A 55,943-nucleotide genomic window follows, 5' to 3' on the forward strand; every position below is an offset into this window, starting at 1 on the left:
CCGGGCACCGTCGATCAGTGGCCGAAGAACCTGTCGTCGCATCTGATGTACGGCAACTGGTGGGGATTCCCGGTTCCCGACATCGAACGCACCGACCTGCTGGTCGTGATGGGCGCGAATCCGGCGGCCTCGCAGGGCTCGCTGCTGGCCGCCCCCGATGTGATGGGCATCCTCGGCCGCATCGACAACGTCATCGTCATCGACCCCGTTCGCACCGCGACCGCGGCGAAGGCCGACGAATGGTTACCGATCACCCCGGGCACCGACGCCGCACTGCTGCTGGCCGTCGTGCACACCTTGTTCGACGAGGGCCTGGTCCGTATGGGCCGCCTGGCCGACCACGTCGACGGTGTCGAGACTTTGCGGACGGCCGCGGCCGATTGGTCACCGGAGCGGGTGGCCCCGGTGACGGGCATCGACGCCGAGCGCATCAAACACCTCGCCCGCCAGCTGGCGGGCACCGAACGCGCGGTGGTGTACGGGCGAATCGGATTGTGCAATCAGGAGTTCGGCAGTCTGGCCAGCTGGCTGGTCGACGTCGTCAACATCCTCACCGGCCACTTCGACACCCCGGGTGGTGCCATGTTCCCGCGGCCCGCGGTGTGGACGGTCACCGCCCAGCCGCAGCCCGGCCTGGAGGGTGGGCTGCCCGAGTTCGGCCGCTGGCAGACCCGCGTGCGCGGCGCCAAGGAAGTACTCGGTCAGGTGCCGGTGTCGTGTCTGGCGGAGGAGATCGAAACACCGGGGGAGGGGCAGATCCGCGCGCTGATCACGGTGGCGGGCAATCCGGTGCTGTCCACCCCGCAGGGGCATCGGCTCGACGAGCTGCTGCCGGGCCTCGACGCGATGATCGCGGTTGACTTGTGGCTCAACGAAACCACTCGCCACGCCGACGTCATTCTGCCGGGCTTGTCGCCGCTGGAGCAGCCGCATCACGATGACCTGATCCTGGCGTTCGCGATCAACAGCATCGCCAACTATTCGGCACCGGTGTTCGCCCCCGAGGATCCCGACCGCCCGGAGGAGTGGGAGATCCTGGTGCGGCTCACCGGTTTGTGTGCGGGAGTGCCTGCCGAGGAGGTCGATGTCGCCGCGATCGACGACGGCTTCTTCGACTACCTGTGCTTCACCCAGGGACTCGACGGCGCGGAGGTGCGCAGCCACTACACGCAGGGCGGACCGGAACGCATTCTGGATCTGACCCTGCGCACCGGGCCGTTCGGTGACCGCTACGGCGAGAACCCGGACGGGCTGAGCCTGGCGAAACTCAAGGAGCAGCCCAACGGGATCAACTTCGGACCGATGGTGTCCCAGGTACCCGAGATACTCAACACCGCAGACAAGAAGATCCGGCTGGCCCCGCAGTATCTGCTCGACGACATCCCGCGGCTGGGCCGGCGTCTGGAGCGTGAGCCCGACGAGCTGGTGTTGGTGAGCCGGCGTCACCTGCGGTCGAACAACTCGTGGCTGCACAATGTTTCGGCCCTGATGAAGGGTCGCGATCGCTGCACCCTGCTGATGCATCCCGACGACGCGGCCAGCCGCGGCGTCGCCGCAGGCGAGACGGTGTCGGTTGAGTCCTCGGCGGGACGCATCGAGGTGCCGGTGGAGGTGACCGACGCCATCAAGCCAGGTGTGGTGTCGATGCCGCACGGCTGGGGCCACGGCAAACCCGGCACCCGGATGTCGGTGGCCAACGGGTCACCCGGGGTCAACACCAACATCCTGTCGCCGCCGACTTTCCTCGACGAACCGTCGGGCAATGGTGCGCTCAACGGCATCCCGGTGACGGTTGCACCCGCATCATGACCGTCGCATGCGGTGGAATCGCCTCGCCACCAAGCCAATTCGATGTAACGCTGTCGGCGTGGGTCCACAGGTCGCGAACCCGGTAGCACGGCGTCTTGGGCAGCCCCACCGCGGCCGCGGTGGTGACGATCGATGTGGGCTGTGAATCCGGGTTCGTCATCGAGACCGCCACCGCGCCACCGGCCAGCGGCTTGACCATGATCCGCCGGTCCCCGGCGAGGGGGCGGCCCTGCGTGACGAGCCGATCCTGGTCGACCGCGATGATGTCGGGATTGGTCAGTAGGTCGCGGGTCTGCAACGACATGGTGCGAATGTCGTTGCCGGCCAACAACGGCGCCGCCATGATCGCCCACAGTGAGATATGGGTGCGCTGCTCGTCGAGGGTCATGCTCGGACCGTGCTCGCCGGCCAAGGTCTCGACCATCCCCTGGTGGTCTGCGACAAAGTCCGGCCAGCCGATACCGGCCACCAACATGTCCGGGTCGTTGACATAACCGGGCCGGCTGCGGGCGGCCAGCGGGATGTCGGCGTCCACCTGCTCGACCACCCCCAACACGGGGCCTGCCGTCCCGGTCTGACTGTGCCACAACGGAACCAGGTCGATCGTGGTGCGCGACATGTCGGCGATGTTCGACCAGTCGTAGTCCGACCCGGCGGACGGGTCGACCGAGGTGTTCGGGTTGATGCTGTACACGATCTGTCTTCGGCTGCGATGCAACGCATCCCGCATGGCGGTGAATGCCTTGATCTGATCCGATCGGTCGGTGTCGGTACTGCACCAGTCGTATTTGAGGTAGTCGACGCCCCACCGTGCGAATGTGGCCGCGTCGGCCGCTTCGTGGCCCCTGCTGGCATTCGGCGCGCCGAGCCCACACAGCTCATAGCTCGGGCTGGCATACAGGCCCAGTAGCATCCCGTGGGCGTGGACGTACTGAGCCACGGCGGGGATGCCGCCGGGAAACCGGACCGGGTCGGCGCGCAGGTCGCCGGCACTGTCACGGGTGCCGGCCGCCCAGCCTGCATCGAGATTCACGTAGCGGTACCCGGCGTCGCGCATCCCGGAGGACACCATGGCGTCGACGGTCTCCTCGACGCTCCGCTCGGACAGCGGGATACCGGATTTCCACGAGTTCCAGCCCATCGGCGGGGTAAGGGCCGTCGGAGCCGGCCGGACGGGCGGCTGACCACAGGCCGAGACGCCGGCAGCCAATAGAACTAGGCAGCCGAGGATCGTCGATAGTCGGCGCATAGCGCAAGAGTAGGAGCCGCTTCACCGAAGTGCGCGTGCGCCCGGGCCATCACCTGTTCGGCCTGCGCCGGATCGGTGGTGTCGGCGGCAATAAGGAACAGCTGAGCGCTGCTGTGGCCGTGGCCGATTCGCACCAAGCCGGCCGCGTTGCGGTCGACGGCCACCACGCAGTTGCCGGCCGCCAGAAGCGTTCGGGCAAGCCGATATCCCCGGTCTGTTCCGGCGTCGAGGACCAGAACGAACGGACTGTCCTTGGTGAAGTTCGCTGGAAATGCCATGGCCCCACTCAACGGTCCGGACGTGGGCGGCGGCTATGTCGCGCCTGGGAGTTCGCGGTGCGAATGTTGTTCACACGACTGGTCCGGGTTCATAGCCGGCTCAAAGACTTCACAAAGCCTGGACCGGAGTTCGGCTGGCGAGATGGGGAGTATGACCGCAACGCTGTCCATGACCGGCGCACCCGGCGCGGCGTCACATCCGTCGGCACCGGGACGCTTCACGCTGTCGACCACCGCCTGGCGCCGAATCGCTCTAGGTGCACTCCTGGTCACCACGGCCGTCACCTACCTGTGGAACATCACTATCAACGGGATGGGCAACGGGTTCTATGCCGGTGCAGCACAGGCTGGTTCGAAGAACTGGGAAGCGCTGCTGTTCGGCTCGGTGGATCCGCACAACTTCATCACGGTGGACAAGCCGCCGGTGTCGCAATGGGTGATGGGTCTGTCCGGCCAGATATTCGGATTCAGCAGCGCGAGCATGCTGGTCCCGGAGGCACTGATGGCGGTCGGCGCCGTCGCACTGCTCTACGGTGCGGTGCGCCGGATCGCAGGCACTGGCGCCGGTCTGCTGGCCGGGGCGGCATTCGCGTTGACACCGGTGGTGGCATTGATGTTCCGCTACAACAATCCCGACGCGGTGATGGTGCTGCTGATGATGTTCGGTGTTTACTGCACCGTCCGTGCGCTCGAGCGTGCCAGCGTCAAGTGGATGATGTTGGCTGGCGCCGCTTTGGGTTTCGCGTTCCTGGCCAAGATGCTCGAAGGGTTGATGGTCGCGCCGGCGATCGGGCTGGCCTACGTGCTCGTCGCGCCGACGTCGGTGCGTCGTCGGCTGCTGCACGTGGCCGCCGCGGCCGCCACGTGCATGGTGTCGGCCGGCTGGTTCGTTGCGTTGACGCTGGTGTGGCCGGCGGCGGCGCGGCCGTATCTGGCCGGATCCACCGACAACAACTTCATGAACCTGGTGATCGGTTACAACGGTCTGGCGCGGATCCTCGGCCGCAACCGCGCGGTCCCAGCGGCCGACTTCGGCCGGCAAAACCCTGGGCTCACAAGGTTGTTCACCGGTGAGTTCGGTGTCGAGATCGGTTGGCTACTTCCGGCAGCGCTTTTCGGGCTGGTGTTCGTACTCGCGGTACGTGCTCGTGCGCCGCGCACCGATCTGGTCCGGGGCGGGGCCGTGTTGTTCGGCGGCTGGTTGCTTGTCGACGGGCTGGTTCTGTCTTACATGAAGGGCATGGTCCACCCGTACTACTGCCTGTCGGTGGTACCCGCGGTTGTCGCGCTGGTCGCCATCGGCGGTCGGGAGATGTGGTCGCTGCGTGACCGGCTGTTCGGCCGATTGGTCTTGGCGGCAACGATTCTGGTGACCGGCTTCTGGAGTTGGTGGCTGCTCGGTCGCAACGCGGACTGGATGCCGACACTACGCTGGGCGATCCTCGCGGTGACCGTCGTCGCGACTGCTGCGCTGCTGGTCGGTCTTGCCGCCGACCGCCGGCGGGTGGCCGCGGCCGCGCTGGCGGTCGGCGTTCTCGTCGGTGCGGCCGGTTCGGGCGCCTATACGTTCGCCACCATCGGCCAGTCTCACGACGGCGGCGGGGCGCAGGTCGGCCCCGCGCAGGCCGACCGGGGTCATGGCCGACCCGGCGGCGACGACGGCGACAACGTCGCCCTCGACGACCTTCTGAAGGCCACCGATACACAGTGGTCGGCGGCGGTGAACGGCTCCTCGGCGGCCGCCGGTTATGAGCTGGCCACCAACACCGCGGTGATGGCGATCGGTGGATTCGGTGGCAGCGATCCGGTTCCGTCACTGACCCAGTTCCAGGCCGACGTCGCCGCTCACCAGATCGGGTACTACATCGCCCCCGGCAACCACGGTGGCCCCGGCCGCGGTAACCAGCACGCCGACATCACCGCGTGGGTGGCGGCCAACTTCGCGCCCAAGACGATGGGATCCGACACCGTGTACGACCTCACCTCCGTACACTCCGGCGAATGAGCGATATCGACGTCGAATCGATCCGGACTGCCGGGGCGGCCATCGGCGAGGCCATCAGCGTGTTCATGCTTAACCCGGACACCTTCGAGAAGAGCCTCGCGGCGGGCTATCCGGACCCGTTCGCCGCGTACTTCGCCGGCCGCGGCGGCGTCCTCGGTGACGCCACCGGCACCACGGTCACCGCGGTGTTCGCCGTCTTCGAACCCAACCTCGCGCGGTCGTGCTGGGAGAACGGCGTCGCGGTGCACCCAGCGTCGGAGAGTTGCCGGCTGTACTGGGATCAGCTCGCCGAGTTCGGCAGGACATACCTGGGCGGGGCCGAGGGGCTGGATCGCATCGCCGAACTTGGTGAGAAGGTCATCGCGGACGCCCCCGAACCCGGCCTGCCGCTGTATGCGGGCTGGCGGGCCATGCCCCTTGCCGACGACGCCCCCGCGCGGGCCCTGCAGGTGATGATGGTGCTGCGGGAACTGCGTGCCGCGGTTCATTTCAACGCCCTGACGATCTCCGGGCTGAGCCCCGTCGAGGCACACATCCTCAACCACGGCGCGGACTACGCGGCGTTCATGGGGTGGCAGCCCCCGTTCGACGACGCGACGGGCAAGAAAGATGCGTACGACCAGGTCGAAGACCTCACCAACCGGCGGATGGCCCAGATCTACCAATCCGCGCTGACGGCGGGCGAGGCCGACGAGCTGGCCCGGTTGAGCGTGGCCGCCCTGGCGGCGTTGAAGGCCAGCGCGCCCGCCCCGGTCGGCGCCTGAGCACTACGATTCCCTCGTGTTCTGGGAGCGGCTTCCGCTGATCGGCGACTCGTTACGGGCGACCCGGCTGGAAGCGACCCGGATTGGTGTCGTGGGGCTGACGAGAATCGTCGAACTCGTGCTGGAGCAGATCGATCTCACCGCGCTGGTCCGCGACAATGTCGACATCGACGCGATCGTGACCGACGTCGACATCGACGCGATCATCGCGCGCATCGATCTGATCGGGCTGGCCGACCAGATCATCGACGGGGTGGACCTGCCCACGATCATCCGTGAGTCGACCGGGACTGTCACCGCGGAGGTGATGACCGATGTGCGCAGCCAGACGGCACGTGCCGACGACATGATTTCCGGTTTCGTCGACCGGATGCTGGGCCGGGAGCCGGGCACCCAGGAACGTCAGTGACCAACGCCGGCATCGTTTCCCGAGGGCTGGCAGCTCTCGTCGACATGGTGGTCGTCCTCGTCACGATGGGTGCCCTCTATCTCGGTTTGGCGTTGACGACGTTGATCGTCAACCCGGCGGCGTTCCGGTTCCCCGCCCCCAACCTGATCTTCTCGACCACAGTGACTCTCGCGGTGTCCGTGGCGTACCTGACCGGGGGCTGGACGCTGTCGGGACGCACACTGGGGATGGTCGTGCTGGGAGTCCGGGTGGTGGACCGGCGCGGCAAGCCCATGCGCATTGCTGTCGCCGTGGTGCGAGCGGTGGCCTGCGTGCTGTTCCCGGTCGGGTTGCTGTGGGTTGCTGTCGACCGGCACCGGCGGTCGGCGCAGGACGTCGTGCTGGGCAGTCGGGTCATGTACGACCGGCCTGCCCCAGGCGCTCCCGTTCGGTAATCGTCACCGGTGATGACTAAGATGCCCCAATGCCGTTAGCTGACGGCCAGGTTGTTGCTGGTTACACCATCCTGCGGACACTGGGGGCCGGGGGCATGGGTGAGGTTTACCTCGTCCAGCACCCCCGGCTGCCCCGGCACGACGCGCTCAAGGTGCTCGGTTCCGCGGTCAGCTCGGATGAGGAGTACCGCAGGCGGTTCAACCTCGAGGCCGACATGGTGGCCACGCTGTCGAACCGGCACATCGTCACGATCTATGACCGCGGCGAGTTCGACGACAAGCTGTGGATCGCGATGGAGTACATCGACGGCACCGATGCCTCCCGGCTGCTCGCCGAGCGCTATCCGTACGGGATGCCGCCCGCCGAGGTTGTGCGGATCATCAACGGGGTCGCTGAAGCACTCGATTATGCGCACAGCCGCGGACTGCTGCACCGCGACGTGAAACCCGCCAACATTCTGCTGGGCCTTCCCGGCACCGGTGACGAGCGAGTTATGCTCGCGGACTTCGGAATTGCCCGCTGGATGGGTCAGTCGAGTGATCTGACCGGAACCAACATGACCGTCGGAACCGTCGCGTACGCCGCCCCTGAGCAGCTCAAGGGCGAACTGATCGACGGCCACGCCGATCAATATGCGCTGGCGGCGACGGCCTACCACCTGTTGACCGGCATGCCGCCGTTCCAGCACACCAATCCGGCGATCGTGATCAGTCAGCATCTGAGCTCAGATCCGCCCGCCATCGGCGCCAAGCGTCCCGAACTGGCTTGCCTGAGCCCGGTTTTCGCCAAGGCGCTGGCCAAGGATGCCGGGAAGCGCTACACCCGTTGCATCGACTTCGCGCGGGCGCTGCAGCAGGGTATCGGTACCGCGGAACGGCAGACCGGCGCGACCGACGTGACGAGTTCCGCGCCGGCGTTCGGTGAATCGGTGAAGTCCGGTGCGGGTCGCCACGCCAAGACGGAGCCCGGTTCATCGCGGCGCCGGCTGCTGATCCCGGCGATCCTGGGTGCGGTGGTGATCATTGCCGGTGCGGCCGCTGGGGTTTCATTGCTGTTCGGCCACCGCGGTGTGGACAGCACTGCAACCGCGCACACCCCGGCCCCACCGCCTGCTGTGTCGAGCCGGATGGATCTGCCCGTCGTGGTGATCGGCGCGAGCTGCGCTGTGTTGGGCGCGGCCGCGGTCAGTGAGAAGGGCGCGCCGGCCTACTGCGCGCACGAGACTGCGGGTGCCGACCCGACCGTGTGGTCGCTACAGCCCGAGAAGCTGGCGACCGGCGGCACAGGCTAGCGCCGCCGGCCGGCCACATCGCGCGCTGGATTACAGCGGGATCCACTGGCCCAGGAACCAGAAGCCCCAGCCCGCCCCGTTGCCGGCCGGCATCGGCTGGACCCACTGGCCGTTCCAGTTGAACGGCTGGTGGTCCTGGCGAGCCTGATCGACGTTGCGATGCTGCCAGTCGCCCGGGCCGTTGTTCTGGTTGTCGTGCCCGTTGTTCCACCCGTTGTTGGGCCCGTTGTTCCACCCGTTGTTGGGACCCTGGCAATTCTGCGGCCCCGGGCCGCCGCACTGGCCGGGATCGGCGCTCGCAGTTCCGATACCGAGCCCGAACAGTCCGGCCGCACCGATACCGACCGCCGCAGTCGAGGTGTAGACCAATCGTTTGAGATTCATCGTCATATCCGTTTCGTTGCTCGAGTTGCGCTTGCGGTGACGACGTTATGGACCGCGGATTTGTGCCAGCTGTGACATGAATTGGCGCGCGCTGAGGGAGTCATAACGTATCGAAAACGGTTCGTTATCAGCGACTTTGCCTGATTTACAGGTGCTCGCGAGTTTGTTGACAGCCGACTCTACGAACATTCGATGTTGTGGCGCATGGCTTTTGCGCGCATCAATAGCTAGACATGTCACCTGTGAACACAGGTATGCGGTCGGTGTGTCTGGTGGCATCCGTTTCAGCGGTGGTGGTTCTGGGCGCGGTTGCCTGTGGCTCCAAGGGGGCTACGGGTCCGACAACTGTCACCGTCACGTCGACCCCGACCACGACCACCGCGGCTCCGGCGACGCATCACCAATACAACTCCGGGTCCGGCGGCGGAGCGCAACCGCAGCAGACCGTCGTCGAGACCCAGGCGCCTCAGACGGTGACGCAGACTCAGGATCCGCAGACCGTGACCAATACCGAAACGGCCACGCAGACTGAGACATCCGTCGCCACGTCGGTCGCGACGTCGACGCAAACTGTCACCGTTGCGCCGCCGCATCAGTTCGGCGGGTTCGGCAATCACTGATGCCCTGCAGTCTTGGCCCTAGAGCAGATCCTGTTGCGCAGCCTGATGGACCGTCCTCACCTCCGGTTGAAAGCCGAGCCGGCGGGCCAGTGAGCAGTCCATCTGGATGTGCCACGGATTCGTCAGCGGCTTCGACGACGGTTCCATGGAACCACCGACAAGTTCCACGAGTTCATAGACCGATGTCGGTGCCTCGTCGGCGATGTTGACGATCCGCCCGTCGAAGGTGCCGTCGAGTGCGAGGATCGCGGCAGCCGCGATGTCGCGGTGATGGACCATGCTCAGGCGTTGAGCGGGGTGGAACCTGCCGGGAGCGAGCTGTGTCAGCGATTCCAGGTGACCGTCTTTGTCACCGTAAACGAAGGGAAACCGCAGGATTGACCAATTCAACCCGCTGCTGCGTAATTCGTTCTCGGCGGCAAGTTTGCTCGCCGGATAGTCCAGTGTCGGAGCCGCCGGGTCGTCCTCGCGGCCGGGGTGTTCGGCATCATCGGCATAGATCCAGGCGGTGCTCGCCATGATGAACCGCGCCCGCGGGGCGTTGGCTTGGGTTGCGGCGATGAGGTTGCGTGAGCCTTCGAGGTTGTTTTTCCAGATGAGGTCGGTGTCGGTGGTTCGAAAAGTCGCCGCGAGATGAATGATGGCGCTGACGCCGGTCACCGCGGCGGCCAGTGCGCCGGCCTCCAGTAGGTCACCGCGCACCGGGTCAACTCCGTCGGGTAGGGGATTGTCACCGCGCACGAGAGTGCGACATCGCACGCCGTGCGCCACAAGTCGGGGAAGCAGGCGCGTACCTACCAGTCCTGTTGCCCCAGTGAGTAATACGGTCATGTGATGACGTCCTCTCGCGTCGACTTTTCGAGGCGTTCGGTGGCCATGCGGAGAACCTGAGCTGCGTTGGCAAGATCGGCGGCCTTCATTCCGCTGAATGCCAGGTCCTCGATTCGGGACAGGTCGGGCAGCTTCGTCCACAATCGGACTCCGGCCGCCGTCAATCGAAGGAGTTTCTGTCGCTGGTCGAAGTCATCCGGCAACTGTTCGACGAGACCCTTGCGGACCAGTGTGGTCACGACGACGCTCAGCGTTGCCCGCTCAACCTGGAGGATCCGCTGCAGCTCTCGCTGCAGAGTGGGCCCTTCGTTGGCCAACTGGTAGAGCACATACCACTGTGTGGCGCCAAGATCATATGGGCGCAGCGCATCTTCCATTGCCGCGCGCGCCGCCAGATAACACCGCTTCGCCCACATCCCGACCGACGTGTCCCGCGAATCAGGATGTTTGTTAGCCACCTAACGATCATGTTAGGCACCTAACAAAATGTCAAGTGGAGCGATCGGCTCGATCTGATCCGGAACGCTAGGTGCGCTCTCTCGGCAGCGTCTCGCCGCGGAAGAAGGCCGGCGCCTTGAGGTTCCACAGGATCATCAGCACGATACCCAGCGCCAGGCTGAGCACGCCGACGACGAAGGCGGTGCCGACGCCGAACAGCGAGCCGCCGGAGCCGGTGCTCGGATCGGCCATCAGGTATGCCTCGACGACGCCCACCGGGATCAGGATCAACGCACCGATGCCGGGCAGGATCACCTGACCCATGGCCGTGCGCCATGATCGGAATGCGGTGCGCCAGAAGTACACAACTGAGGAGATCGCCACCACGGAGTAGTACGTCATGATCGCGATGCCCACGCTGTAGACCGAATCGGACACCACGCTGTCGCTGACCACATCCAGCACGCAGTAGATCGCCAGGCTGGTCAGGCCGATCACCCAGGTCGCGTACTTGGGCGTCGAACTCGCTTCGCTGACCGAGGCGAACCGGTTCGGTAACGCCTTGTAGGTGGCCATCGACAACAGTCCGCGAGCCGTCGGCATGACGGTGGACATGGTCGCCGAGAACGCGGACAACCCAACCACCAGGGCCGCCAGCATCGCGCCGCGTTCGCCGATCGACTGGGTGGCCAGGGTGGTGAAGACGTCGTCGACGTTGCCCTCGTGCGTCAGGCTCGTGTCACTGTTCGGGTCGATACCGGCGAAGGCCAGAGCCGCGACGGAGAAGATCACGTAGGTGGCAACCGTGATCAGGATCGCGGTGACGCCGCTGCGGCCTGCCTCGGCCGACGTTCCGGACGTTTCCTCGGACATGGCCAGTGAGGCGTCGAAGCCCCAGAAGATGAAGATGGCCACCAGGAAGCCGCCCAGCAGGCCGCTGAAGTCGTGAATTGCGAATGGGTTGAACCACTCCCACGAGAACGACTCGGCGGTCACGCTCTGCCCACCACGGAATACCGGGATGATCATGATGACCGCGAACAACAGCAGCCCGCCGTACTGAATGATCGTCAGGATCAGGGTGGTGCGGGAGGATTCTTCGGCACCGCGGGCCACCAGCCACGTCGTCAGCAGGATGAACGCCGTGGCGACGATGATGTCGAACCACACCGGGGACGAGTCCATGCCCACCAGCACCGCGGCGGCGTTGGTCAGGATGCCGGCGGCGCCGACACCGGCCAGGATGGACGACAACACCAGCGCGAAGCCACCCATCCAGCCGATGTGCGGTGCGATGGCCTTGGATCCCCAGGTGAAGACCGTGCCGGCATCCGGGGCGGCGTCGGTGAGGTGCTTGTAGGCCAGCGCGACGAAGTACATCGGGATGACGGCGATGATGAAGACGATCGGTAGCTGATAGCCCGCTTCCTCCGCGCCGTGCCCGAGCGCACCGGTCAGCGAATAGGCCGGGGCGGTGGCTGCCAGACCGATGGCGACCGCTCCTACAAGGGAGACCGACCCCTTCTTGAGGCCCTTGGAGCGCAGGCCGTGCATCAACGGATCGACGATTGCTGCGTCTTCGGCCATGTGCGGGATTCTGTCACCGCAACCGCGGCTTGGCCGCGCTACGGCTAAAGCCGATTCAGTGCCTTGCGGCCCGATTCGCTGCTGAAGGGTGATCGCGGCCGCTGCCGGCCCGAGGCTTGCCGGAGCTCTGTTGCGGCGCCGAGGCTTTTGCCGAGGGCTTTGCGGTGTGCCGGTTGGATCGCGTGCCCGATTTGGCCGAGCGGTGCACAGTGGTCACCGTCTTAGTGTTCGCCATCGTGCGGGCCGACGCGGCCGGTACCGCGGCCGCCCCGGACACCAGACTCCGAATGGCAGAGAAGGCGCCGACGACTGCACCTACCGGCACACCAATGACTGCGCCGGCGAGGGCGGCGACCGGTGCGATCGGAGAGAGCAGCGGCGCAAGCACCGGAGCGTTCGCGATCAAGTTGGTCACCAATGCCCCGCCGAGAATGAAGCCGAGGATGATCCCGGATCCGATTCCCGCCTGGATTCCCTGGCCGATGACGGTCAAAGCCCCGAGCACATCGGGGACGCTGTTCGCCACCTGACCCGCGCGGGCCTGGTCATGTGTCCCGGCATCGAGGGCCGTGGGGAGTACCAGGAGCTGCACCGCTTCGGTGGTCATTCGAGGTGCAACCGCCGCCATGTTCGGTTCCGGCGGCGCGACCGTGGTGGTGGCCAGCACGACCGTGCTCACAGCGATCGCCGCCACCGTGGCGACCATAGGTCGAGACTTGCAGATGAGGTCCATGACTACACGCTGTACGCACCGCACTACTGCGGCATAAGTACCGGGCTACTGCATTTACGGCTTGATCCTGATGGGGCCCGACTTCCACAGGCCGCTGCGGGTCGCCGTGCCCAGTTCGATCTGCGCGGGCTCAGCCGGAACGATCGTCTCGAACCGGCGCAACGAGCCCCAGTCGCGGCCCCAGTCATGCGACAGGTAGGTCGACATGACGTGTGCGCGCAGCAGGAGGTCGGTGATGCCGAGCAGGCCGCCGTTACGGCCGTCTTCCCAGGTGTCGGTGTCCTGTTTCTTGGCGGTGTAGTCCGGGGTGATCCGGAACTTCGGCACCTCGGTGACACCGTTGGCGTGCAGCATCGGCTGCTGGCATGGGAAGGCCAGGCCCACCGCCCAGTCCATCAACACCGGCTGCGTGGAACCGACGTACTCCTGTACCGACCGCAGGTCGGGCACTCGCGGTGGTGTGACGGCCAGCCAGTCGCCCTGGGACAGCGAGCGGTCCTGCGCGACGATGCGCACTGTGGTCGCGTCGGCCGGGATCGCCGAGCGCGGGTAGCGCAGGTTGCGCCACGACGGCGCCGGGCCGAGATCGTACGGGCTGACCCGGCCGGCGGGCACCGGGGCGCCGTCCGGCCCGGGCCTGCCGTACTCCAGGTCGACGGTCTGTCCGTCGGTGAAGCCATTGAGAACGCTGAGTCCCGCGATGGTTCCTGCGGCGGTGACGACGACCAGGGGGTGACCATTGTCGTTGGGCGGCAACTGATACCACGCGGAGGTCAACGTGGCATCCTGCTGCGGGCCGACGAGATAGCTGCCTGCCAGCGGAACCCTCGCCGGGTCGAGGCCGTACGGCAGCGGCACGGTCGAGCCGTTCACGCCCGGCGTGTCCAGCTTGATCGGCTGATCCCAGTCGTAATCCGTGCCGGGCTGCGGATTGGTCATCCGGATTGCCTCGGCCACAATGTGTTCCGGTACGCCGCTGGGTGTGAAGCCGACCGGGTTGGTGCCGCCCAATGGGCCGAGCGGTCCGTAATCACCGGGCAGGGGGGTCAGGAACCCGGCGTTGGCATCCGGCTCCACCAAGACGTCGTCGGCCAGCCCGCAACCGCCGGAGAACGATCGCAGGTTGGCCCAGGCGTTCGAATAGGTGGGGTACTGGCGCACCACGCCTGCGGCCATCGAGGCGATGAACACCAGCACCATGAATCCGGCCGCCAGCGGGATCGGAGCGGTGGTCACGGCCCGGGCGATGCGGCCCTCGCCGTGGTCGCGGGTGCTGAAGTGCAGCCACGTCGTGTAGATCGCCGACACCACGAACAGTGCGAAAAATATCGTGCTGACCGTGATCCCGGCGATCCGCGGCATGGCGTTGTTGAACGGCGCGCCGTAGCTCGACACATACCACCAGCCATTGGTGGTGGCGAAGCACAGCGCGAGCAGGAAGAACACCGCGGTGACTACTGTCATCCGGTTGCGCGACCATCGCAGTACCGCTGGTGAAGCCAGCACGGTGGCCAGCGCCGCCATAGCCGCACCGACCGCGGCGAACAGCCCGAAGTGATGCACCCACTTGGTGGGGGTGAACATCAGGAAGAACATCGTCGCGAAGATGACGCCCATCAGCCGCCACGCCGGGCCGCGAGCCACGCCGGGAACGCGCTTGCGGCGCAACATGATGAACATCGACACGAACAGCGACAGCGCGGTCATCAGGAAGCCGAACCGCCGTGACAGCGAGCCGTCCACGGTCGGCAGGATCAGGTAGTAGTAACGCAGGTTCTCGGTGTACCAGGCCTGGCTGGGTCCGATGTCGGTGCGAATCCTGGTGGCTTCCAACACCGTTGCGAATGTCTGGTCGGCGAACACGACGGTCAGGATGATCGTGCCCGCGGCCAGCAACGGCAGCACCAGCGGCCAGGTGCCCACCACCGCGCGCCTGCGCACCAGGATTCGCACAATCGGCCGGCCGCCGGCGATCAGCGCGGCGACGGCGATCAGGCCGGTGGGCTGAATGCCGAGGGTGAACGCCGCGCTGACGATGGCCAGCGCCGCCGGGGTCAGTCGGCCGGAGATCACCGCGCGTTCGATGAGCACATAGGTGATCAGCGCGCCGGTCGCGATCTGGCCCTCGGGGCGCAGGCCGTTGTTGAACGGCATCCACGCCGCCATCAACACCAGGCCCGCCGCCCACAGTGCGGGTCGGCTCGCGATCACGGCGGGCCCCAGCCGGGGCAGCACTTCGCGGGACAGCAGCAGCCAGCAGACGAGCGCACAGATCAAGTCCGGCAACCGCATCCAGATGCTGGCGTCGCTGACGTGAGTCATCAGTGCCAACACGTTGTAGAACCAGCCGAACGGATCCTCGGGACTGCCGAACCAGCGGAAGTAGTTCGACATGTAACCGGCATGGTCGGCGACGCGCGCCATCTGCAGGATGTAGCCGTCGTCGGAGGAGTTGGCTCCGATCACGTGCCAGATCAGGAATCCCGCCACCACGGTTACGTCGACCGCGGTGAAGGTGCGCCAGCGCTGCGGAATCCAGGAGTGCATGCGGCGCCCGTCGAGGCGGTCCAGCCGCCACAGGGCCACCAGCGCGATCACGGTGGCGGTCATTGCCAGCAGCATCGCGGCGAGCTTCAACACCGTTGGCGTGGTGGAGAACCGGGTGTCGATCGTCGCGGAGACGGTCAGCCCCGGCGGCGCCGGACCGACCAGATCGGTGAAGACCCCGACGATCGCGGGCCGCAGGTTGGGGTCGGCAAAGCCGCTGCGCAACTCCTTGCCCGTCGATGGATCGGAAAGCCCCACAAACGTCGCGAACGTGCCGTCCGTGGTCGAGGTGATCTCGATGCGCTGACACTGCGCGGATACCGCCCGCGCGCGCGGCACGCTCGCGACCACCACGTTGCGGTCGGTGATGTCCACGCGCTGGGCGGTGACGTTGACGAACAGCGAATTGAGCGCCGCCTCTTTGCCTTTCTGCGGCGCGAGCCCCAGCACCATGCCGCCGGCGGGCGGCATGGACCGGATCACGTCGCAGGGGACGGTCGCCGTCACCGACACCGGTGCCTGCGAGATCAGCGGGGCGGTGACGTTGGTCAGCTGACCGGCCTGCGGCCAATTCAGCGTCGCGGTGGTCTGTTCCACCGGCAGCAGAGGAGTCAGCACCGACAGCACGAAGCCCACCAGACCGGCGACCGCGGCCACCCAGCGGGTGACCCGAACGTCGCCGGCGGCGTCGCGGGCGTTGGCCGCGAGAGTCTGTGTCATGGCAGTGCCCTGATCGGTCCGCTACGGCTCCAACCGAATGCCGTCTTGGTGCCCTGGTCGATGACAGCGTTCGGGGCCTGCGACGACGGCACCAGCCGGATGTAGCGCTCGATCGCACCCCAGTCGCGATACCAGTCGTCGCGCAGGTACGTCGGGACGGTCGCGGTGGTCAGCAGTCCCTGAATGAACAGGAACGGCCCACCGGCACGGGCGGATTGCCACATATTGCTCGACACCACCACCTGCTTGAGGTTGGGCAGGATCCGGTACTCCGGCAGTTCGGCGACGCCGAGGTGCTCGGAGAACGGGCGCTGGCACGGGAAGTTCGCGGCGGTGGCGATGTCCATCATCACCGGCGTCTGCGAACCGAGGAACTGCTGAGCGGTCTCCAGGACCGGCACCCGCGGCGGGGTGAAGCCGAACCACTGATCGGTACTCAGGTTCGGATCGTCGGCGACGATTCGCGCGACGTTGGCCTCCGGCGGTGCCCACGACAGCGGGAAACGTAGGTTCCGCCAAGCCTTTTGAGCGATCACATCGATGGGTTGCACCGAGTTCAGCGCCTGGAAACTGCCGTCCGGCCGCTGCACACCCCACTGCAGCTTGAGTGACTGTCCATAGTTGAACTGGCCCTCTTCGTCGTAGAACCAGATCGCGCCCGCAGCGGCGACGGTCACCAGCGGCCGGTCCGGGGTGCGGGGCGGCAGCTGATACCACGCCGAAGTCGCCTTGGCGGCAACGGTGTTCTCGTTGTAGCTGCCCATCACGGGGGTGGTCTTCGGGTCCAGCCCGAACGGCAGGAACACCCGCGAACCGTTGACTCCGACCGGGCCGTAGCCGCCGCCGGTGCCCGCGGCGAAGGCGATGCCCGCGTTGGGTTTGTTGGGTGACCCGTCGGAGTTGACGGTGCCGGGGTTGGCGACGAACGGCTCGGCCGGCTCCAGGGTGTCACTGATGCCGTTCGGGGTGAAGCCGACCGGATTGTCCCCGCCGAGCGGGCCGTACTTGCCCCACTTCTGGCCCGGAACCGGTTGCAGCATACCGGCATTCGGGTCCGACTCGACCAGAACATCGTCGGCCATCGCGCAGCTGGCGTCGGACAGGCCCGACTTCAGCGCGGAGACGTTGGCGGCGGCGGTGGTGTAGGCCGGGTAGCGCTGCACGAAGGCCTTGGTCATCGAGCCGACCTCGAGCAGCACCATGATGATCGCGAAGACCAGCAGCGGAGTGGACGCAAGAGCCCGGTTGCGGCCGGTGTTCTTGACCTCGGTGTGCCCGGCGTAGTCCATCCGGAAGTGCAGCCAGCCGGCGGTCAGGCCGGACAGGATCGCCAGGCCGAGGAACATCGTCGTCACGGGCTGATGCGCGATCACCGGCTGACGGTCGAACCAGGGCACGCCGTAGTTGCCGACGTAGAACCAGCCGTTGGTACCCGAGGTCGCCCACGCCAGCACGAACAGCAGGGCGGTGACGTACAGGGCGAGGTTGCGTCGGTTGTGTAAGCCGACGCGGGCAAAGGCGAACGCGGTGACCGCGCCCAGCGCCCCGGCCAGTCCGGCGAACGCACCGAACTGCACAGCCCACTTGGTCGGGGTGAAGTGCAGCAGCAGCAAGCCGATCGCGGTGCTGCCGAGCAGCCGCCACACCGGGCCGCCGGCCACCCCGGGGACATGGCCGCGGCGCAGCAGCACCGCCAGCATGCCGAACAGGCACAACAACATCACCAGGACCGCGAAGCGGCGGGTCAGTGAGCTTTCCGAATTGTCCTCGACGGTAAGGAAGTAGTACCGCAGGAAGTCCTGATACCAGGCGATCGTCGGGCCGACGACGTACTTGATGCGGGCGGATTCGGCGACAGCGGCCAAGGTCTGGTCGCGGAACACGACGACGAAGATGACCGACAGTGCGGCGGCGAGCGCGGCCAGCGGCGCCAGCAGGCCGTCGGTGCCGCGCCGGGCTTTGATCACCCGGGCGACAGCGCGCGCGCCGACGAGCAGCGGCGCGATCGCGATCAGGCCCTGCGGGGCGAGCGTCACGCTGAAGACGGCGACGACGATCGCCAGCGCCGCCGGAACCAGCCGACGGGTGGCGATGGCGTTCTCCACCAGGATCCACGCCGCCAGCACGCCGAATGCGATCAGCGGTTCGGGTCGCAGCCCGTTGTTGAACGGCAGCCACGCGGCCAGGAACACCGCGCCCGCGGTCCATACCGTCACCCGGTTGAGCGACAGCCGCCTGCCCAGCCGGGGCAGCACACAGCGGCTCAGGATGAGCCAGGTGCCGATGCCGGCGATCGTGGCGGGCAGCCGCATCCACACGCCCGCGGTGCTGATCGCGGCGAGGTGGGCGAGCACCGACTGGTACCAGTCGAAGGGCGCTTCGGTGGCGCCGAAGTAGCGGAAGTAGTTGGCGGTGTAGCCGGCCTCGCCGGAGACCCGCGCGATGGTGAGGTTGTAGCCGTCGTCGGAGGAGATGGCGCCGATGACATGCCAGAGCAGCAACCCGCCGATCACCCCGACGTCGGCCACCCAGGTGGCGGCGCGGGCCTTGAACAGCTGTCGCCACGCCCCTCGGACGCGGCGCCCCCCGCGCCGGTCGAGCACGCCGAGTGCGACCAACGACGCCACCACGCAGGCGATCCCGAGCACCATCACCGCGATCTTGAGTGTGCTGGGGCTGGTGATGAACCGGGTGTCGATGTCGATGTGGGCGCTCAACCCCGGCTGCGACGCCACCTTCAGGTCCGTGAAGATGCCGGCGACCTGGGGCTTCTTCTCCGGGGCGAGGGTGCCGGTGGCGCCGGGGATGCCGACGAAATCGGCGCCGACGCCGCCGGGGCCCGCCCAGATCCGCAGTTCGCGACAGCCACCGGCGGCGATGGCCGGGCGAGGCGCCACGGCGGCGACGGTGTCACGGAACGCGACGACGACGGTAGCGGCGTTGGCACGCACGAACAGCCCGTTGCGGCTGGAGTCGATGCCCGCCGGCGGGATCGTCGAGAAGACCAGGCCGCCCTCGGCGGGCAGCGTGGCGATGGCCTGGCAGGGGATCGACACCTCGAGCGACTGCGGCGCGCCCGATACCAGCGGCGCGGTGATATCGCTGACCAGGCCGTCCGGGCCGGGCGCCTGCGGCCACTGGATGCTGGCGGTGGTCTGCGTGACCGGCAGCAGCGGCACGACACCGCACAGCAGGACACCGAGGATGCCGGCTATGACGGCGACGAGCCGGGCGATCCGGGTGGAGTCGGCTCTGTCGCTTGGCACGAGGGTCGATGGTAGGCGACGAAGGTGTGCCGGTTCGGAAGGCCTGCGGGCGCCACCGCGAATCGAGAGGCGAATGTTAGGTAGGTCGCAGCGGCGCCGGGCTCCACAGCCCGCCGCGGGTGGCGGTGCCGAGATCGAGGCGGGCCGGCTGGGCGTCGGGATAGAACGGGTTGAGCCGCTGTAGGGCGCCCCAGTCGCGGAACCAGTCGTCGCGCAGATAGCTCGGCACCGTGACCGCGCGGTACAGCAGTTCGCTGATGCCGAGCGGCCCGCCGCCGATGTTGTCCATCACCGGCGAGTTGGCCTCGGCGCCGAACCGGTCCGGCAGGATCCGCCACTTCGGCGGTTCGATGACGCCGTATCGGTGCGCGAACGGCCGCTGGCACGGGAACGCCAGTCCGACAAGCCAATCCAGCAGCACAGGGTCCTGCGACCCGACCACATCCTGCAGGCTGCGCAGCTTGGGGATGCGCGGTGGGGTGATCGCGATCCAGTGCTGCGGCGCGAGGTCGTCGTCGGTGGCGACGAGACGGATGCGGGTGGCGTCGCGCGGGATCGCGGCCAACGGGGCGCGCAGGTTGCGCCACGCCGGTGCGGCGCCGACGTCGCCGAACAGCACAGAGCCGCCCGACTTGCCTTCGGCGGCCTGTTGGTCGGTCGCCCACTGCACCTGGACCTCGTCCTGGTCGAATCGGCCCGCGGCCGCGACGACGAGCAATGGGGAAGCGGACCAGTTGGCGGGCAGCTGGTACCAGGCCGAGCGCAGTACGGCGGGTTGTTGCACGCCGGCGCGCCAGCTGCCCATCACGGGTGTGCGGGCGGGGTCAAGGCCGTAGGGCAGCCGGGCGCGGGATCCGTTGACGCCGGCCGCGACCGTGGTGCCGCCTTCGGTGCCGGCCTCGCTGCCGGTGACCAGCCCGTCGCTGTCGACGAAGCTGCCGCCGCCGGGCGGCTCCAGCACCGGGTCCGCCGACACGTCGGCGGGGATTCCGTTGGGGGTGAAGCCCTGTGCCGTCGTCGCGGCGAGCGCGTCGCCCACCGATACTCCGACGATCGGGGCCAGTGTCCCGGCGTTCGGGTCCTCTTCGACCAGGACATCGTCGGCCAGCCCGCAGTTCTTGCCCGTCAGTGCCTGCAGATTCGAGCGGCCGACCGACCACGCCGGCCACTGCTCGGTCATTCCCAGCGTCAGCGACAGCACCTCGAAGACCACCAGCAGCCAGGCCATCGTGGCCAGCGGCGAGCCGACGAAGCGCGACCACCACCGGGTGCGCGCGGGGCCGCCGGTGTCGCGGCGGGAGAAGTGGAACCAGGCGGCCACCAGCAGGGCGAGTACGGTCAGGCCGAGCAGCATCGTGGTGAAACCGAAGTGCCATTCCGGGAACTGGTTCGACCACGGCACACCGAAGTTCGAGACATACCACCAGCCGTTGACACTGGCGAACGACAACGCGGTGATGAACAGGACCGCGGCGGCGAAGATCGCCCGGTTTCTTCGGGATCGCAAGACATGCGCGGTGACCGCGACCGCGGCCAGCGCACCCAGTGAACCGGCCAGCCCGGCGAACACCCCGAAGTGGTGCGTCCACTTCGTCGGGGTGAACATCATCGCCAGGAACGAGATGATCGTGATCCCGATGATGCGCCTGCTGGGGCCGGCCGCGGTTCCGGGGATGTGCCCGCGACGCAGGATCATCGCCACCGACACCGCCAGTGCTACGAGCAGCGCCAGGACCGCGAACCGCCGCGCCACCGAACCGTCGGGGCTGGCCATGAACAGCCGCTCGTACCGGATGTGTTCGTCGAACCAGCTCAAACTGGGGCCGACGGCCGACTTGAGCATGTTGGCCTGAACCTCGCCGATCAGGGTTTGATCGCGGAAGATCAGGATGAGCGTGACTGTCCCGGCGGCCAGGATCGGTGCGAGCAGGGGCAGCAGCCCGAACTGGCGGGCGCGTCGGTGCAGGATCGTGCGCAGCGGACCGATCGCCACCAGCAACGCACCGATCGACGCGATTCCGGTCGGGCCGGAGAACAACGTCAGCGCCCCGATGATGCAGGCGAACGCGACCGGAAGGAGCCGGCTGGTGGCCACCCCACGCTCAACCGAACACCACGTCAGCAGGATGCCCAGCGCGATGATCGGCTCGGGCCGCAGGCCGTTGTTCAGCGGCAGCCAGAACGCCAGGAACATGCCGGCCGCGGTCCAGACGGCGGCGCGGCTGGACTTGACGGCGTGGCCGAGCCGGGGGATCACCTCGCGGCTGATCAGCCACCAGCACACCAAGGCCATGCCGAGCGTCGGCAGCCGCATCCACACGCTGGATGCCGAGACGTGCGCCCACAGCGCCAGCAAGTCGTAGTACCAGCCGAACGGCGCCTCCGGGGTGCCGAACCAGCGGTAGTAGTTGGCCATGTATCCGGCGTGCTCGGACACCCGGGCCATGGTCAGGATGTAGCCGTCGTCAGAGGTGTTGGCGCCGACGAAGTGCCACCAGACCAGGACCACCAGCACCAATCCGTCCAGCGGGCTCACCGACCACCAGCGCGACGGCAGGAACCGCCGCTGCCGGACCCCGTCGGCGCGATCCATGACGTGCAGCGCGCCGAGGGCGACGATCGTCAGCACCACGCCGAGCGCCATCGCGGCCATCTTCAGTGCGGTCGGTGCGCTGCTGTACCGGGTGTCGATGGTGGCGTGAAGACTCAGCCCGGGCGGTGCCGGTCCGGACAGATCGGTGAAGACGCCGACGATCTGGGGCCGGAAGTCGTAGCCGCTGCGTTCGCCGGCGAGCGGCTTGCCGGGAGCGGTGCTGTCGGCGCCCTGGGTGAGACCGACGAACTCGGCGGTCACCCGGTCGGCGTGCGCCGTGAACGTCAGCTTCTGACAGGCCGGGCTGAGCACCTGGCTCATCGGGGCGACGACGACGGGGGTGTTGCGGACCACGACCACGAGGTCGTCGTTGGCGCGTTGGATCAGCAGCCCGCGGTCGACGGCCTTGGGTGCCTGCTTGGGCACCGTGGACAGCAACACCGTCTTGTCGGGACTGTTGAGCCCGGCGGCCGCGCGACACGGCACGTCGATGGTCAAATCGGTTGCCACGTAGCTGATCAGCGGCGCGGTGACGCTGTTCAGCACGCCATTCTGCGGCCAGTTCAGCTCTGCGGTGGTTTGCTTGACCGGCAGCAGCGGGGTGAGGATCGCCAGTCCGGCGCCCAACAGACCTGCGATGACAGCGACAAGACGGGCGGTCCGGTACTTCGCCCGCGTCTCGTTCACGGAGCTAGATATTAATTGGCGGTCCGGGACGGCCATCGCTACGGATTCCGGATGGCCACGACGAAGGGTCCGATCGTCTTGACGGTGAAGTGCGGTCCGTTGAAGAGACTGACGTCGAAGTCGACGGTGTAGCGCCGCACATTGGGCTGGTTGGGGTAGACATCCTGCGCCAGCCGCAGGGTGTAGGTGTCATTGGCGCCGCGGCGCATCAGGAACACCGTCGGGGGCTGCCACGGCAGTGTGTCGAGCGCGTGGGCCAGCTGGTCGGCGGTCTTCAACTCGGCCCAGGATTCGATGGCCGCCGCCCGCTTGTCGAACTCGGCGAGCGGGTTGGCGTAATGCGATGTCAGGCCCTGGAACCCGTAGTACGGGTAGTAGGACAGGAAGCTGTAGTCGGCGGTCAGCACGACGGTCTCCTGGCGGGGCCGACCGGTGATCTTGGTGATGGCGGCGTCGACTTCGGCGTAGTACTTCTCGGCTCCGGGTGGCCGCCGGTCACCGCGCTGGCCGTAGCCGTCGGTGTCGGTGTAGGCGACGGTCAGATCGGGGCGCAGCACGTCGGGGATGTCCTGGCTGAAGCCGACGGCCCCGATCAGCCCGATGGCCGCGGCGGCTCCGATGACCGTGCGGTTGGTCCGTGCGGCGATCGCGAGCGTCACGTCGATGAAGCCGAACACCCCGGCTGCCGACAGCAGAACGGTCAGGGTGGGTTGCAGCCGGAACGACAGCAGGGTGGTGCCGAGCAGTGTGGTCAGCATCGACAGCATCGACCAGACGTAGACGGTCAGCACGCCGATCCCGAGTGCGGCTGCTCTCGTGGACGAGCGCGCCCGCCATACCAGCCACAGCGTTCCGAGCATGCACAGCGCGCCCAGAAGCGAGAACTGCAGCATCGGGAAGGTGAGGACCGCGCCGTCGGCGGGCAGGTAGTGCTGGGCGCTGCCGGTGTCGCTGAGCGGATGCCGGACGGCTTGCAGCAGGAACGGCAGCCAGGTGATCGCGGCGATAGCCAGCGCGATGACGCCGGCGACCGCCAGCCGCAGCAGCGGTTCGGCGTTGCGCCGCGCGATCGCCACGATCAGTCCCATCACCACGACCGTGAACGCGGTGTAGCCGACGAGCAGGGTGTAGAAGGTGGCGGAGACGCCGAGGAACACCCCGACGCCGACGACGGCCGCCCAGCCGCCCTGTCGGGTCTTGCCGCGCAGTCCCGACCACGCGAGCACCAGGACCGGCGGGATGAGGACGGTGATGATCGCGGCGTAGGGCTCCGGCGAGCTGTAGGCCAGGGTCACCGCGGTGGTGGCGACGGTGACGATCAGTGCGTACTCGAACCGAATCATGGCCGACCACAACGTCATCGCGAGCACGACGGCGATCGCGATCGAGACGATGGCCCACGGCTTCAGGATCTCCCAGCCCGGAGTCCCGGTCAGGGCGGCGACGCGCCCGCCCAGCCAGAACCAGCCTGGCGGATAGAACGGCGGCAGACCGATATAGGTCATGTCGTGTAGTGCGGGGCTCTGCGTGAGCCGGGTCAGATACTCGGTGCGGAACTGTTGGTCGACGGAGATGCCGAACAGATAGAGGCGGGTCGCGCCGAGTGGCATGCCGAGGGTGACCACCGTGAACGCCGACAGGAACACCGCCGCGCCGATGCGGGCAGCCCACTCATATCCCTTGCGCCAGACGAATCCGGTACCCAGCAGCAGGACCAGGCACCCCACCTGCCCGACGGTGGTCAGCGCGTGCAGTTGGTTGGACGACGGGAAGGCCGGCCACTGCACCCTTGAGATCGCGATCAGCGCGATGGTCGAAACGGCCACGGCTGCAACGACTGCCGCAGCCATCTGGCCGACGGTGGCCAGCGCGCCCTTGGTCACCGGGCGGCCTGCTAGATCGGCAGCTTGCGGAAAATGGGGCGCGGGATGTGCCGGATCACGGACATCAGCACCCGCACCTGGCCGGGCGCCCACACCAGGGTCTTGCCCTTGGCCGCGGAGGTGACGGCCAGTTCGGCGACATCCTCGGCGTTCACCGTGAACGGTGCTTCCTTGGCGCCGGTGGCCTTCCAGTGCTCCAGCGTGGTGGTGGTGCGCACCTGGCCGGGACGGATGACGAGGACGTGAACCCCATACTCTTGCAAGGCCTCTCCGAGACCGAGGTAGAAGCCGTCCAGCCCGGCCTTGGTGGAGCCGTAGACGAAGTTGTTGCGGCGCACCCGTTCCCCGGCCACCGAGGACATGGCGATGATCTGGCCGAAACCCTGGGCGCGCATCTTGTCACCGATCAACACCCCCACCGAGACGGCCGCGGTGTAGTTGATCTGGGCGCTCAAGACCGCCTTCGATTGGTTCTGCCAGAGTTCCTCGGCGTCGCCGAGGATGCCGAACGCGACGATCGCCACGTCGACATCGCCGTTGGCCCAGGCCTTTTCGATGACGTCCGGATGGCTTTTGGTGTCCAGTGCGTCGAAGTCGAGGTACTCGACCGAGCTGGCGCCTGCGGCTTCCAGTTGGGCGATGGCGGCGTCACGCTTGGGGGCGTTCGGCAGATCGGCCAGGATGATCCGGGCCTTGGCGTTGCGCAGATAGCGCGTGCAGATGGCGAGGCCGATCTCGGAGGTTCCGCCCAGCAGCAGGATGGTTTGCGGATTGCCAGTGGCGTCGATCATGTCTGTGGGGGATGCCTTTCTACAGCAGTTCGAGTCGGCGGGCCATGTCGGAGGCGAACACGCCGTCCGGATCGGCCTTGCGGCGCAGTGCAATCCACTCGTCGATCCGCGGATACATGCGATGGAACTTTTCGGCGCTCACCCGTGAGTCCTTGGCGGTGTAAACGCGTCCGCCGAATTTCATCACCCGATCGTCGAGCTCGTTGAGGAATCCGTTGACACCGGGATTGTTCGGGAAGTCCATGGCCACGTTCCAGCCGGCCATCGGAAAGCTCAGTGGCGCCGGGTTGCCGGGACCGAAGAGCTTGAACACATTCAGTGCCGAGTAGTGGCCCTGCGTTTGTATCCACCGGATGATGTCCTTGAATTCGTCCAGCGCGTCCGGCGGCACCAGGAACTGATGCTGCGCGAAACCGGCTGGGCCGTAGGCATATTGCCACCCGGTCGTGATGTCCAGCATGTGGTAGAACTGCGTCAGATTGACGATCTTGTTCTGGTAGTTGCCGCTGACCCGGTAGAACGCTTCGCCGACGAGGCTCAGTGAGAGCTTGTTCATCACGCTGACCGGGAAAACGTTCGGCACCGCGGGAAGTTTGGGTGCGGTGAACTGCAGTGGGTTCTTCGCCAGTTTGTCCGGCAGTTGGTCCAGCCGGGCCAGGCTGCCCCGGCTGACGGCGGCGCGTCCCAGCTTCGGCGGCGGATTGATCAGATCGAACCAGGCGCTCGAGTAGGTGTAATTGGCTTCGCTGCCGTCCTGGTGGACCGCAACCGTCTCGTCGAGATCGGCGGTGGCGATTCCGTCGGCGATGAAGTACGCCGTCTCGGTACGGGTCATCGCGATGCGCGCGCGAATCACGATGCCTGTCAAGCCATTTCCGCCAACGGTGGCCCAGAAAAGGGCGGTGTCTTCGTCTGAGCCGCCCGTTGGCGCCAGCGTGTGAACCTCGCCGTCGGCCATCAGCAGGTCCAGCGACAGCACGTGGTTGCCGAAACTGCCTGCGCTGTGGTGATTCTTGCCATGGATGTCGGATCCGATTGCGCCGCCGACGGTGACCTGGCGGGTGCCTGGCAGCACCGGCACCCACAGTCCGAACGGCAGCGCGGCCTTCATCAGCTGATCCAGGCTCACCCCGGCGTCCACGTCGGCCACCGCGGTGTCGGCGGACAGCGAATGGATCCGGTTCAGCCGGGTCATGTCGACGATGATTCCGCCGCCGTTGCAGGCTTGGTCTCCATACGAGCGACCGAGGCCGCGTGCCACGATCCCGCGGCGCAGGTACGACGGGCTGGCGGAATCGGCGTCGGCGACCCGGCGGACGGCGTCGGCGATCACCTCCACATCGGGAGTGGAGAGCACCTGTGCCACGCTCGGCGCAGTTCGGCCGAATCCGGTCAGGGAACGCGGCGTGAGGGGAAGTGCGGTAGCCATATCAGTGCCAAAGGTTACCCGGCCCCCCTACTTCAACCGGAATATCACCGCTCGCTGGACCACGAAGTTGATGACTGTGGCGGTGCCCTGCGCGATGACGAAGGCCACCGGGACCTGCCAGGAATGGCCGGCGAACTTCAGATAGAACAGGTAATTGATGCCCACCTGTACTGCATAGGTGAGGGCGTAGAGGACGACCACGGCGATGAAGCGGGCCGTGCTCGGCGGCGCCTGGAAGGTCCACCGGCGGTTGATCAGGTAGGCCGTGGTCGTGCCGGCGATGAAGCTCAGCGTCTTGGCCACATTTACTTGCAGGCCGAGCGTGAGGAACAGCACGTAGAGCCCGAAGTCGACGATGGCCGACAGCCCGCCGGTGACGATGAAGCGCACCATCTGGGTCTTGAGGCTCAGGGGCGCCGTCGGGGCTGATTCGGCCACGCCGGAAGCTTACTGATTTACCTGGGTCGCTTCCCTGTCGGTGGGCGGTGCACCATGGTGGTGTGCAGGATCTGCTTGAGTCGTGGGCGGCACTGCTGTCCCGGTATACCGATGACCCGGCCGTAGCCGAGGTGGGCCGTGACTTGGTGGCGTCCTGGTCCGAAGCCCACCGCCGCTACCACTCCGTCGAGCACTTGCGTGACATCCTCGGCCACGTCGAGGAGCTGGCCGAATTCGCCGACGATCCGGACGCTGTGCGGCTCGCGGCGTGGTACCACGACGCGGTCTACGCCGGCCTTCCCGACGACGAGGAACGCAGCGCCCAGCTCGCCGAGCAGGACCTGTCCCGCCTGGGCGTGCAGCCGCAACTGGTCGATGAGGTGGCTCGCTTGATTCGGCTGACCACCACGCACGATCCCGCTCCGGGCGATCACAACGGCGAGGTGCTCTCCGATGCCGACCTGGCGGCACTGGCCGCGCCGAGGGACCGCTACGAGCGCAACACCGCGGCGATTCAGGCCGAGTACAGCCACGTGCCCAGCGAGGTGTTCCGTCGGGGGCGGGTGCAGGTTCTGGTGGCGCTGCTGGGCGGGCCGGGTGTCTTCCGCACCGAGTACGCCCGGCGCGAATGGGAGTCATCGGCCCAGGGCAATCTGCGGGCCGAGCTGGCGACGCTGACGGGCTGAGCCGGGTCGAGCGGCCTCATCAGCACTGGTAGTGACGCCTGACCTTCACCGAAGGCCGTTCGACCCTATGGGTGTGGCCGGTTCGCGGCGGAAGATCTGCCCATGACAGTCGAACAGGATCCGATCGTGGTACTCAGCGACCATGAGAGTTGGGATCGTCTGAAGAGCGCTGCGCTGGGACGCCTGGTGACGCAGATCGGCGATCAGCTGGAGATCTTCCCCGTCAACTTCGTGACGCAGAACCACACGGTGCTGTTCCGGACGGCCGAGGGCACCAAGCTTTTCAGCACGGTGATGAACGAGAAGGTGCTCTTCGAAGTCGACGACCACACTGTCTCGGATGGCTGGAGCGTCATCATCCGCGGTACCGCGCGGGTGCTCACCGCGGCCGATGACATTCATGAGGCCGAGCGCGCACAGCTGTTGCCGTGGATCGCGACCGAAAAGTTGCGCTTTGTGCGCATCACCCCAAGTGAAGTGTCCGGCAGGCGCTTTGTGTTCGGGCCGGAGCCGGACCGCGGGTCGTATCCCGGTTAGAACGGCGGTGGCCGGTTGCGTTCGGCGACGCGGGCGTCGTTCAGTGCGCGTTCACCGGTGATGCGGTAAGCGCGTTGGGCGGCCCGGGTGTGTCGTCGGGTGGGCATCATGATGCCGATGGGGGGTGGGGGTTCGTTTTTCGGCGACGGCAGCTTCGCGGTGGTGGTGTTCCATGTGGGCATGAGCAGGCGGCTGCCGGGCCGCGTGGTGTACGTGCGGCCGGTGGGGGAGGTCCAGGTGATCGTGCCGTCGGGGTGCTGACGGTCGGACCAGCCGGCGTAGAACGTCTTGAGCAGGTGGTGCTTTCGGCACAGACAAGCCAGGTTCGACGGGTGGGTGGGGCCGAACGGCCATGCCGTGGTGTGGTCGATGTCGCAGTATTCGGCGGCCACATCGCAATTCGGGAATCGGCAGGTCATATCCCGCATCCGCACCCACTCGTCGAGCGCGGTGGAAGGCCGGTAGTGCGGCTCGGGCTCGTCCTTCGGGCGGCGCAGATGGCGGACCCTGGCCCCGGACCTGATGAGTTCGGCCAACAGCGGTGCGGGGACGATGCCCCGGTTGCCGCTCAGCACTCCACGAGGTGCCTGCAGGCGTGGCGCGGGCTGAGGTTCAGCGGGTTTTTCGCCGTGGATGGCCGGATCGGGTTGGGCGTCGACCCCATCGGCATCGGTGACGACGTGCACCACCACGCTGGTGGCGCGGGCGTCGTCGTCGGCGGCGGGGCACTCGGGGTTCTCGCACAGGCAGGCCAACCGGTCGGCTCCGGCGCCCAGCGCGCCCAGGGCATCGGCGCGGCGCTGGGCGATGGTGCGGGGGTCGTCGTCACACACCGAGTAGGCGATACGGGTCAACCGGCGTCGGACGATCTCGCCATCGGTGGCCGAGAGCTGTCCGGTGATCTCGGCGGTCCCGGCTGCCGTATCGACGGTGATCACGATGTCGCGATCGCGTACCCGCGACCGCACCCGCCGCACGGCACCCGGGTCGTAGCGATCCACCCAGTAGTCGATCGCGCGTTGCAGCTTCAGCGTCGACAGCGCACCCCAGGTCGCCGCGTCCTCGGCGATCGCCTTGTCCACCAACGTCAAGGCCGCGCGGTCGCGGATCAGGTCGGTGCGGTCGGTGATCGCCTCACACACCCGATAGCTCAACACTCCGGCCAGGAACAGTTCGGTCACTCGCGGCAGCCGATGCCGTAGCGACACCGCCATCAACATTTCGCCGGAGGCCCGACCCGTCGTGATCCCCAGCGCCGCCGACACTTCGGCCGCGGCGGCATCCCACTCATCGCAGGCCCAATGCGCGCGCTCGTCATCAGCGCAGCGCCGCGCCACCAGCTCCCCGATCCAGGCCAGGCGCCGGGCCGCGTCCTGATTCTCGGCGCGCGCGAACTCGACGATGGCCCCCACCACCGCCGCATCATGCGCCTGGCGGGTATCGAACATGTGTTCGAGTATGCCAGATGGCTACGACATTGATTCCTACACCCAGTACGGAACCCGCGCCCGGTACTGCCGCAGGGCGAACGCCGCGAGCAGCCAGCCGAGCAGCGTCAATCCGATCACGACGGCCCAGTGCCGAAGGTGCTGGTCGGCACCCAACAGGGGGGCGCGCAGGATGTCGAGGTAGTGCAGCAGCGGATTGAGTTCGATGATCTTGGCCCAGCGGCCGGCGCCCTGCTGCTGCAGTGTGTTGTCGTTCCAGATGATCGGCGTCATGAAGAACAGCAGCTGCACGATCGAGAACAGCAGCGGGCCGATGTCGCGGTAGCGGGTGGCCAGGATGCCGAAGCAGAACGACACCCACACGCAGTTCAGCATGATCAACAGCAGCGCCGGGATCGCCGACAAGTCTGCCCAGGACCACGGTTTCGGGAAGATCATCGCGATCACCACGTAGATGACGATGTTGTGCCCGAACAGGATCATCTGCCGCCACACCAGCCGGTAGACGTGCACGCTCAGCGGTGTCGGCAGCTGCTTGATCAGCCCCTCGTTGGCGATGAACACATCGGCGCCCTCGAGGATCGCGGCGTTGATCATGTTCCAGATGATCAGGCCGAGCGTCACATACGGCAGGTGCTCGGACAGCTTGAGGTGGAACAGCTGTGAGTACAACCCACCCATCGCGACCGCGGTGGTGCCGGTCGCGATCGTGATCCAGAACGGGCCGAGCACCGAGCGGCGGTACTTCTGCTTGATGTCCTGCCAGCCGAGGTGCAGCCACAGTTCGCGCTTGCGGAACCCGTCGAGCAGATCGCCCCACGCGCGGGTGAAGGTCTTCGACTGCGCGGCGGCGTCGACGATCGTCATCTTGTTCCTTTCCCGTCGCTTCGCTCGCCCCGGAAGAACCTTTCGTGCCTACCCAAGCGCCGCAACCGAATCCATTCGGCGAAGCCTTTCGGGTCGCGGCGCTGGACCAAGAAGAACCATCCGAAGCGCACCCACTCCTGCGGTACCAGCTTGCGCATACCGCGCTGCGCCTGCAGGTAGCCGCGGTTGCGATAGGTGAAGTACCGCTTGGTCGGATCGTCCGGATATTGGGTGTGCATCTTGCCCCCGAGGATCGGCTTGAACTCGTCACTGCCGTACGGATGCAGGTAGGTCGCATCCAGGCAGGTGCCGAACGGCAAGCCCGACAACACCAGTCGACGGTGCACGTCGACCTCGTCGCCTCGGATGAACAAGCGGATGTCCGGCATGCCCACGGCCATCAGGGTTTCGGCGCGAAACAACGCTCCGTTGAACAGTGATGCATACCCCGGGAGGAAATCGTGGCTGCCCAGTTCGGCGGTGTGGCGACGCCACACCAGGCCCTGCCGCACGGGGAAGGCGAACCGGTCGGGATGGTCCATGTCGCAGACCATCGGCGACACCTCGGCCAAACCGTGGCGCTGTGCACAGCCCAGCAATCTGGCCAGCACCTCGCCGTCCATCGGCCGCCCGTCGTCGTCGGCCAGCCACACCCAGTCCGCACCCAGCGACAGCGCATGCAGCATGCCCAACGCGAATCCTCCTGCGCCGCCGAGGTTTCGGCGGGACCCCAGATAGGTGGTCGGCACGGGCTGCCCGGCGACGAGGTCGCGCACCCGCTCGTCGTCGTCGTTGTCGACGACGATCAGGTGGTCGACCATCCGGGTCTGGGTGGTCAACACACCCAGCGATTTGGCGAGTTCGTCGAGGCGGCGATGAGTGACGACGACGGCGCACACCAGGTCGGTCACGGGGTGGCGACCCCGTCGGACCAATCGGACTTGTGCTCGTCCAACACTTCGCGCACATGCCGGGCCGCGTCCTCGCCCTCATAAGCCCGCACGACGTCTTCGATGCCGCCGGACATCTTGATGGTGCCGTGGTCGATCCACATCGCGGTCTTGCACAGCCGCGCCAGGAACTCGTTGGAATGGCTGGCGAACACCAGGATTCCGGAACGCTCGACCAGCTTCTGCAGCCGTGTCTGCGCCTTCTTCAGGAAGTCCGCGTCCACCGCGCCGATGCCCTCGTCAAGCAGCAGGATCTCGGGATCGATGCTGGTGACCACGCCCATGGCCAGTCGCACCCGCATGCCGGTGGAGTAGGTGCGCAGCGGCATCGAGAGGTATTCACCGAGTTCGGTGAACTCGGCGATCTCGTCGACCTTGGCCATCATCTGCTTGCGGGTCTGCCCCAGGAACAGGCCGCGGATGATGATGTTCTCGAAGCCGGAGATCTCCGGATCCATCCCGACGCCGAGGTCGAACACCGGCGCGACCCGGCCGCGGACCGTGGCCGACCCACGGGTCGGTTCGTAGATCCCGGACAGCAACCGCAGCAGCGTGGATTTGCCCGCGCCGTTGTGGCCGACGAGGCCGACGCGGTCGCCCATCTTCAGCGACAGCGTGATGTCTCGCAGGGCCTCGATCACCACGACGTTCTCGGTGTTGCGCCCGATCGCGCCGCCGGCGGCGCCGAGGAAGGTCTTCTTCAGCGACCGCGTCTTGGCGTCGAAGATCGGAAACTCAACCCAGGCGTCACGGGTTTCGATGTAGGGGTCGTCGGCAGGCACCGGGGTCTCGGCTAGAGGTACTGCCCGGTGCCGTGACCGGGGGCTCCGGGCGGGCCGGGCTGTCCGATGCCGGGCGGCAACGCACCCTGGCCGCGCATGTGCTCCAGCTGCGCGCGCGCCGCCATCTGCTGGGCGAACAGAGCGGTCTGGATTCCGTGGAACAGGCCCTCGAGCCAGCCGACCAGCTGCGCCTGGGCGATGCGCAGTTCGGCATCGGACGGGATGCTGTCCTCGGTGAACGGCAACGCCAGCCGCTCGAGCTCGTCGCGCAGCTCGGGGGCCAGGCCGTCTTCGAGCTCGCGGATCGAGGTCGCGTGGATTTCACGCAGCCGGGTGCGGCTGGCGTCGTCCAGCGGTGCGGCGCGCACCTCTTCGAGCAGCTGCTTGATCATCGTGCCGATGCGCATCACCTTGGCCGGCTGCTCCACCAGGTCGGTCACGGAGCGCCCGTCGGCGTCGCCGTCGCCCTGGTCGGCACCGGTGATGATCTCGATGTTGTCGTCGTCTGTGTTCGTCGTCATGGAGTGAGCATTCCCTCGTCGCCCATTGTTACCGGGTGTCCTGCGGTGCAGATCCGCGCCATTCGTAGATGCGGGCCTCGCCGTTGTCGTAGATCTTCGTCCACGACTTGGACTTGTCTAGTGACACTAGTCCGTCGGGCATGACGAACCCGCGAACCACCGGTGCGCTCGTCAACACGTAGCGGATGTTCAGCGCCTTGACCGCCTCGGCGATCCGCGGATCGTGGTCGGCGTCGTCGGCGTAGGCCCAGAAGATGAAGCGGTGATAGCCCGGGCCCTGCTGCACCGGGTAGTCGTAGTGGGTCCACAGCGGATGCAGGCCGGCCACCGCGTACATCCACGCCGTGCCGTCGACGTTCGCGTCGCCGATCAGGGTGTCGCGGGCGCCGGGCAGGGTCGCCAGATAGGCAAAAGCCTGCAGATCCTTGTCGTCGATGATCACCCGGTCGTACTTCTCGCCCATCAGGTATCGGTGTCGCGGGAAGTAGTGCCAGGCCAGCCCGACGCTGACGGCCACCAGCAGCACCGCGGTGGCGCCGATCCAGAACCCGCGGTCGGGCTCCCGGGCGGCGGCCCAGCGTCGGGTCACCCGGCGGGCGCCGGCCACCAGCAGCAGCGCCAGCGAATAGAGCGCGATCCCGGCCATCGGTGTCAACAGCAGCGTCACCACCGCGGACAGCCGCCTGGGGTCGCTGTAGAACAGGTCGCTGTACTTGCCGACGATCGTGCCGAGCGGGCCACCGAACGGCGCGCCGGAATGCACGATCGACACGATCAGCACCAGCCAGACCGCCGCCGGCCACCAGATCCGCTTGGTCAGCAGCAGCACGAAGCCGGCTGCGGCCAGCGCGACGATGGCGTTCTGGATCGGGAAGTCGTTCAGGTGCCGGGTGTGCTGGACGATCGCGTTGAACAGTGTCCGTTTGCGGCCCAGGTGGGTCAGGAATGCGTGCCCGGCGATGACCTCGGCCTGCTGCAGCACGCCGAGGAACTGCGGTAGCAGCACCGCCAGAGTGGGCACGGCGATCACCACCAGGGTGAGGAAGTCGCGTGCCCGGCCCAGCGCCGGCCGCCACAACGCGTCCAGCAGCCACCACGCCACCACGAAGGTGACCACCACGACCCCGCCGGTGATGTGCACCGAGAAGACGCCGACCAGCGCGATCACCGCCATCGGGATGCGGTCGCGGTTGCGCAGACACGACGCGATCAGCACGAACGCGGGTATGGCGACGCCGTAGGCCGCCATGTTCGGCATCGAGGCGGTGTCGAACTCGACGTAGGGCACCGAGGTGAACGACGCGGCGAGCGCGGCCGCGGTGGCTGCCGCACCGGCGGTGCGCCATTGCGAGGTGCCGCGGGACCGCAGCAGCTGCCAGGTCAACAGTCCCGCGCTGAGCGGGAACAACCAGACCGCCGCGGCCAGCGAGCTCAGCGTGTACGCGGTGGTCGGGGCTGCGCCGGTCAGCTGGGCCAGCACGGCACCCAGCGCATGGAAGACCGAGGGGTAGTAGAGCGCCGCGTGGGTTTCGACGTTGCGCAGTTCGCCCATGTGGGTCGACGACGCCTGACCGGTGTCGAGGATCCAGCGGATGGTGTTGGCGTGCCAGACGGAGTCCCAGTTGCTCGGGATGGACTGCCAGTAGGGCATGCCCCGCCAGGCGGCGATGCCGATCAGCAGCGCGCCCAGGATCACCCCGGCGGCCACGGTCAGCGCGGGCCACAGTGACACTTCGTCGGCGGTGGGGGCTGCGGCGCGGTACCGGGCGAGCAGAATCCGCAAACCGAACACGGCCGCCGTCACAACGGCCAGTGCCAGCAGCGCCGTCCAGGCGTTCCAGCCGATGCCGATCGCGCCGAACGGGATGATGGCCAGGCCCACAACGCCGTACGTCAGCACCGGCCCCACGCCGAGTGCGACGTACCAGCGCAGCCGCCCGGCCAGCGCCACCACTGCACCCGGCAGGATCAGCAACAAGACCGCGATCAGGACTCCGAACCCGAAGCTCACTGGACTAGTATGGCTGGCCAGGTGAACCTGCCCTTATCGCCCACCGGCGAGGACCGCAGGCGCCATCGCTGTCTCAATAGCGCAATCACCGACGCTCTAAGGTGGGCTCATGGCATACGACGTCGCCCGGGTGCGTGGTCTGCACCCAGCATTGGGCGACGGGTGGATGCGCTTCGACGCCCAGGCCGGGATGCTGATCCCCGAGTCGGTGGCGACCACGGTGTCGACGGCGTTTCGCGGTTCGGTGCCCAACACGGCCAGCCCGCATCCGGCGGCCCGGCGCAGCGTCGCTGTTCTGGATGCTGCCCGCCAGGCAGTGGCCGACCTGGTCAACGGTGACCCGAGCGGGGTGGTGCTCGGCGCCGATCGCTCGATCCTGCTGACGTCGCTGGCCGACGCGTCGTCCTCGCGTGCCGGGATCGGCTACGAGGTGGTGGTCAGCCGGCTCGACGACGAGGCCAACATCGCGCCGTGGCTGCGTGCGGCCAACCGGTACGGAGCCAAGGTCAAGTGGGCCGAAGTCGACATCGAGACCGGCGAGCTGCCGTCGTGGCAGTGGGAGAGCCTGATCACGCCGCCCACCAGATTGGTGGCCATGACGTCGGCGTCCTCGACCCTGGGCACGATCACCGACGTGAGTGCCGTCACCAAGCTCGTGCATGACGTGAGCGGGTTGGTGGTCGTGGACCATTCGGCCGCGGCGCCGTATCAGTTGATGGATCTCGACGAAACCGAAGCCGACGTCGTGGCGCTCAACGCACCGGCGTGGGGCGGACCGCCGATCGGCGCGCTGGTATTCCGCAACCCGTCGCTCATCGACAGTTTCGGGTCGGTGTCGATGAACCCGTACGCCAGCGGACCGGAACGACTCGAACTCGGCGGCCACCAGTACGGCTTGCTGGCCGGAGTGGTCGCGAGCATCGAATATCTGGCCGGACTCGATGAGTCGGCGCGGGGTAGCCGACGCGAAAGGCTTGCTCTCTCAATGCAATCCGCTGGGTCGTACCTCAGCGGACTCTTCGACTACTTGATGGGCTCGCTGCGATCGCTGCCCCTGGTGATGGTGATCGGCCGCCCGGAGGCGCACATCCCGGTCGTCAGCTTCGCGGTCACCGGGGTGCCTGCCGAGCGGGTGGTCAAGCGGCTGGCGGACAACGGAATTCTGGCTGTGTGCAACGCCAATTCCCGGGTGCTCGACCTGATCGGCGTCAACGACATCGGCGGTGCGGTCACTGTCGGGTTGGCGCACTACTCGACGATGGGCGAAGTCGACCAGCTGGTGCGGGCGCTCGCGTCGCTGGGCTGAATTCGGCTCGCGTCACTCGGTGACGGTCAGCAACACTTTCCCGAACGTCTCGCCGGAGGCCAGCACCCGGTGCGCTTCGGCGGCCTCGGCGATGGGGAACCGGGCGCCGATGATGGGCCGGACCCGGCCGTCGGCGATCATCGGCCATACCGAGGCCACCACCTCCTCGACGATGGCCTTCTTTCCGTGCGGTCCGTCGACGGGACGGCCGCGCAACGACGTACCGATCACGTGCAGCCGCTTGGCGACCGCTTTGGCGATGTTGAATTCCGCTTTGATGCCGCCCTGCATGCCGATGATGGTCATCCGGCCGTCGGGTGCCAACGCGTCGAGGTTGCGATCGAGGTATGCCGCACCCATGATGTCGAGGATGACGTCCGCCCCGCGCCCATCAGTGGCATTATTGACGCGCGCGACGAAATCCTCGTCGCGGTAAGGGATTAGGACGTCGGCCCCAAGTTCGCGGCACAGATCGAGCTTCGAGCGCGAACCCGCCGTCACCGCCACCCGATTGCCCAGGGCGGTGGCGACCTGGATGGCGTGGGTGCCGATCCCGCTTGCGCCGCCGTGGATGAGCAACAGTTCGCCCTCGGTCAGTCGCGCCGTCATGGCGATGTTGGACCACACCGTGCAGGCGACCTCCGGAAGCGCGGCCGCGTCGGGCAGCGAAATCCCGACGGGAACGGGCATCACCTGGCCGGCCGGCACCGCGACGTACTCGGCGTAACCGCCTCCGGCCAAGAGTGCGCAAACATCTTGTCCGACAGTCCATCCCGTCACGCCTTCGCCCACCTTCGCGACGACGCCGGACACCTCGAGGCCGAGGATGTTGCTGGCGCCCGGAGGTGGCGGATAGTTCCCTGCCGCTTGCAGGAGGTCGGCCCGGTTCACCCCCGCGGTGTTCACCCGGATCAGGACTTCGCCCTGTCCGGGCGACACATCAGGTACTTCGCGCCAGGTCAGACGGTCGGACGATTCAGCGACGATGGCCAACATGGGCGTCAGGTTACTCCCGAGTCATTTCGGCCTCGTACGGCGCTGTGTCGCTTACGATTGCGCAATGGGAGGGATGATTGCGGGGCGGACCGCTAGTGAGATGCCGGGGTTGGATATAGCCGAGGAGAGGTCTTGGCAGAACTTCCTCGACGCTGCACTGCGTCTGTACGGAACACTGAATCGGGGGCTCGTCGACAAGCACAAATTGAGCTTGGTCGACGTCCGGCTGTTGGAAATTCTGGACAACTCGGAGACCGGCGCGGCTCGGATGGGTGATCTGGCCGAACAGCTGATGTCGTTGCCGAGTCGGGTGACCCGTCAGATTCGCCGGCTGGAGACCGCGGGACTCGTGCGCCGTGAGGCGAGCCCCGACGACGGTCGCGGAGTGTTGGCGAGCATCACCGACCTCGGCCGTGAGGTCGTCGAAGACGCGATGCTGACGTACGCCAAGGGGGTCCGGGAGAACTTCCTGACGCCGTTGTCTCGGCCGCAGATGGCGGCGATGGGGGAGAACTGCCGCCGGATCAGTGCCGCCTTGAAGGACGGCGGGAACTCGACGAGGGTCGGCCGCGTCTAACCGCTAGTCTTGTCGGCGGTGGCGTGGCAGAGCGGCCTAATGCACTCGCCTTGAAAGCGAGAGACGGCTAACACCGTCCGGGGGTTCAAATCCCTCCGCCACCGCTGCGTGGGCGCTGGTTGGTGCCCATCTGAATCCTGGCATTTCGCCCTTGGTCACCTGTGGGGCTGGCTCAGGACTTCTGTGGATCAGCTTGAGACGCGTGCATTGCACCGGCATGCGGGCATACAAAGGATGTAAGGCGCCCAATAGGTAGCCGGACCCTTCTTGTGGAGCCGCCCGGAGTGACGGTGTCGGTCCGAAAAGTCGTGAAAGGTGCTGGTCAATATGTCCTCCCCTCGAAAGCTTCGGAAAAGCTTGGCTCTGGATAAGAGGTTGCTGGGTACTGTCGTCGGCGGCGGTGCCATCGCGGTCCTCGGCCTGTTCGGGCTCACCCATCCCGCGCCTGCATCGCTGACCCACACGGCCGACTCCGGCGACGAGACAAAGTTCCCCCCCTACTCCTCGCCCGCCGTCGCCGCCATGAACATGGGTGCGACCACGACGACGCAGCCCACCGACGAGCCGACGGCCCTGGAGGTCACCAAAGCGGTGCCGGCGATCAAGGCCGGCAAGTAACGGCTATTCGCCGGTGAACTCCGGCTTGCGCTTGGCGAACATCGCCGCGATGCCCTCGTTGAGGTCCTTGGACGGCAGGAACGCCGAATTCCAGGCCGCGACGTAGCGCAGGCTGGCCGCCACGTCGGCGGTGCGCTGTTCATCGAGGACGTCTTTGATGCCGTGCACAACCAGCGGCGAGTTCGCCGCGATCTCGGCGGCGGTCTCGTGCGCCGCGGCCAGCGTGGCCTCGGGGTCCGGGTAGACGTCATTGACCAGACCGATCTTCTCGGCGCGCGCGGCGTCAATATCCTTGCCTGTCAACGCCAATTCGCGAAGATGCCCGTCGGACAGGATGTACGGCAACCGGGCGAGGCTGCCCACGTCGGCGACGATGGAGAGCTTGACCTCGCGCACCGAGAACTTGGCGTCGGCGCTGGCGTAGCGGACGTCCACCGCACTGATGAGGTCGACTCCGCCACCGATGCACCAGCCGTGGATGGCGGCGATCGTCGGGGTGCGGCAGTCGGCCACGGCGGTGATCGATTGCTGCATGCGCTTGAGCTTGCCGTGGAACTCGACGCGAGGCCGGGCCGACACCTCTCCGGACATCGCACCGCCGATGGTGTCGCCCATCGCGACCAGGTCCAGGCCGTAGCTGAAATTCCGGCCGGAGCCGGTCAGCACGATCGCCCGCACGTCGGGATCTGCGTCGAGCTCACCGAAGGCCACCGGCATCTCTGTCCAGAACGCCGGGCCCATGGCGTTTCCTTTGCCCGGGCCGATCAGCGTGACCTGGGCAACGTGGTCCTTGACCTCGACGGTGAGGGATTCATACTGCTGGCTCATGCTCTGAAGGCTACGACGCCTGCCGCCGCCAGCGTCACTCCAGGGTCACCTGCGGTCGCCGGGCGGCTTCCCGAGGTCGGTTCGGGGACATCCGCCGAGCCCGACCGTACCGAGGTACGGCTCAGTTGCGTTGGGGCAAGCCGACGGGCCGGCCTGGTCGCCGCCCTCGCCGATCAGCAGAATCCGAGGATGCGGCGGACCGGTCGATAGTGGAGCGGCCGATCGCCGTCACGATCTCGACGAAGACGAAAGCTTCTTTGCACCAATGAATATCGGGTCGGTGGCACGTAACAACGCGTGAGCGCAGGCGGTATCTCAGATGTACATCGCGGGGTCGACGTAGAACGTCGGATCCACCAGCTGTTCGCGCTGCCGTTCGTTGCGCGGCCGCACGACGGCGGGAATGCCGGTCGCAATCGAGTCCGCAGGCACGTCGTGGGTGACCACGGCGTTCGCGCCGATGGCGCTGTCGTCACCAATAACCAAGGGGCCCAGGATCTTTGCCCCGGCGCCCACGACCACTCGGTTCCCGAGGGTGGGGTGGCGTTTGCCGTGCTCCAGGGAGCGGCCGCCGAGCGTCACGCCGTGATAGAGCATCACGTCGTTGCCGATCTCGGCGGTCTCGCCGATCACGACACCCATTCCGTGGTCGATGAAGAACCGGCGGCCGATGGTGGCACCGGGGTGGATTTCGATACCGGTGGCGAACCGGGTCAGCTGCGACAGCACCCGGGCCGGACCACGCAGTGCCGGCCTGGCCCACAGCCGGTGCGCCAGCCGATAGGACCAGATGGCGTGCAGGCCGGAGTAGACCAACGCGTTCTCGACATCGCCGCGCGCGGCCGGATCGTGGCCGCGCGCGTTGCTCAGGTCCTCACGCAGTGTGGACAGCAGTCCCATGAAGTCAGTCCCTGATGTGCTCGAAAAGCGGTGTGGAGATATAGCGCTCGCCGTAGTCGCACACGATGGCGACGATGAGCTTGCCGGCATTCTCCGGACGCTTGGCGATTTCCAGGGCGGCCCACACGATCGCACCGGACGAGATGCCGCCCAGAATGCCTTCCGCGGTTCCCAGGTCCCGGGCCACCCTGATGGCGTCGTCGAGCTCGACGTCGACGATCTCGTCGTAGGAGCCGCGATCGAGTACCTCGGGAACGAAGTTGGCTCCCATGCCCTGGATCTTGTGCGGTCCGGCCTTGCCCTCGGTCAGCAGCGGCGAGTCCTTGGGTTCGACTCCGACGATCTGGACGCCGGGCTTGCGCTCTTTGAGTACGTGTCCCACCCCGGTGACGGTTCCGCCGGTGCCGATGCCCGCGACGAAAATGTCGACCTTGCCGTCGGTGTCGTTCCAGACTTCTTCCGCGGTGGTCTTCTCGTGGATGGCCGGGTTGGCCGGGTTCCCGAACTGGTTCGCCGAGACGGCATTGTCGGTTTCGGCGATGATCTGGCGGGACTTCTCCACCGCGCCCGCCATGCCTTCGGAGCCGGGGGTCAGCACGATCTCGGCGCCGTAGGCGCGCAGCATCACCCGCCGTTCGGTCGACATCGTCTCCGGCATCGTCAAGATGACCTTGTAACCGCGGGCCGCGCCGACCATCGCCAGCGCGATGCCGGTGTTACCACTGGTGGCCTCGACGATCGTGCCGCCGGGCTTCAGCTCACCGGAGGCCTCTGCCGCATCGATGATCGCCACTCCGATGCGGTCCTTGACGCTGTTGGCCGGGTTGTAGAACTCGAGCTTGACCGCGACCTCGGCGTCGAGGCCCTCGGTCAGTCGGTTGAGTCGGACCAGCGGCGTGTGGCCGACCAGTTCGGTGACGTTGTCATAGATCTTGCCCATGCTGCGCGTCCCTTCTCGTGGCACCCCACCGAACACTATTCTGTCGGCCGCTGGTCGTACGGTTGGGGCATGGCTGACGAACTGACCTCAGGACCGGAAGCTCCACCGACCGACGAACTGGCCAGTGCTGAAGCGTCGCTCCAGGTTCTCCAACAAGTGATGCACGGTATTGCTTCCGATGATGTGAACAAGCAGACGCCGTGCCGCGAGTTCGACGTGGCCGGGCTGACCGATCACCTGCTGCATTCGATCACCCTGTTGGGTGGCGCGGCCGGCGCGCAGTTCCCGGAGCGCAACCCCGATGACTCCGTCGAACGCCAGGTCATCGCCGCGGCCCGGTCGGCGGTGGACGCCTGGCGGCGCCGCGGGCTGGACGGCACGGTCCCGTTCGGTGAGAACGAGGCGCCCGCGCGGTACATGGCCGGCATCCTCTCCGTTGAATTCCTGATCCACGCGTGGGATTACGCATCGGCGATCGGTCGACCGATCGATGCCCCGGATTCGTTGACCGAGTACGTGTCGGGCCTGGCGCACCGCATCATCACCCCGGAGGGCCGGGTCAGGGCCGGTTTCGACGACCCTGTCGAGGTTGCGGAGCACGCCTCGAAGCTGGACCGGCTGGTTGCCTTCACCGGCCGCACGCCCGTCAGCGGGTAGCGATCCACTTCCGGGCGAACGCCAGGAACGCGTCGTTCTCTTCGGGTGCGCCGATCGTCACCCGGACGCCGTCGGTGCCGTAGGGGCGCACCAGGACGCGACTGTCGGCGGCCTGCTCGACGAAGTCGGGCGTCTCCTCCGGCGTCAGCGGCAGCCACACGAAGTTCGCCTGCGACGGCGGGAAGCTGTAGCCGAGTTCGGTGAGCGCGGCGCAGACCCGGCGGCGTTCGGCGACCACGGCATCGGTGCGGGCCAGCAGTTCGTCCGCGGCATTCACCGAGGCGATGGCCGCGGCCTGCGAGACGGTGGTCGCGGTGAACGGCACGTAGACCTTGCCCAACGCGGTGATGATGTCGGGATCGCCGACGGCGTAACCGATCCGCAGCCCGGCCAGCCCGTAGGCTTTCGAAAAGGTGCGCAGCACAACGACATTGGGATGGTTTCGGACCAGTCCGAGGCTGTCGGGCAGCATCCCGTCGCGGATGTATTCGACGTAGGCCTCGTCGATGGCGATGAGAATGTCCGACGGCACGGCGGCGACGAAGCGGGCCAGCGCGTCGGGGTCCACGACGGTGGAGGTCGGGTTGTTCGGGTTGCAGACGAAGATCAGGCGGGTGCGGTCGGTGATCGCGGCGAGCATGGCGTCGAGGTCGAACGTGTAGTCGCGCAGCGGCACCTGAACCGCGGTGGCGCCGGCCACCCGGACCTGCAGCGGGTAGATCTCGAAGCTGCGCCAGCCGAAGACCACCTCGTCACCGACGGAGGAGGTGATCTGGATGAGCTGCTGGCACAGGCTCACCGACCCGCAGCCGACGGCGATGTTCTCGGGGGCGAAAGGCCCGTACTTGTTCAAGTGCTTGGCCAAGTGTTCCTTGAGTTCGACGTAGCCGTTGTCGGGGTAGCGGTTGATGGTCTCGGCAGCGGCGGCGATCGCCGAGCGCACGCTGGGCAGCGGCCCGTGCACCGTCTCGTTGCTGGCCAGCTTGATCGCACCCGGAACCGTCTTACCCGGGGTGTAGGCCGGTAGATCGGCCAGTTCGGGGCGCAGGCGGGCGGTCATTTGTCCAAGTCTAAGTGGGCTGTGTACTCTCATCCATCGGCGGTTCGGGGCATCAGTCAGGCTCCGGTACGCTCAGGTAATTCAGGAGGCGTGCCAGAGCGGCCGAATGGGACTCACTGCTAATGAGTTGTCCCCCTTAAAGGGGACCGGAGGTTCAAATCCTCTCGCCTCCGCCGCGGCTGATTCGTCAGCCACGACAACTGAACACAGACGGCGCCCGTAGCTCAACGGATAGAGCATCTGACTACGGATCAGAAGGTTAGGGGTTCGAATCCCTTCGGGCGCACTTTTCATGTGGGGGGTCGACGACCCAACTTTCGTCCAGCAACTGTGCACACCCGCCCTGGCGTCCGGCCCTTTGTGGCAAATTTGTCACAGTTGGTTCCCCTGGCTAACTCGCGGCGGTTATTGTCGGTTCAAATAACCTCACGCCGTCTGACTTGACAGCTGGACAGGGGCTGGTCTTTGCAGGCAACCTTTGACGATTTCGCCGGGTTCGGAAACCACCTTCGTGAGTGGTGGACCGAACCGGTCGACTACACCGCGCAGGTGCAGTACTTCACCAAACGCGCGAAATCCGGGCCGATCCAAGTGCTCATCGGTATCGGCACGGGGACCAACGGACTGTTGTCGCTGTTCGTCCTGCTTCCCGCGGCCCGCACCCCCGCATCGCAGGTTGTCGTGGCCATGTTCGCTGTGCTGCAGCTTTTTTGGGGCTGGAATTGGTGTTATCGGCCCTGGCCGTCTCGGCGGGTGTCACTCGCTTTCGTCATTTCTGCGGACATCGGCATAGCCGCTGTGGCTGTGCTGGATGCGAGCTGGTTGCTCGGCTTGTTCGCCTTCAACGCCTTCGCGATGATCTCGGTATATCTGATGTTCTTCGACGGTCCGAAATACCTTGCAGCGCACGTGCTATGGCTGCTTCTGGCGACCACGGCCTTCGCTCTGCATGTAAGTGACGCCACTCATCTGGATATCGCTGCCTTTACCGTCAAGACCCTCGCCGCCGTGGCGCCCGTGGTATGGACGCCGTTGGGGATCCAGCTCGCGATCTGGTCGCTGCGTAACGACGCCAACGAATCGATCACTGATCCGCTGACCGGTCTGCTCAACCGGCGGGGTCTGCAACTTCACCTCGCAGATCTGTTCCGGGACGTCGTCGCCGCGGACACCGAGGTGGCGGTGATCGTCGTGGACTTGGACCGCTTCAAGTCGATCAACGACACTTTCGGGCATATCGCCGGCGACGAGGTTCTGATCCTGTGCGCTCGCCGGATCGTGTCAGCGGTGGGCAGCACCGCGCTGGTGGCCCGGATCGGCGGCGAGGAGTTCGTCGTCGTCGACCTGGTCGAGTCCGGGCTGGCGAGTGCGGGGGCCGACCACATCCGGCACGCAATCGCTGCTCCGGCCGAGCACTCGATCACTGCGAGTGTCGGCGTCACCAGCGTTGCAGCGGATGTCTTCGCTTCTGCCGGAGATGACCCGGTTTCAGTTCTCGATTCGCTCGTGCAGCGGGCGGACCTCGCAATGTTCGACGCCAAGCGCGACGGGGGCAACACCACCGTCCACCTACCCCCGGTCAGCTGATCACCGCTACCGAAAGCCACGGCGTCGTAGGGCTTTAGGGCGCCGCTGCGGCCTGCGCGGGTGCGCAAGCCTTCAACACCGTCCGCCATCCCGCGGAGGCCGAAGATCCCGTCCACGCGATGTAGCCGTCCGGTCGCACCAACACTGCGGGACCGTCGTCGGTCCGCTCGGCCTGCAGCACCCCGGTCACGTCGACGGGCGGCACCCCGCGTTCGCGGATCAACGCGAACCACGGCGTGCGCTGTAGCTCGGTCAGCCGGCCTTCGACCAGCGGTATCTGTGTTGCCCGGGTGCCCACCGGCCCCCGGCGGCCGTACCGCAGCCCGGTACCCGCGAAGCTGCCCGCCACGGCGTCGCGCACCATCGGCACTCGAAGAAGCCTGGGCGCCAGCAGGTTCCGCATCGCACGCGCCACCCGCGGATACAGCGTCACCGCACGCGTCATCACGCCGGACTGCAACACCACCCGGCGGCCGATCGGATGGCGCTCGTCCTGATAGCTGTCCAGCAGGCTGTCGTCAGCGCCACCCAGCACGGCGGCCAGCTTCCACGCGAGGTTGGCCGCATCCTGGATGCCGGTGTTCATACCCTGGCCGCCCACGGGGGAGTGCACGTGCGCGGCGTCGCCGGCCAGGAATACCCGGCCGTGCCGATACTGTGCGACTTGCCTTTCGTCGCAATGGAATCGGGACTTCCAGCTGATCTCGAGCACGCCCACATCTGTCGTGAACGCCCGGTTGAGGACCTCGATCACCTCAGCGTTGTCCACCGGCTCGGTGTCGGGCACCTGATGGTCGCGGTCCCACACCATCGCGCGATACCACGCGCCGTGGGCGTCACCGCGGCCATACGGTGCCAGGAATCCGAACACCTGCCTGGTGTTGCCCAGCTTCAGCCCGTCATCCGGCCCGTGCGCCAGTTTCACATCGGCCAGCACCACCGAAGACAACAGCGTCTTGCCGGGGAACTCCGCCCCGACCAACCGGCGCACCGTGCTGTGCGCGCCGTCTGCCCCGATCGCGTACTTGGCGCGAAACCGCATCAGCGGTCCGGATCCGTCGTGCGCCCGTGCGGTGACGGTCACTCCGCCCTCATCCTGCACGAGATCGAGCACCTCGATACCGCGCCGGATATCGGCTCCCTGCGCTTCGGCGTAGGCGGCGAGTGCGGCATCCACAGTGGTTTGCGGAGTGATCAGCACAAAGCGGTAGGGCGACTCGAGGTGAGTCAGATCGAGTTGGGCGTCACCGAAGATCCTGATCCGCTGCGCGTGCTGTCCCTGAGTCAGCACGTCCCCGGCCAGGCCGCGTGCATCGAGCACTTCGAGCGTGCGGGCCATCACCGCGAACGCGCGGCTCGACGGATTGACCGTGGCCCAGCGCTCCACGACGGTCACCGAGCGGCCGGCCCGGGCCAAATCCCCGGCCGCGGTCAAGCCGGCGGGCCCGGCTCCTACGACGAGCACATCGACGTCATGGTCGGTCATCGCAGCGCTCCCTCCGGATCGGGGTACCAGCGGCGGATGTCGTCGGGGGTGGCCTTCGCCGCCTGATTGAAGACGAACCGGCAGCCGGGCTGGCTGACGTGGGCGGCGTTGACGATGGACTCGAAGAGCAGGGTGTTGCCGGCGACCAGGCGGACGCCGGCGCCGATCAGCACCGCGTCGTAGCTCTTGGCGTCGAGCCACTGGCGGGCCTTCTCGACGCCGGCCGCGCCGAAGCCGATCAGGCAGTTGTCGACCTGATAGCCGGCTGCCCGCATCGCGGTGACGTTCTCGTCGTTGGCGGCGCTAAGCCGGTCCCTCGAAAGCCCGCGGAACTGGGTGAAGTCCGGGGATGAGTAGTCGATCACGTCGGGATCGAGCCCGATCTGAATGGCAGTGACCGGCATGTCGACGCCTCCTCAACAGTTGTTGAACTCGACGCTAGGACTGCTGCTTGGAGATGTCAACAGTTGTTGAATAGACTGGTGAAATGACGGCCAAGTCGCGCGACGGCGAAGTGACCCGATCGCGGATTCTGACCGAAGCCCGCGCCCAGTTCGGCGAACGGGGATTCGAGCGGACCACCATCCGGTCCATCGCGTCGGCCGCGGGAGTCGATCCGGCTCTGGTCATGCACTACTTCGGGGCCAAGGCCCACCTCTTCGCCGCCGCGTCGCGACTCGCGATCACCTTCCCCGACCTCGCCGGTGTCGCGCCCGAGCACGTCGTCGACCTGGTGCTTCCGCTATTCGTCGACGTGTGGGGACCGCACGGCCCGTTTCTGCCGCTGCTGCGCTCGGCGGCCACCAACCGGGTGGCCGCCGATGCGCTGCTCGGAGTGTTTGTGGACCAGGTGAGTCCCGCGCTGGCAGCCGTGGTCCCGGATCGGCCGGCGGAGCGGGCAGCATTGGTCGGTTCCCAGATGCTGGGCCTGGCGGTTGCGCGCTACATCCTGGCGCTGCCCCCGCTCGTGGCAATGGATGACGCGACGCTCACAGAGTGGCTGCGTCCGGTGGTGGCGCATTACCTCGGCGACCCGGCACCGTGACGGACGTCAAATTGACGGCGATGACCTCATGGCTCAGAGTTAATAGAGTGGGAAACGTAAGTGAAGTTATGTTGATCGAGCAGGTGATCGACCGCTTGGCGGCCACCTATTCGGACGTCCCTCGTGACGATGTAGCCCAAACGGTTGCCAGCGCCCACGATCACTTCCAGGACAGCGCGATCCGGGAGTTCGTTCCACTTCTCGTCGAGCGTCGCGCACGGAAAGAACTCTCCCGCAGAAACTCGCTACTGGTCTGGTCGTCCTAACCGGGGTGGGCTAGACGGCCCCGGCGTTCTCGCCCTCATCGGTGTACTCGGGACCGCCTGGCTGCGGGGCATTACCCGTGCCGCCGGCGTCCTGGCCTTCCTTCCAATACAGGTCGTCGGTCGGTAGCGGCGCGGGCCCGGTGCTGCCGGGGTTCTCGTTGTCGTCCCAGTAGTACGGTTCGGTCGGATCCGGCCACAGCAGGCCGCTGCCCGAGTCGTCAGCCGAGGCCGTCGCGGCCGCCGAGAGCGCGATCGCGGTCAACGTGACAGCCACCAGGCTCGCCGATACCAGTCTTTCGCGCACCATCACGGACGACCTCCTCTTCGGTAGGCGTCAATAGTCGCCGATTTCGTCAGGAGGTGTCGCGTTTACGAGGCAAATTCTCGTGTGTCGTCGTCGAGCCCACGCCCGGATCAGGAGTGCACGGTGGCGTCCGGCAGCGCGACGACCGGAACGAGATCGACCGTTTCCACGCGTGGCGGACCCATGCGGCGCGCGACGTAGCGCACGGCCATTATCTGGACGGCCCCGACCGCGATGATGGGCCACAGGGCTCCGGCGACAGCGCAACAGAGTCCGCGGACGACGTCACTCGGGGGATCGTAGGCCTGAAAGTGTGGAGTGATCAGCCACGCGCCGACAGCCGCGATGACCGCCGACAACAGGTACAGGTCGAACCACATGGACTGAGAGTCCCAGATACTTCTTAAAAGCGGATGTCGCAATCGTGTGAGAGTGCTGAGAGGCCCCGAATCGCTGCGTGATCGTTATCACTAGGTGATCGTCAAGCCGCCATCGACGATAATTGTCTGCCCCGTCACATAACCACCGGCCGGCGACGCGAGCCATACTGCGGTAGCGGCCAATTCGACGGGATCACCCATCCTGCCCACCATCACTCGTGGTAGCTGTGTCTCCAGGTAGCCGGGCTGGTATTCGTCGGTCATCTCGCTCTGGAAAAAGCCGGGAGCCAGCGCGTTGACGCGAATTCCCTTGCGCGGGCCCCATTGTTGGGCCAGATCCCGGGTCAGGCCGATCACAGCAGCCTTCGACGCGCTATACGCGGCCTGCGGCAGACCGCCGGTGGTGATGCCAAGGATGCTGGAAATATTGATGATTGAGCTTCGGGGTTGCATGACCCGGCCGCACGCCTGCGCCATCCAGTACGACCCGTTGAGGTTGACGTCGACGACCTTGCGGAACTGATCGGGCGTCTCGCGGGTAGCAGGCACCGCGGTTCCCACCCCGGCGTTGTTGACCAACACGTCCACTCGGCCGAACACCTTCATCGCCGACTCGACGAGCTGCTCGCACTGATCGGGGTCGACGACATCGGTTTTGCGGGTGTACACCTTGCGGCCGGCTTCTTCGACGAGGGCCGCGGTGCCCGCCATCTGTTCAACCCGTCGAGCCCCGAGCACCAGGTGAGCGCCCGCCTCGGCGAAGGCCTGCGCGAACGACACGCCCAACCCCGACGACGCCCCTGTGACGATGACGACCTTGTCGTCGAGCCGGAACGAATCAAGGATGCTCATGACGGGTTCCTCAGCACCTGGCGGGCGATCGCGTACTTGTGGACTTCGGTCGGGCCGTCGTAGAGCCGGAACGCTCGCATGTCGGAAAAGATTGCACCGACCGGGGTTTCGTCGGAGATGCCCATACCGCCGAGGATCTGTACGCAGCGGTCGGCCACCTTGAACAGCTCTTCGGACACGTAGGCCTTGACCATGGAGCTTTCGTGGCGTCCCTTGGCCCCGCCGTCCAGCGTCCAGCAGGCCCACCAGATCGCCAGGCGGCACTGCTGCAGGGCGATCTCGTTGTCGGCCAGCATGAAGCTGACACCCTGGTGTTCGCCGAGCGGCTTGCCGAAACCCGTTCGGGTGCGGGCATGTTCGATCGCGATCGACTGTGCCCGCGATGCGGCACCAAGCCAACGCATGCAGTGCGTCAAACGCGCTGGTGCCAGCCGTAATTGGGCGTAGCGGAGCGCTTGGCCCACCTCGCCCAGGACGGTGGCGGCCGGCAGCCGCAAGTCGTTGAACCGCACCACGCCGTGCCCTTCGACGTAATTGCGGTCCATCGTGTCCATCACGCGCTCGAGCTCGATACCCGGGGTCTGGCCGTCGCACAGGAACAGTGTCGGGCCGTCGGGACCATGCGCATTCGGCGCCACTCGCGCCATGATGATCCACGTCCGCGCTTTATTGGCTCCGGTGATCAGCCACTTGCGTCCGTTGATCACGTAATCGGTGCCGTCGAAAACCGCTTCGGTGGCAAGCTGATTCGGGTCGGATCCGGCGCCGCCGGGTTCCGTCATCGCGAACACCGAGCGCTGGCGGCCGTCGATCACCGGAAGGAGGAACTCGTCGGCCTGCTCCTCGGTAGCGATCTTGGACAACAGGTACATGTTGCCCTCGTCTGGTGCCGCGCAGTTCAGCGCGACCGGACCCAGCGTCGACCAGCCGGCCGCCTCGAACAGCACCGCCTGCTCGCGATGCGACGGTTCACGCCCGCCGAAGCGGTGCGGAGCCTGGAACGTCAGCAGGCCGGCGTCGCGGGCCAGCCCGACCAGCTCGGTGCGCAGGTCCTCGTTGGGTCCGTGCCGGGTGACGCGTGGATCTCGTTCGTAGGGAACGATTTTCTCGACGACGAACGCGCGGATCTCATCGCGCAGCGCGGCCAGGTCGTCGGGAATCTCGAAATCGATCATCGTTGTCCCTCCATGAGTGCTAGGGCGCGCTCGAACAAGCGCACTGTCGCGATGTGTAGATGGTCGCCAACGTCCTTGGGTGCCAGCCCCGCAGCGGCACGGGCATTCGATCCCTCGAGGATGATGCCGAGCTTGAAACAGGCCAGCACCGTGTACCAGTCGATGTTGGACAGGTCGCGGGTGGTGTTCTGTGCGTATCGTTCGATGAGCTCGTCGGGGGTGGCCAGGCCGCCGGCGCCCATGAGGGCGTTGCCCAGCACCGAATCGCGGCCGGGCGCATACCAGGTGGCCAGCATCCAGGCCAGGTCCAGCAGCGGGTCGCCGATGGTGCACATCTCCCAGTCGACGATGGCCACCACCTCGGGGCCGGTCGGCGAGAACATCACGTTGGCCGCGTGGTAGTCGCCGTGCATGATGCCCGGCTGCCAGTCGCTGGGCTGTTTCTGCTGCAGCCAGGTGGCGACGGCGTCGACGTCGCCGATGGCGGGTCCCGGATAGTTGTCGAATCCGCTGTAGGACTCGAGTTCGGAAAGCCACCGCGGCACTTGACGTTCCAGGAATCCGTCCGGCTTACCGAAGTCGGCAAGACCGACCGCTACGTGGTCGACGGCGCCGAGCTTGGCGGCCGCGTCCGCCATCGACAGTCCCATCCCGTGCCGGATGCCGGCGTCACCGGCGTGCAGCGGCGGCAACATCGAGCCGGCATTGAACCCGTCGACGGGCTCCATCAGATAGAACACGGCATCGCCGAGCACGGCGGTGTCATCGCACACCGCGATCAGGCGCGGGTGGGGGACATCGGTTCCGGCCAGCGCGTGCAGCACGCGGGTCTCGCGCAGGATCACCTTGTTGCTCACCGGGCGCAGGTGACGGGGTCCCCGGCGGAAGACGTACTCACGACCCGAGCGGGTGAAACGAAGCATGACGTTCTGGGTGCCGCCGGTGATTTCGGAGACGTTTTCGAGCGGGCCGTCACCCAGGCCCTGCTCCGACATCCATGCGCTGACCGCGCTCAGCTCATCCACCCAGGTGAACCTACCGTACGGTTGGTTGAGCCAATCCCTTCGGCCAGGGCAACCTGGCGTCGATGGTGCGGAACACGCTCCAGCCGATAACGGTGCCCAGCGCGATGGACAGGATCGCCGCCCCGGTCACGCCCAGGCTGGCCACGCCGATGTTGCCGCCGGTGGCGGCCTGACTCACCGATTCGAAGCTCAGTGCGCCCGGGACCAGCGCCCAGAACGCCGCGAGCATCATCACGATCGCGGGCGGTGAGGTCTTGATCCGCGATGCCAGCATCGCGAACGGCACCGTCAGGAATGCACCGATGAAGCCGGAATAGGCTGCCGCCACGAACTTTCCGGCGATCGCCTGGCCGACCAGTGCGACCGCGATCGCGGCCATCAACCACACCAGCGAGCCCTTCGGTGCGGACAGGTACACGTACAGCCCGAACCCCACCACGATGATCGCCACATAGAGGGCCCACGGACCCATCTGCGTGGACGGGGTCTGCGGAAGCACCTCGCCGGCGACATGCACACCCAACGCGACGCCGAACACCAGCAGCGCCAGCTGGGCGATCCCGTAGACCAGCCGACTGGTGCCGCCGATCAGCTGGTTACTGGCCAACTCCATCGCGCCGATCGTCAACGACATGCCCGGCAACATCGCCACCAGGGCCGGTGCGATCACCCGCAGCAGGCCGTCATTCGCGGTGTCGGCCACGAACCACGTCGCCAGCATCGTCACGATCATCGCGGCCAGCGTGGGCAGAACCGGGCTCAGCGACGGGAACGGGCGCCCGAGTAGGGCGATCGCGCCGACCACCAGGCCGAGGAACACGTAGCCCGGCAGCGAGGCCCAGGTCGGATTGATGACCATGCCGAAACCGACTGTGGTGACGGCATATCCGAGGGTCGTGGCGACCGGGCCGAATCGTGGGCGCAGGGCGCGCGCCTGCTTGGTCGACTCGACGGCATCAGCGGGTGTGATCGCACCGACGGACGCCAGACTGGCGATGTCGTCGATGCGGCCGGCCATGTTCAGCTGGACCGAATAGGTCGTGGAGGTGTCCACCTCGTAGGCGACGGTGCCCACTTGGATCATCAGCACGGTGGGGAGCACGACGATGCGCACCGGAGCGGTGGTGTACTGCGCGGCGATTTCCAGCAGGCGGGCATACACCAGCTGAGTCGGCTGCTCGACTTCGAGCAGGGCGATGCCGATCTCCCGCAGCATCGCCGCCACTTCGACTTGGTCGTGCGAGTCCGGTGGACCGAGCGGCTCAGGGGGAATCTTGCGGATCGCGTCGAAGATCCGTGTGCGCCGAGCCCGTCGCTTGTCGTTCATATCCGCATCCTTACGAACTGCTGGCCTCACGTCGTGGCTGGCTGCCCGGCGGGGTCCGGAGCGGTCTGCGGCTGGCGGTTCTTCTGCCACGGCCAATAGCCGGTGATCTCCAACTCCAGCGAGAAACTCAGGAACGTCCGGATCAGCACGATGCCGGCCAGCACCGCCACGCTGCGGGCGTCCGGCGTCACCGCGACTGTCCGGATGATGTCGGCGGCGACCAGAAGCTCCAGGCCCAGCAGGATCGATCGGCCTAGCTGCTGACGGAACGCCCGGTAGGCATCCTTGGTCCGCAACCGGCGCAGTACCCCCGTGGCCGAGAGCAGCGCGCCGATCGCGATCACGGCGACCCCCGTCGCGTCGATCGCCTTGCCCACCGTCTCGATGACCTCGAAAAAGTTCACCGCCAAATTATCTGGCGGGCATCACCATCGTCGCTGTTGCCGCGCCGTCCTGTTCAGTCGCGCGAACCGACACCTGCGCGCCGGCCTGCAGCGGCTGCGGTGGCTTGCGGGTGTCGGTGTTCAGCACATAGGTCTGGCTGAAGCCGTCCTGGCTGCGTACCGTCACCGAGCTGTCGGACGCGGCAGTGACGTCGCCGGTCTGGGTCAGTTCGGTGCTGAATCCGCCTTTGCCGTCGGAGACCACGTTCTCGCCGTGCAGCGATCGCTGGGATCCGCCGGGGCCACCGGGACCGCCAGGGCCACCCCAACCGGGCGGGCCGCCCGCGTGCCCGCCTGTGCTGCCCGCGGCGGCGTACACAACCACGCCGCCGACCACGGCAAGTGCTGCGGCGATCACGACGGCAGCCGCCGTCGTGCGGTTCGACCAGGTCCTGGGATGCTCTGCGGGCGCACCCCACACAGGCTGCTGTTCGACGCTCATAACCCCACGGTGGGCAGCGCAGCTGTGTGTCTGCTGTGCGCGCGATCAGCCCATTCTGTGGATCACGGTTCACAGCGGGGGCATAGGAAGACCATAGGAACCACTCATCGCTGCTCTCATACTGGAGAACATGACCTCTTCAGCGGCGGAACGTGTCGTGATGCGCCGAGCCGACGGAAACCCGATCACGGTGCTGGTGGTGGACGACGAGACCGTGCTGGCCGAGATGGTGTCGATGGCGCTGCGCTACGAGGGCTGGACCATCGCCACCGCCGCCGACGGCGCGTCGGCGATCACCGCGGCCCGCAGCGCGCGGCCGGATGCGGTGGTGCTCGACATCATGCTGCCCGACATGAGTGGTCTGGACGTGCTGCGCAAGCTGCGCGAACAGAACCCCCAGCTGCCGGTGCTGCTGTTGACCGCCAAAGACGCGTTGGAAGATCGCATCGCCGGGCTGACCGCGGGCGGCGACGACTACGTCACCAAGCCGTTCTCCATCGAAGAGGTCGTGCTGCGGCTGCGGGCACTGCTGCGCCGTACCGGTGTGACCACCGAGGACAGCGGCGCACAGATCGTTGTCGGTGATCTGGTGCTCGACGAGGACAGCCACGAGGTGACCCGAGCCGGCGAACCGGTCTCGCTGACGTCCACCGAGTTCGAACTGCTTCGCTTCCTGATGCGCAACCCCAAGCGGGTGTTGTCGAAAGCCCAGATCCTGGACCGGGTTTGGAGTTATGACTTCGGCGGTCGGTCCAACATCGTCGAGCTGTACATCTCATACCTGCGCAAGAAGATCGACAGCGGCCGCGACCCGATGATCCACACGTTGCGCGGCGCGGGCTATGTTCTCAAACCTGCGAGCTAACACCCGGTCGCTGAGTGCACGGCTGCTGATCGGTCAGCTGTGTCTGCTGCTGGTCGTCTGCCTCGGTATCGGCGCGGTGACGATCCTTGCGCTGCACCAGTATCTGATCGGTGAGGTCGACAATCAGCTCCGCGAGACCGCCCACCGTTCGGCCATCATCTACGGCGAACCACTGCCGCCACCGCTGCCGCCGGCGTTGCGCGACAACCGCCCACCCTGGCCGCGGCCGGGGCCGGGGCCGCAGTTCCTGGACGCTCCCGGGCAGCCGGTCGGCATGATCGCGGCCGTGATCACCGACGGCACCGCCAGCGACGCCGGGCTGCTCGGGCCGGGCGGTGTGCGCACGCAGCTACCTCTAGGCGCGACAACCGAACTCACCCAGAACGCCGGACAACGCCGCCCGATCACGCGCAACCTCGACGGCCTCGGCGACTACCGGGTGATGTCGGTTCGCAGCAGGCTCACCGGTGAGACGCTGGTGATCGGGCTGAGCCTGGGCAATCTCAACGCCACGCTGTTGCGGGTGGCACTGACCTTCGCGGTGGTGACGGCCGCGGCGCTCGCGGTGGCCACGACCGTCGGCATCGTGATCAACCGTCGTGCGCTGGCCCCGCTCACCCGGGTTGTGGCCACCGCGGGCGAGGTGGCGAACCTGCCGCTGGACCGTGGCGAGGTGCAACTGCCGGTGCGGGTCGCGGACACCGATGCGAATCCCTACACCGAGGTGGGCCGGCTGGGGCTGGCGCTGAATCGGATGCTTGACCACATCTCGACCGCGCTGTCGACGCGGCAGGCCAGCGAGAGCCGGGTGCGTCAGTTCGTCGCCGACGCCAGCCACGAGCTACGCACCCCCCTCGCCGCCATCCGCGGCTATACCGAACTGGCACAACGTAAACGGGATCAGGTGCCCGATGACGTCGCGCACGCGATGGGCCGGGTGGAGTCCGAGGCCGAACGCATGACCCACCTCGTGGAGGACCTGCTGCTGCTGGCGCGGCTGGACTCCGGCCGCCCGTTGGAACGCGAGCCGGTCGACCTGTCCCGGCTGTCGGCCGACGTCGCCAGCGATGCGCACATCGCCGGACCCGACCACGACTGGAACCTCGACGTGCCGTCGGATCCGCTGTATGTCATCGGCGACGACGCCCGACTTCACCAGGTGGTGGCCAACCTGCTGGCCAATGCCCGCACGCACACCCCACCCGGGACGACAGTCACGTTGTCACTGCACGCGGAGCCCGACGCCGCGGTGCTGCGGGTGGTCGACGACGGGCCGGGGATCCCGGCTGAGCTGCAGTCCGAGGTGTTCGAGCGGTTCGCGCGTGGGGACACCTCGCGATCCCGCAAGGGTGGGTCCACCGGCCTCGGCCTGGCGATCGCGTCGGCCGTGGTTCGGGCTCATGGCGGCGTCATCGAGCTGGCCAGCGTCCCCGGCCTGACCGAATTCACGGTGCGCTTGCCCCGATCGGTCCAATCATGATCCGCAGCAAGCACTATGGCGCTCTCGCGGTGCTGCTGGCCGTCACGGCGGTGCTCTACATGTGGAACCTGGGCGCCAGTGGCTGGGCGAATCCGTTCTACTCGGCGGCGGCGCAGGCCGGCGCGGAGAACTGGACGGCCTGGCTGTTCGGGTCCAGCGACGCGGCCAACGCGATCACCGTCGACAAGACCCCCGCCGCACTGTGGGTGACCGGCCTGTCGGCCCGCGTGTTCGGGGTCAACCCCTGGAGCATCCTGGTGCCGGAGGCGGTGTTCGGCGTGAGCGCCGTCGCGGTGCTCTACGCCGCCGTCCGCCGAATCAGCGGACCGTGGGCCGGACTCTTCGCCGGCGCGGTGTTGGCGCTCACCCCGGCGGCAGCGCTGATGTTCCGGTTC

The 55,943-nt window shown here is 66.9% G+C and carries 54 protein-coding genes and 3 tRNA genes (2 of these 57 running past the window's edge); 22 read left to right on the plus strand and 35 right to left on the minus strand.

Annotated elements, in window-relative coordinates; genetic code table 11:
- Nucleotides 1-1,809: the 3' portion of a molybdopterin-dependent oxidoreductase gene (locus CRM90_RS05900; protein WP_286145619.1), read on the plus strand. The gene continues 408 nt to the left of window position 1, outside the view; only the last 1,809 of its 2,217 coding nucleotides appear in the window; the start codon falls outside the window, past its left edge; its stop codon occupies nt 1,807-1,809.
- Here CRM90_RS05900 and CRM90_RS05905 read toward each other — a convergent pair.
- Together CRM90_RS05905 and CRM90_RS05910 are read right to left on the minus strand one after the other, a co-directional pair.
- Nucleotides 1,772-3,058 carry a glycoside hydrolase family 27 protein gene (locus CRM90_RS05905; protein WP_102806046.1) on the minus strand — a complete coding sequence of 429 codons (1,287 nt, stop codon included), beginning with the start codon at nt 3,056-3,058 and terminating at the stop codon, nt 1,772-1,774. The two genes, CRM90_RS05900 and CRM90_RS05905, sit on opposite strands and share 38 nt — an antisense overlap.
- Nucleotides 3,025-3,336, minus strand: coding sequence for an SDR family NAD(P)-dependent oxidoreductase (locus CRM90_RS05910; protein ID WP_102806047.1), 312 nt, complete (start codon nt 3,334-3,336; stop codon nt 3,025-3,027). Before CRM90_RS05910 ends, CRM90_RS05905 begins: the two co-directional genes overlap by 34 nt.
- Before the next feature lie 151 nt (nt 3,337-3,487).
- Between CRM90_RS05910 and CRM90_RS05915 the strand changes: the two genes are divergently transcribed.
- The 5 genes from CRM90_RS05915 to CRM90_RS05935 are packed head-to-tail and all read left to right on the plus strand — an operon-like array spanning nt 3,488 to nt 8,240.
- A complete protein-coding gene (locus CRM90_RS05915; protein WP_233209178.1) occupies nt 3,488-5,341 on the plus strand; it encodes an ArnT family glycosyltransferase in 1,854 nt (617 codons plus the stop codon).
- A complete protein-coding gene (locus CRM90_RS05920; protein WP_102806048.1) occupies nt 5,338-6,105 on the plus strand; it encodes an SCO6745 family protein in 768 nt (255 codons plus the stop codon). The genes CRM90_RS05915 and CRM90_RS05920 overlap by 4 nt, the downstream gene beginning before the upstream one ends.
- Before the next feature lie 16 nt (nt 6,106-6,121).
- Nucleotides 6,122-6,514: a hypothetical protein gene (locus tag CRM90_RS05925; RefSeq protein ID WP_102806049.1), complete on the plus strand. Its 393-nt coding sequence runs from the start codon at nt 6,122-6,124 to the stop codon at nt 6,512-6,514.
- Nucleotides 6,511-6,948, plus strand: a complete 438-nt coding sequence (locus CRM90_RS05930; protein WP_102806050.1) for an RDD family protein — start codon at nt 6,511-6,513, stop codon at nt 6,946-6,948. The genes CRM90_RS05925 and CRM90_RS05930 overlap by 4 nt, the downstream gene beginning before the upstream one ends.
- A gap of 29 nt (nt 6,949-6,977) precedes the next feature.
- Nucleotides 6,978-8,240, plus strand: a complete 1,263-nt coding sequence (locus CRM90_RS05935; protein ID WP_102806051.1) for a serine/threonine-protein kinase — start codon at nt 6,978-6,980, stop codon at nt 8,238-8,240.
- A 30-nt stretch (nt 8,241-8,270) separates the two neighbouring features.
- On the opposite strand, the gene CRM90_RS05940 is transcribed toward CRM90_RS05935, so the two are convergent.
- Nucleotides 8,271-8,624: a hypothetical protein gene (locus CRM90_RS05940; RefSeq protein WP_102806144.1), complete on the minus strand. Its 354-nt coding sequence runs from the start codon at nt 8,622-8,624 to the stop codon at nt 8,271-8,273.
- A 272-nt stretch (nt 8,625-8,896) separates the two neighbouring features.
- Between CRM90_RS05940 and CRM90_RS05945 the strand changes: the two genes are divergently transcribed.
- Nucleotides 8,897-9,244 carry a hypothetical protein gene (locus CRM90_RS05945; protein WP_142391327.1) on the plus strand — a complete coding sequence of 116 codons (348 nt, stop codon included), beginning with the start codon at nt 8,897-8,899 and terminating at the stop codon, nt 9,242-9,244.
- A gap of 18 nt (nt 9,245-9,262) precedes the next feature.
- On the opposite strand, the gene CRM90_RS05950 is transcribed toward CRM90_RS05945, so the two are convergent.
- From CRM90_RS05950 to CRM90_RS06000, 11 genes are all read right to left on the minus strand, one after another.
- Nucleotides 9,263-10,075, minus strand: coding sequence for an NAD-dependent epimerase/dehydratase family protein (locus CRM90_RS05950; protein ID WP_102806053.1), 813 nt, complete (start codon nt 10,073-10,075; stop codon nt 9,263-9,265).
- Nucleotides 10,072-10,533, minus strand: a complete 462-nt coding sequence (locus tag CRM90_RS05955) for a MarR family winged helix-turn-helix transcriptional regulator (RefSeq protein WP_233209179.1) — start codon at nt 10,531-10,533, stop codon at nt 10,072-10,074. Before CRM90_RS05955 ends, CRM90_RS05950 begins: the two co-directional genes overlap by 4 nt.
- 67 nt (nt 10,534-10,600) lie before the next feature.
- On the minus strand, nt 10,601-12,100 hold the full coding sequence (locus CRM90_RS05960) for an APC family permease (RefSeq protein ID WP_102806055.1): 1,500 nt from the start codon (nt 12,098-12,100) through the stop codon (nt 10,601-10,603).
- 55 nt (nt 12,101-12,155) lie between these two features.
- Nucleotides 12,156-12,806, minus strand: coding sequence for a hypothetical protein (locus CRM90_RS05965; protein WP_102806056.1), 651 nt, complete (start codon nt 12,804-12,806; stop codon nt 12,156-12,158).
- A gap of 81 nt (nt 12,807-12,887) precedes the next feature.
- Nucleotides 12,888-16,100, minus strand: a complete 3,213-nt coding sequence (locus CRM90_RS05970; protein ID WP_102806057.1) for an arabinosyltransferase domain-containing protein — start codon at nt 16,098-16,100, stop codon at nt 12,888-12,890.
- Nucleotides 16,097-19,366 (minus strand): arabinosyltransferase domain-containing protein, encoded by a 3,270-nt coding sequence (locus CRM90_RS05975; protein ID WP_102806058.1) that lies wholly within the window; start codon nt 19,364-19,366, stop codon nt 16,097-16,099. Before CRM90_RS05975 ends, CRM90_RS05970 begins: the two co-directional genes overlap by 4 nt.
- A gap of 76 nt (nt 19,367-19,442) precedes the next feature.
- Nucleotides 19,443-22,682: an arabinosyltransferase domain-containing protein gene (locus tag CRM90_RS05980; RefSeq protein ID WP_102806059.1), complete on the minus strand. Its 3,240-nt coding sequence runs from the start codon at nt 22,680-22,682 to the stop codon at nt 19,443-19,445.
- 2 nt (nt 22,683-22,684) lie between these two features.
- Nucleotides 22,685-24,496 (minus strand): galactan 5-O-arabinofuranosyltransferase, encoded by a 1,812-nt coding sequence (locus tag CRM90_RS05985; RefSeq protein WP_102806145.1) that lies wholly within the window; start codon nt 24,494-24,496, stop codon nt 22,685-22,687.
- A gap of 44 nt (nt 24,497-24,540) precedes the next feature.
- A complete protein-coding gene (gene dprE2, locus CRM90_RS05990; protein WP_102806060.1) occupies nt 24,541-25,320 on the minus strand; it encodes a decaprenylphospho-beta-D-erythro-pentofuranosid-2-ulose 2-reductase in 780 nt (259 codons plus the stop codon).
- A gap of 19 nt (nt 25,321-25,339) precedes the next feature.
- Nucleotides 25,340-26,749 (minus strand): decaprenylphosphoryl-beta-D-ribose oxidase, encoded by a 1,410-nt coding sequence (gene dprE1, locus CRM90_RS05995; RefSeq protein WP_102806061.1) that lies wholly within the window; start codon nt 26,747-26,749, stop codon nt 25,340-25,342.
- Between the two features lie 27 nt (nt 26,750-26,776).
- On the minus strand, nt 26,777-27,142 hold the full coding sequence (locus CRM90_RS06000; protein WP_102806146.1) for a GtrA family protein: 366 nt from the start codon (nt 27,140-27,142) through the stop codon (nt 26,777-26,779).
- A gap of 107 nt (nt 27,143-27,249) precedes the next feature.
- On the opposite strand from CRM90_RS06000, the gene CRM90_RS06005 reads away from it, so the two are divergent.
- Nucleotides 27,250-27,873, plus strand: a complete 624-nt coding sequence (locus tag CRM90_RS06005) for an HD domain-containing protein (protein ID WP_102806147.1) — start codon at nt 27,250-27,252, stop codon at nt 27,871-27,873.
- A gap of 102 nt (nt 27,874-27,975) precedes the next feature.
- Nucleotides 27,976-28,410, plus strand: a complete 435-nt coding sequence (locus tag CRM90_RS06010; RefSeq protein ID WP_102806062.1) for a pyridoxamine 5'-phosphate oxidase family protein — start codon at nt 27,976-27,978, stop codon at nt 28,408-28,410.
- Here CRM90_RS06010 and CRM90_RS06015 read toward each other — a convergent pair.
- Genes CRM90_RS06015 through CRM90_RS06040 form a run of 6 tightly spaced genes read right to left on the minus strand, consistent with a single transcriptional unit; the run spans nt 28,407 to nt 34,989 of the window.
- Nucleotides 28,407-29,858 (minus strand): HNH endonuclease signature motif containing protein, encoded by a 1,452-nt coding sequence (locus CRM90_RS06015; RefSeq protein WP_102806063.1) that lies wholly within the window; start codon nt 29,856-29,858, stop codon nt 28,407-28,409. The two genes, CRM90_RS06010 and CRM90_RS06015, sit on opposite strands and share 4 nt — an antisense overlap.
- Nucleotides 29,859-29,894: 36 nt before the next feature.
- The gene (gene wzm / locus CRM90_RS06020; protein WP_102806064.1) at nt 29,895-30,725 is read right to left on the minus strand and encodes a galactan export ABC transporter permease subunit Wzm/RfbD; all 831 of its coding nucleotides are present in this window, start codon (nt 30,723-30,725) and stop codon (nt 29,895-29,897) included.
- The gene (gene glfT1, locus CRM90_RS06025; protein WP_102806065.1) at nt 30,722-31,636 is read right to left on the minus strand and encodes a galactofuranosyltransferase GlfT1; all 915 of its coding nucleotides are present in this window, start codon (nt 31,634-31,636) and stop codon (nt 30,722-30,724) included. The genes wzm and glfT1 overlap by 4 nt, the downstream gene beginning before the upstream one ends.
- Nucleotides 31,633-32,457, minus strand: a complete 825-nt coding sequence (gene wzt / locus CRM90_RS06030) for a galactan export ABC transporter ATP-binding subunit Wzt/RfbE (RefSeq protein WP_102806066.1) — start codon at nt 32,455-32,457, stop codon at nt 31,633-31,635. The genes glfT1 and wzt overlap by 4 nt, the downstream gene beginning before the upstream one ends.
- Nucleotides 32,458-32,468: 11 nt before the next feature.
- A complete protein-coding gene (locus CRM90_RS06035; protein WP_102806067.1) occupies nt 32,469-32,978 on the minus strand; it encodes a bacterial proteasome activator family protein in 510 nt (169 codons plus the stop codon).
- Between the two features lie 28 nt (nt 32,979-33,006).
- Complete coding sequence (locus CRM90_RS06040; RefSeq protein WP_102806068.1) at nt 33,007-34,989, minus strand: DUF6541 family protein; 1,983 nt, start codon at nt 34,987-34,989, stop codon at nt 33,007-33,009.
- A gap of 109 nt (nt 34,990-35,098) precedes the next feature.
- On the opposite strand from CRM90_RS06040, the gene CRM90_RS06045 reads away from it, so the two are divergent.
- Nucleotides 35,099-36,295 (plus strand): cysteine desulfurase-like protein, encoded by a 1,197-nt coding sequence (locus tag CRM90_RS06045; RefSeq protein ID WP_102806069.1) that lies wholly within the window; start codon nt 35,099-35,101, stop codon nt 36,293-36,295.
- A 12-nt stretch (nt 36,296-36,307) separates the two neighbouring features.
- Here CRM90_RS06045 and CRM90_RS06050 read toward each other — a convergent pair whose 3' ends face one another.
- Entirely contained in the window at nt 36,308-37,291 is a 984-nt protein-coding gene (locus tag CRM90_RS06050) for an NAD(P)H-quinone oxidoreductase (RefSeq protein WP_102806070.1), read from the minus strand.
- A gap of 64 nt (nt 37,292-37,355) precedes the next feature.
- On the opposite strand from CRM90_RS06050, the gene CRM90_RS06055 reads away from it, so the two are divergent.
- From CRM90_RS06055 to CRM90_RS06065, 3 genes are all read left to right on the plus strand, one after another.
- Entirely contained in the window at nt 37,356-37,868 is a 513-nt protein-coding gene (locus tag CRM90_RS06055) for a MarR family winged helix-turn-helix transcriptional regulator (protein ID WP_102806071.1), read from the plus strand.
- Between the two features lie 17 nt (nt 37,869-37,885).
- Nucleotides 37,886-37,972 (plus strand) — tRNA-Ser (locus tag CRM90_RS06060).
- Nucleotides 37,973-38,225: 253 nt separating this feature from the next.
- On the plus strand, nt 38,226-38,486 hold the full coding sequence (locus CRM90_RS06065; RefSeq protein WP_142391328.1) for a hypothetical protein: 261 nt from the start codon (nt 38,226-38,228) through the stop codon (nt 38,484-38,486).
- Nucleotides 38,487-38,489: 3 nt separating this feature from the next.
- Here the strand turns inward: CRM90_RS06065 and CRM90_RS06070 are convergent, their stop codons facing one another.
- From CRM90_RS06070 to cysK, 3 genes are all read right to left on the minus strand, one after another.
- Nucleotides 38,490-39,314 carry a crotonase/enoyl-CoA hydratase family protein gene (locus CRM90_RS06070; RefSeq protein WP_102806073.1) on the minus strand — a complete coding sequence of 275 codons (825 nt, stop codon included), beginning with the start codon at nt 39,312-39,314 and terminating at the stop codon, nt 38,490-38,492.
- A gap of 315 nt (nt 39,315-39,629) precedes the next feature.
- On the minus strand, nt 39,630-40,214 hold the full coding sequence (epsC, locus tag CRM90_RS06075; RefSeq protein ID WP_102806074.1) for a serine O-acetyltransferase EpsC: 585 nt from the start codon (nt 40,212-40,214) through the stop codon (nt 39,630-39,632).
- A gap of 4 nt (nt 40,215-40,218) precedes the next feature.
- Nucleotides 40,219-41,154 carry a cysteine synthase A gene (cysK, locus tag CRM90_RS06080; RefSeq protein WP_102806075.1) on the minus strand — a complete coding sequence of 312 codons (936 nt, stop codon included), beginning with the start codon at nt 41,152-41,154 and terminating at the stop codon, nt 40,219-40,221.
- 69 nt (nt 41,155-41,223) lie between these two features.
- On the opposite strand from cysK, the gene CRM90_RS06085 reads away from it, so the two are divergent.
- Nucleotides 41,224-41,811, plus strand: a complete 588-nt coding sequence (locus CRM90_RS06085) for a TIGR03086 family metal-binding protein (RefSeq protein WP_102806076.1) — start codon at nt 41,224-41,226, stop codon at nt 41,809-41,811.
- On the opposite strand, the gene hisC is transcribed toward CRM90_RS06085, so the two are convergent.
- Entirely contained in the window at nt 41,801-42,871 is a 1,071-nt protein-coding gene (gene hisC, locus CRM90_RS06090; protein WP_102806077.1) for a histidinol-phosphate transaminase, read from the minus strand. The genes CRM90_RS06085 and hisC overlap by 11 nt on opposite strands.
- Nucleotides 42,872-42,955: 84 nt before the next feature.
- Between hisC and CRM90_RS06095 the strand changes: the two genes are divergently transcribed.
- From CRM90_RS06095 to CRM90_RS06105, 3 genes are all read left to right on the plus strand, one after another.
- Nucleotides 42,956-43,044 (plus strand) — tRNA-Ser (locus CRM90_RS06095).
- Nucleotides 43,045-43,084: 40 nt separating this feature from the next.
- A tRNA-Arg gene (locus CRM90_RS06100) sits at nt 43,085-43,157 on the plus strand.
- 179 nt (nt 43,158-43,336) lie between these two features.
- Nucleotides 43,337-44,458 (plus strand): GGDEF domain-containing protein, encoded by a 1,122-nt coding sequence (locus tag CRM90_RS06105; RefSeq protein ID WP_102806078.1) that lies wholly within the window; start codon nt 43,337-43,339, stop codon nt 44,456-44,458.
- Between the two features lie 34 nt (nt 44,459-44,492).
- On the opposite strand, the gene CRM90_RS06110 is transcribed toward CRM90_RS06105, so the two are convergent.
- Together CRM90_RS06110 and CRM90_RS06115 are read right to left on the minus strand one after the other, a co-directional pair.
- Complete coding sequence (locus CRM90_RS06110; RefSeq protein WP_102806079.1) at nt 44,493-45,944, minus strand: FAD-dependent oxidoreductase; 1,452 nt, start codon at nt 45,942-45,944, stop codon at nt 44,493-44,495.
- Nucleotides 45,941-46,348, minus strand: coding sequence for a hypothetical protein (locus CRM90_RS06115; RefSeq protein WP_102806080.1), 408 nt, complete (start codon nt 46,346-46,348; stop codon nt 45,941-45,943). The genes CRM90_RS06110 and CRM90_RS06115 overlap by 4 nt, the downstream gene beginning before the upstream one ends.
- An 83-nt stretch (nt 46,349-46,431) precedes the next feature.
- On the opposite strand from CRM90_RS06115, the gene CRM90_RS06120 reads away from it, so the two are divergent.
- Together CRM90_RS06120 and CRM90_RS06125 are read left to right on the plus strand one after the other, a co-directional pair.
- Nucleotides 46,432-46,989 carry a TetR/AcrR family transcriptional regulator gene (locus tag CRM90_RS06120; RefSeq protein WP_102806081.1) on the plus strand — a complete coding sequence of 186 codons (558 nt, stop codon included), beginning with the start codon at nt 46,432-46,434 and terminating at the stop codon, nt 46,987-46,989.
- 68 nt (nt 46,990-47,057) lie between these two features.
- Complete coding sequence (locus CRM90_RS06125; protein WP_102806082.1) at nt 47,058-47,255, plus strand: three-helix bundle dimerization domain-containing protein; 198 nt, start codon at nt 47,058-47,060, stop codon at nt 47,253-47,255.
- Between the two features lie 10 nt (nt 47,256-47,265).
- Here the strand turns inward: CRM90_RS06125 and CRM90_RS06130 are convergent, their stop codons facing one another.
- The 8 genes from CRM90_RS06130 to CRM90_RS06165 all read right to left on the minus strand — a co-directional run bounded on the left by CRM90_RS06130 (nt 47,266) and on the right by CRM90_RS06165 (nt 53,203).
- On the minus strand, nt 47,266-47,562 hold the full coding sequence (locus CRM90_RS06130; protein ID WP_142391329.1) for a hypothetical protein: 297 nt from the start codon (nt 47,560-47,562) through the stop codon (nt 47,266-47,268).
- Between the two features lie 107 nt (nt 47,563-47,669).
- A complete protein-coding gene (locus CRM90_RS06135) occupies nt 47,670-47,939 on the minus strand; it encodes a hypothetical protein (protein ID WP_102806084.1) in 270 nt (89 codons plus the stop codon).
- Between the two features lie 90 nt (nt 47,940-48,029).
- A complete protein-coding gene (locus CRM90_RS06140; protein ID WP_102806085.1) occupies nt 48,030-48,791 on the minus strand; it encodes an SDR family NAD(P)-dependent oxidoreductase in 762 nt (253 codons plus the stop codon).
- Nucleotides 48,788-49,966 carry an acyl-CoA dehydrogenase family protein gene (locus tag CRM90_RS06145; RefSeq protein ID WP_102806086.1) on the minus strand — a complete coding sequence of 393 codons (1,179 nt, stop codon included), beginning with the start codon at nt 49,964-49,966 and terminating at the stop codon, nt 48,788-48,790. The genes CRM90_RS06140 and CRM90_RS06145 overlap by 4 nt, the downstream gene beginning before the upstream one ends.
- The gene (locus CRM90_RS06150; RefSeq protein WP_102806148.1) at nt 49,963-50,961 is read right to left on the minus strand and encodes a phosphotransferase family protein; all 999 of its coding nucleotides are present in this window, start codon (nt 50,959-50,961) and stop codon (nt 49,963-49,965) included. Before CRM90_RS06150 ends, CRM90_RS06145 begins: the two co-directional genes overlap by 4 nt.
- Nucleotides 50,962-51,001: 40 nt before the next feature.
- Nucleotides 51,002-52,318, minus strand: a complete 1,317-nt coding sequence (locus CRM90_RS06155; protein ID WP_102806087.1) for a threonine/serine exporter family protein — start codon at nt 52,316-52,318, stop codon at nt 51,002-51,004.
- Nucleotides 52,319-52,344: 26 nt separating this feature from the next.
- Entirely contained in the window at nt 52,345-52,722 is a 378-nt protein-coding gene (locus CRM90_RS06160; protein WP_102806149.1) for a DUF1622 domain-containing protein, read from the minus strand.
- Between the two features lie 7 nt (nt 52,723-52,729).
- Nucleotides 52,730-53,203: a DUF4249 domain-containing protein gene (locus CRM90_RS06165; protein ID WP_142391330.1), complete on the minus strand. Its 474-nt coding sequence runs from the start codon at nt 53,201-53,203 to the stop codon at nt 52,730-52,732.
- A gap of 160 nt (nt 53,204-53,363) precedes the next feature.
- Between CRM90_RS06165 and CRM90_RS06170 the strand changes: the two genes are divergently transcribed.
- The 3 genes in view from CRM90_RS06170 to CRM90_RS06180 are tightly spaced (each overlapping or abutting the next) and all read left to right on the plus strand, a layout consistent with a single transcriptional unit that may run on beyond the window.
- On the plus strand, nt 53,364-54,068 hold the full coding sequence (locus CRM90_RS06170) for a response regulator transcription factor (protein WP_036341957.1): 705 nt from the start codon (nt 53,364-53,366) through the stop codon (nt 54,066-54,068).
- Complete coding sequence (locus tag CRM90_RS06175; protein WP_102806089.1) at nt 54,046-55,548, plus strand: sensor histidine kinase; 1,503 nt, start codon at nt 54,046-54,048, stop codon at nt 55,546-55,548. The genes CRM90_RS06170 and CRM90_RS06175 overlap by 23 nt, the downstream gene beginning before the upstream one ends.
- Nucleotides 55,545-55,943 carry the beginning of a glycosyltransferase family 39 protein gene (locus CRM90_RS06180; RefSeq protein WP_102806090.1) on the plus strand. The gene runs 1,398 nt beyond the window's last position, so only the first 399 of its 1,797 coding nucleotides appear in the window; its start codon is at nt 55,545-55,547; the stop codon falls past the right edge of the window. Before CRM90_RS06175 ends, CRM90_RS06180 begins: the two co-directional genes overlap by 4 nt.

This window comes from Mycobacterium sp. ENV421, from assembly GCF_002887815.1.
In the GTDB taxonomy this organism is placed as follows: domain Bacteria; phylum Actinomycetota; class Actinomycetes; order Mycobacteriales; family Mycobacteriaceae; genus Mycobacterium.

Bases quoted from the DNA above. Each gene is read 5' to 3' on its own strand.
- CRM90_RS05905 (WP_102806046.1), bottom strand. From the start codon at position 3,058: ATGCGCCGACTATCGACGATCCTCGGCTGCCTAGTTCTATTGGCTGCC.
- CRM90_RS05910 (WP_102806047.1), bottom strand. From the start codon at position 3,336: ATGGCATTTCCAGCGAACTTCACCAAGGACAGTCCGTTCGTTCTGGTC.
- CRM90_RS05915 (WP_233209178.1), top strand. From the start codon at position 3,488: ATGACCGCAACGCTGTCCATGACCGGCGCACCCGGCGCGGCGTCACAT.
- CRM90_RS05920 (WP_102806048.1), top strand. From the start codon at position 5,338: ATGAGCGATATCGACGTCGAATCGATCCGGACTGCCGGGGCGGCCATC.
- CRM90_RS05935 (WP_102806051.1), top strand. From the start codon at position 6,978: ATGCCGTTAGCTGACGGCCAGGTTGTTGCTGGTTACACCATCCTGCGG.
- CRM90_RS05940 (WP_102806144.1), bottom strand. From the start codon at position 8,624: ATGAATCTCAAACGATTGGTCTACACCTCGACTGCGGCGGTCGGTATC.
- CRM90_RS05950 (WP_102806053.1), bottom strand. From the start codon at position 10,075: ATGACCGTATTACTCACTGGGGCAACAGGACTGGTAGGTACGCGCCTG.
- CRM90_RS05960 (WP_102806055.1), bottom strand. From the start codon at position 12,100: ATGGCCGAAGACGCAGCAATCGTCGATCCGTTGATGCACGGCCTGCGC.
- CRM90_RS05965 (WP_102806056.1), bottom strand. From the start codon at position 12,806: ATGGTCGCCACGGTGGCGGCGATCGCTGTGAGCACGGTCGTGCTGGCC.
- CRM90_RS05970 (WP_102806057.1), bottom strand. From the start codon at position 16,100: ATGACACAGACTCTCGCGGCCAACGCCCGCGACGCCGCCGGCGACGTT.
- CRM90_RS05980 (WP_102806059.1), bottom strand. From the start codon at position 22,682: ATGGCCGTCCCGGACCGCCAATTAATATCTAGCTCCGTGAACGAGACG.
- CRM90_RS05985 (WP_102806145.1), bottom strand. From the start codon at position 24,496: ATGGCTGCGGCAGTCGTTGCAGCCGTGGCCGTTTCGACCATCGCGCTG.
- dprE2 (WP_102806060.1), bottom strand. From the start codon at position 25,320: ATGATCGACGCCACTGGCAATCCGCAAACCATCCTGCTGCTGGGCGGA.
- dprE1 (WP_102806061.1), bottom strand. From the start codon at position 26,749: ATGGCTACCGCACTTCCCCTCACGCCGCGTTCCCTGACCGGATTCGGC.
- CRM90_RS06000 (WP_102806146.1), bottom strand. From the start codon at position 27,142: ATGGTGCGCTTCATCGTCACCGGCGGGCTGTCGGCCATCGTCGACTTC.
- CRM90_RS06010 (WP_102806062.1), top strand. From the start codon at position 27,976: ATGACAGTCGAACAGGATCCGATCGTGGTACTCAGCGACCATGAGAGT.
- CRM90_RS06015 (WP_102806063.1), bottom strand. From the start codon at position 29,858: ATGTTCGATACCCGCCAGGCGCATGATGCGGCGGTGGTGGGGGCCATC.
- wzm (WP_102806064.1), bottom strand. From the start codon at position 30,725: ATGACGATCGTCGACGCCGCCGCGCAGTCGAAGACCTTCACCCGCGCG.
- CRM90_RS06035 (WP_102806067.1), bottom strand. From the start codon at position 32,978: ATGACGACGAACACAGACGACGACAACATCGAGATCATCACCGGTGCC.
- CRM90_RS06045 (WP_102806069.1), top strand. From the start codon at position 35,099: ATGGCATACGACGTCGCCCGGGTGCGTGGTCTGCACCCAGCATTGGGC.
- CRM90_RS06050 (WP_102806070.1), bottom strand. From the start codon at position 37,291: ATGTTGGCCATCGTCGCTGAATCGTCCGACCGTCTGACCTGGCGCGAA.
- CRM90_RS06055 (WP_102806071.1), top strand. From the start codon at position 37,356: ATGGGAGGGATGATTGCGGGGCGGACCGCTAGTGAGATGCCGGGGTTG.
- CRM90_RS06070 (WP_102806073.1), bottom strand. From the start codon at position 39,314: ATGAGCCAGCAGTATGAATCCCTCACCGTCGAGGTCAAGGACCACGTT.
- epsC (WP_102806074.1), bottom strand. From the start codon at position 40,214: ATGGGACTGCTGTCCACACTGCGTGAGGACCTGAGCAACGCGCGCGGC.
- cysK (WP_102806075.1), bottom strand. From the start codon at position 41,154: ATGGGCAAGATCTATGACAACGTCACCGAACTGGTCGGCCACACGCCG.
- CRM90_RS06085 (WP_102806076.1), top strand. From the start codon at position 41,224: ATGGCTGACGAACTGACCTCAGGACCGGAAGCTCCACCGACCGACGAA.
- hisC (WP_102806077.1), bottom strand. From the start codon at position 42,871: ATGACCGCCCGCCTGCGCCCCGAACTGGCCGATCTACCGGCCTACACC.
- CRM90_RS06110 (WP_102806079.1), bottom strand. From the start codon at position 45,944: ATGACCGACCATGACGTCGATGTGCTCGTCGTAGGAGCCGGGCCCGCC.
- CRM90_RS06115 (WP_102806080.1), bottom strand. From the start codon at position 46,348: ATGCCGGTCACTGCCATTCAGATCGGGCTCGATCCCGACGTGATCGAC.
- CRM90_RS06120 (WP_102806081.1), top strand. From the start codon at position 46,432: ATGACGGCCAAGTCGCGCGACGGCGAAGTGACCCGATCGCGGATTCTG.
- CRM90_RS06125 (WP_102806082.1), top strand. From the start codon at position 47,058: ATGTTGATCGAGCAGGTGATCGACCGCTTGGCGGCCACCTATTCGGAC.
- CRM90_RS06130 (WP_142391329.1), bottom strand. From the start codon at position 47,562: ATGGTGCGCGAAAGACTGGTATCGGCGAGCCTGGTGGCTGTCACGTTG.
- CRM90_RS06135 (WP_102806084.1), bottom strand. From the start codon at position 47,939: ATGTGGTTCGACCTGTACCTGTTGTCGGCGGTCATCGCGGCTGTCGGC.
- CRM90_RS06140 (WP_102806085.1), bottom strand. From the start codon at position 48,791: ATGAGCATCCTTGATTCGTTCCGGCTCGACGACAAGGTCGTCATCGTC.
- CRM90_RS06145 (WP_102806086.1), bottom strand. From the start codon at position 49,966: ATGATCGATTTCGAGATTCCCGACGACCTGGCCGCGCTGCGCGATGAG.
- CRM90_RS06150 (WP_102806148.1), bottom strand. From the start codon at position 50,961: ATGTCGGAGCAGGGCCTGGGTGACGGCCCGCTCGAAAACGTCTCCGAA.
- CRM90_RS06155 (WP_102806087.1), bottom strand. From the start codon at position 52,318: ATGAACGACAAGCGACGGGCTCGGCGCACACGGATCTTCGACGCGATC.
- CRM90_RS06165 (WP_142391330.1), bottom strand. From the start codon at position 53,203: ATGAGCGTCGAACAGCAGCCTGTGTGGGGTGCGCCCGCAGAGCATCCC.
- CRM90_RS06170 (WP_036341957.1), top strand. From the start codon at position 53,364: ATGCGCCGAGCCGACGGAAACCCGATCACGGTGCTGGTGGTGGACGAC.
- CRM90_RS06175 (WP_102806089.1), top strand. From the start codon at position 54,046: ATGTTCTCAAACCTGCGAGCTAACACCCGGTCGCTGAGTGCACGGCTG.